The sequence below is a fragment of the Phreatobacter sp. genome, assembly GCF_027532945.1.
Lineage (GTDB): Bacteria > Pseudomonadota > Alphaproteobacteria > Rhizobiales > Phreatobacteraceae > Phreatobacter.
The window spans coordinates 1-56,539 of record NZ_JAPZTZ010000031.1 but is presented as its reverse complement, the minus strand read 5'-3'; the positions used below and the strand labels follow the sequence as shown (position 1 = coordinate 56,539).

The 56,539-nt window shown below is 68.5% G+C and carries 51 protein-coding genes, 1 tRNA gene and 1 pseudogene (1 of these 53 cut by a window edge); 21 read left to right on the top strand and 32 right to left on the bottom strand.

The window, feature by feature from the left end:
- A protein-coding gene (locus tag O9344_RS19460; protein WP_298481188.1) for a translocation/assembly module TamB domain-containing protein crosses the window boundary here: on the bottom strand, positions 1-1,833 show its 5' end (the start). Its footprint begins 2,466 nt before the window's first position; 1,833 of the gene's 4,299 nt are visible here — the first part of the coding sequence; its start codon is at positions 1,831-1,833; its stop codon lies off the left edge, out of view.
- Complete coding sequence (locus O9344_RS19455; RefSeq protein WP_298481186.1) at positions 1,833-3,800, bottom strand: BamA/TamA family outer membrane protein; 1,968 nt, start codon at positions 3,798-3,800, stop codon at positions 1,833-1,835. The genes O9344_RS19460 and O9344_RS19455 overlap by 1 nt, the downstream gene beginning before the upstream one ends.
- A 189-nt stretch (positions 3,801-3,989) precedes the next feature.
- Between O9344_RS19455 and O9344_RS19450 the strand changes: the two genes are divergently transcribed.
- Entirely contained in the window at positions 3,990-4,913 is a 924-nt protein-coding gene (locus O9344_RS19450) for an ABC transporter ATP-binding protein (protein WP_298481184.1), read from the top strand.
- Positions 4,910-5,671: an ABC transporter permease gene (locus O9344_RS19445; protein ID WP_298481182.1), complete on the top strand. Its 762-nt coding sequence runs from the start codon at positions 4,910-4,912 to the stop codon at positions 5,669-5,671. The genes O9344_RS19450 and O9344_RS19445 overlap by 4 nt, the downstream gene beginning before the upstream one ends.
- A 19-nt stretch (positions 5,672-5,690) precedes the next feature.
- Here O9344_RS19445 and O9344_RS19440 read toward each other — a convergent pair whose 3' ends face one another.
- Positions 5,691-6,434 carry a helix-turn-helix domain-containing protein gene (locus O9344_RS19440; protein ID WP_298481180.1) on the bottom strand — a complete coding sequence of 248 codons (744 nt, stop codon included), beginning with the start codon at positions 6,432-6,434 and terminating at the stop codon, positions 5,691-5,693.
- Positions 6,435-6,580: 146 nt separating this feature from the next.
- On the opposite strand from O9344_RS19440, the gene O9344_RS19435 reads away from it, so the two are divergent.
- Complete coding sequence (locus tag O9344_RS19435; RefSeq protein ID WP_298481178.1) at positions 6,581-7,048, top strand: hypothetical protein; 468 nt, start codon at positions 6,581-6,583, stop codon at positions 7,046-7,048.
- Between the two features lie 35 nt (positions 7,049-7,083).
- On the opposite strand, the pseudogene ccoS reads toward O9344_RS19435, so the two are convergent.
- The 8 genes and pseudogenes from ccoS to ccoN form a co-directional block, all read right to left on the bottom strand.
- Positions 7,084-7,221: pseudogene (gene ccoS / locus O9344_RS19430) on the bottom strand (cbb3-type cytochrome oxidase assembly protein CcoS); the annotation flags it as partial.
- 12 nt (positions 7,222-7,233) lie between these two features.
- Complete coding sequence (locus O9344_RS19425; RefSeq protein WP_298481208.1) at positions 7,234-9,357, bottom strand: heavy metal translocating P-type ATPase; 2,124 nt, start codon at positions 9,355-9,357, stop codon at positions 7,234-7,236.
- 142 nt (positions 9,358-9,499) lie between these two features.
- Positions 9,500-10,012 (bottom strand): FixH family protein, encoded by a 513-nt coding sequence (locus O9344_RS19420; protein WP_298481176.1) that lies wholly within the window; start codon positions 10,010-10,012, stop codon positions 9,500-9,502.
- A 17-nt stretch (positions 10,013-10,029) separates the two neighbouring features.
- A complete protein-coding gene (gene ccoG, locus O9344_RS19415) occupies positions 10,030-11,514 on the bottom strand; it encodes a cytochrome c oxidase accessory protein CcoG (RefSeq protein ID WP_298481173.1) in 1,485 nt (494 codons plus the stop codon).
- A 164-nt stretch (positions 11,515-11,678) separates the two neighbouring features.
- A complete protein-coding gene (gene ccoP, locus O9344_RS19410) occupies positions 11,679-12,554 on the bottom strand; it encodes a cytochrome-c oxidase, cbb3-type subunit III (RefSeq protein ID WP_298481171.1) in 876 nt (291 codons plus the stop codon).
- A gap of 3 nt (positions 12,555-12,557) precedes the next feature.
- Positions 12,558-12,710, bottom strand: coding sequence for a cbb3-type cytochrome c oxidase subunit 3 (locus O9344_RS19405; protein ID WP_298481169.1), 153 nt, complete (start codon positions 12,708-12,710; stop codon positions 12,558-12,560).
- A gap of 12 nt (positions 12,711-12,722) precedes the next feature.
- On the bottom strand, positions 12,723-13,472 hold the full coding sequence (gene ccoO, locus O9344_RS19400; RefSeq protein WP_298481167.1) for a cytochrome-c oxidase, cbb3-type subunit II: 750 nt from the start codon (positions 13,470-13,472) through the stop codon (positions 12,723-12,725).
- 11 nt (positions 13,473-13,483) lie between these two features.
- Positions 13,484-15,133, bottom strand: coding sequence for a cytochrome-c oxidase, cbb3-type subunit I (ccoN, locus tag O9344_RS19395; RefSeq protein WP_298481165.1), 1,650 nt, complete (start codon positions 15,131-15,133; stop codon positions 13,484-13,486).
- Positions 15,134-15,376: 243 nt separating this feature from the next.
- Here ccoN and hemN point away from each other — a divergent pair, with 243 nt between their 5' ends.
- The 4 genes from hemN to O9344_RS19375 all read left to right on the top strand — a co-directional run bounded on the left by hemN (position 15,377) and on the right by O9344_RS19375 (position 20,069).
- Positions 15,377-16,786, top strand: coding sequence for an oxygen-independent coproporphyrinogen III oxidase (hemN, locus tag O9344_RS19390; protein ID WP_298481163.1), 1,410 nt, complete (start codon positions 15,377-15,379; stop codon positions 16,784-16,786).
- Between the two features lie 3 nt (positions 16,787-16,789).
- Positions 16,790-17,494, top strand: a complete 705-nt coding sequence (locus tag O9344_RS19385; protein WP_298481161.1) for a sulfite exporter TauE/SafE family protein — start codon at positions 16,790-16,792, stop codon at positions 17,492-17,494.
- Positions 17,495-17,624: 130 nt separating this feature from the next.
- Positions 17,625-19,094, top strand: a complete 1,470-nt coding sequence (locus tag O9344_RS19380; RefSeq protein WP_298481159.1) for an efflux transporter outer membrane subunit — start codon at positions 17,625-17,627, stop codon at positions 19,092-19,094.
- A 528-nt stretch (positions 19,095-19,622) separates the two neighbouring features.
- Positions 19,623-20,069: a MerR family transcriptional regulator gene (locus O9344_RS19375; protein ID WP_298481157.1), complete on the top strand. Its 447-nt coding sequence runs from the start codon at positions 19,623-19,625 to the stop codon at positions 20,067-20,069.
- Between the two features lie 318 nt (positions 20,070-20,387).
- Here the strand turns inward: O9344_RS19375 and O9344_RS19370 are convergent, their stop codons facing one another.
- Positions 20,388-21,179, bottom strand: coding sequence for a cobalamin-binding protein (locus tag O9344_RS19370; protein WP_298481155.1), 792 nt, complete (start codon positions 21,177-21,179; stop codon positions 20,388-20,390).
- Positions 21,180-21,327: 148 nt separating this feature from the next.
- Between O9344_RS19370 and O9344_RS19365 the strand changes: the two genes are divergently transcribed.
- Complete coding sequence (locus tag O9344_RS19365; protein WP_298481153.1) at positions 21,328-21,798, top strand: hypothetical protein; 471 nt, start codon at positions 21,328-21,330, stop codon at positions 21,796-21,798.
- Positions 21,799-21,821: 23 nt separating this feature from the next.
- Here the strand turns inward: O9344_RS19365 and O9344_RS19360 are convergent, their stop codons facing one another.
- The 4 genes from O9344_RS19360 to O9344_RS19345 form a co-directional block, all read right to left on the bottom strand.
- On the bottom strand, positions 21,822-22,673 hold the full coding sequence (locus O9344_RS19360; protein ID WP_298481151.1) for a shikimate dehydrogenase: 852 nt from the start codon (positions 22,671-22,673) through the stop codon (positions 21,822-21,824).
- Between the two features lie 116 nt (positions 22,674-22,789).
- Positions 22,790-22,866, bottom strand: a tRNA-Arg gene (locus tag O9344_RS19355).
- A 144-nt stretch (positions 22,867-23,010) separates the two neighbouring features.
- A complete protein-coding gene (locus tag O9344_RS19350) occupies positions 23,011-24,468 on the bottom strand; it encodes a HAMP domain-containing sensor histidine kinase (RefSeq protein ID WP_298481206.1) in 1,458 nt (485 codons plus the stop codon).
- A gap of 98 nt (positions 24,469-24,566) precedes the next feature.
- Complete coding sequence (locus O9344_RS19345) at positions 24,567-25,955, bottom strand: FAD-dependent oxidoreductase (RefSeq protein ID WP_298481149.1); 1,389 nt, start codon at positions 25,953-25,955, stop codon at positions 24,567-24,569.
- A gap of 162 nt (positions 25,956-26,117) precedes the next feature.
- Here O9344_RS19345 and O9344_RS19340 point away from each other — a divergent pair, with 162 nt between their 5' ends.
- A complete protein-coding gene (locus O9344_RS19340; RefSeq protein WP_298481146.1) occupies positions 26,118-27,458 on the top strand; it encodes an esterase-like activity of phytase family protein in 1,341 nt (446 codons plus the stop codon).
- A gap of 61 nt (positions 27,459-27,519) precedes the next feature.
- On the opposite strand, the gene O9344_RS19335 is transcribed toward O9344_RS19340, so the two are convergent.
- The 9 genes from O9344_RS19335 to phnG all read right to left on the bottom strand — a co-directional run bounded on the left by O9344_RS19335 (position 27,520) and on the right by phnG (position 34,685).
- Positions 27,520-28,239: an FkbM family methyltransferase gene (locus O9344_RS19335; RefSeq protein WP_298481144.1), complete on the bottom strand. Its 720-nt coding sequence runs from the start codon at positions 28,237-28,239 to the stop codon at positions 27,520-27,522.
- 102 nt (positions 28,240-28,341) lie between these two features.
- Positions 28,342-28,923 carry a phosphonate metabolism protein/1,5-bisphosphokinase (PRPP-forming) PhnN gene (gene phnN / locus O9344_RS19330; protein WP_298481142.1) on the bottom strand — a complete coding sequence of 194 codons (582 nt, stop codon included), beginning with the start codon at positions 28,921-28,923 and terminating at the stop codon, positions 28,342-28,344.
- 1 nt (position 28,924) lies between these two features.
- Positions 28,925-30,097 carry an alpha-D-ribose 1-methylphosphonate 5-triphosphate diphosphatase gene (locus O9344_RS19325; protein WP_298481140.1) on the bottom strand — a complete coding sequence of 391 codons (1,173 nt, stop codon included), beginning with the start codon at positions 30,095-30,097 and terminating at the stop codon, positions 28,925-28,927.
- A gap of 8 nt (positions 30,098-30,105) precedes the next feature.
- A complete protein-coding gene (gene phnL, locus O9344_RS19320) occupies positions 30,106-30,813 on the bottom strand; it encodes a phosphonate C-P lyase system protein PhnL (protein WP_298481138.1) in 708 nt (235 codons plus the stop codon).
- A gap of 8 nt (positions 30,814-30,821) precedes the next feature.
- Positions 30,822-31,613 carry a phosphonate C-P lyase system protein PhnK gene (gene phnK, locus O9344_RS19315; protein WP_298481136.1) on the bottom strand — a complete coding sequence of 264 codons (792 nt, stop codon included), beginning with the start codon at positions 31,611-31,613 and terminating at the stop codon, positions 30,822-30,824.
- Positions 31,614-31,621: 8 nt separating this feature from the next.
- Complete coding sequence (locus tag O9344_RS19310) at positions 31,622-32,524, bottom strand: alpha-D-ribose 1-methylphosphonate 5-phosphate C-P-lyase PhnJ (protein ID WP_298481134.1); 903 nt, start codon at positions 32,522-32,524, stop codon at positions 31,622-31,624.
- Positions 32,521-33,630, bottom strand: coding sequence for a carbon-phosphorus lyase complex subunit PhnI (locus O9344_RS19305; RefSeq protein ID WP_298481132.1), 1,110 nt, complete (start codon positions 33,628-33,630; stop codon positions 32,521-32,523). Before O9344_RS19305 ends, O9344_RS19310 begins: the two co-directional genes overlap by 4 nt.
- A 3-nt stretch (positions 33,631-33,633) precedes the next feature.
- Entirely contained in the window at positions 33,634-34,227 is a 594-nt protein-coding gene (gene phnH / locus O9344_RS19300; protein ID WP_298481130.1) for a phosphonate C-P lyase system protein PhnH, read from the bottom strand.
- Positions 34,227-34,685 (bottom strand): phosphonate C-P lyase system protein PhnG, encoded by a 459-nt coding sequence (gene phnG / locus O9344_RS19295; RefSeq protein WP_298481128.1) that lies wholly within the window; start codon positions 34,683-34,685, stop codon positions 34,227-34,229. Before phnG ends, phnH begins: the two co-directional genes overlap by 1 nt.
- Positions 34,686-34,820: 135 nt before the next feature.
- On the opposite strand from phnG, the gene phnF reads away from it, so the two are divergent.
- Positions 34,821-35,540: a phosphonate metabolism transcriptional regulator PhnF gene (gene phnF / locus O9344_RS19290; protein ID WP_298481125.1), complete on the top strand. Its 720-nt coding sequence runs from the start codon at positions 34,821-34,823 to the stop codon at positions 35,538-35,540.
- Positions 35,541-35,543: 3 nt separating this feature from the next.
- Here the strand turns inward: phnF and phnE (O9344_RS19285) are convergent, their stop codons facing one another.
- The 5 genes from phnE (O9344_RS19285) to phnC form a co-directional block, all read right to left on the bottom strand.
- Positions 35,544-36,419, bottom strand: a complete 876-nt coding sequence (gene phnE, locus O9344_RS19285; RefSeq protein WP_298481123.1) for a phosphonate ABC transporter, permease protein PhnE — start codon at positions 36,417-36,419, stop codon at positions 35,544-35,546.
- Positions 36,416-37,312: a phosphonate ABC transporter, permease protein PhnE gene (gene phnE, locus O9344_RS19280; RefSeq protein ID WP_298481121.1), complete on the bottom strand. Its 897-nt coding sequence runs from the start codon at positions 37,310-37,312 to the stop codon at positions 36,416-36,418. The genes phnE (O9344_RS19285) and phnE (O9344_RS19280) overlap by 4 nt, the downstream gene beginning before the upstream one ends.
- Positions 37,313-37,323: 11 nt before the next feature.
- Positions 37,324-38,238: a phosphonate ABC transporter substrate-binding protein gene (gene phnD / locus O9344_RS19275; RefSeq protein WP_298481120.1), complete on the bottom strand. Its 915-nt coding sequence runs from the start codon at positions 38,236-38,238 to the stop codon at positions 37,324-37,326.
- Between the two features lie 67 nt (positions 38,239-38,305).
- Positions 38,306-39,223, bottom strand: coding sequence for a phosphonate ABC transporter substrate-binding protein (gene phnD, locus O9344_RS19270; RefSeq protein ID WP_298481119.1), 918 nt, complete (start codon positions 39,221-39,223; stop codon positions 38,306-38,308).
- Positions 39,224-39,248: 25 nt separating this feature from the next.
- Entirely contained in the window at positions 39,249-40,055 is an 807-nt protein-coding gene (phnC, locus tag O9344_RS19265; RefSeq protein WP_298481118.1) for a phosphonate ABC transporter ATP-binding protein, read from the bottom strand.
- 205 nt (positions 40,056-40,260) lie between these two features.
- Here phnC and O9344_RS19260 point away from each other — a divergent pair, with 205 nt between their 5' ends.
- Positions 40,261-40,875 (top strand): chloramphenicol acetyltransferase, encoded by a 615-nt coding sequence (locus tag O9344_RS19260; RefSeq protein ID WP_298481117.1) that lies wholly within the window; start codon positions 40,261-40,263, stop codon positions 40,873-40,875.
- Positions 40,876-41,056: 181 nt separating this feature from the next.
- Positions 41,057-43,753, top strand: a complete 2,697-nt coding sequence (locus O9344_RS19255) for a bifunctional acetate--CoA ligase family protein/GNAT family N-acetyltransferase (protein ID WP_298481116.1) — start codon at positions 41,057-41,059, stop codon at positions 43,751-43,753.
- Between the two features lie 137 nt (positions 43,754-43,890).
- Here O9344_RS19255 and O9344_RS19250 read toward each other — a convergent pair whose 3' ends face one another.
- Positions 43,891-46,119, bottom strand: coding sequence for an autotransporter domain-containing protein (locus O9344_RS19250; protein ID WP_298481115.1), 2,229 nt, complete (start codon positions 46,117-46,119; stop codon positions 43,891-43,893).
- A gap of 1 nt (position 46,120) precedes the next feature.
- On the opposite strand from O9344_RS19250, the gene O9344_RS19245 reads away from it, so the two are divergent.
- The gene (locus O9344_RS19245) at positions 46,121-46,339 is read left to right on the top strand and encodes a hypothetical protein (RefSeq protein ID WP_298481114.1); all 219 of its coding nucleotides are present in this window, start codon (positions 46,121-46,123) and stop codon (positions 46,337-46,339) included.
- Between the two features lie 27 nt (positions 46,340-46,366).
- Positions 46,367-46,603: a hypothetical protein gene (locus O9344_RS19240; RefSeq protein ID WP_298481113.1), complete on the top strand. Its 237-nt coding sequence runs from the start codon at positions 46,367-46,369 to the stop codon at positions 46,601-46,603.
- Between the two features lie 796 nt (positions 46,604-47,399).
- On the opposite strand, the gene O9344_RS19235 is transcribed toward O9344_RS19240, so the two are convergent.
- A complete protein-coding gene (locus O9344_RS19235) occupies positions 47,400-47,765 on the bottom strand; it encodes a hypothetical protein (protein ID WP_298481112.1) in 366 nt (121 codons plus the stop codon).
- Between the two features lie 186 nt (positions 47,766-47,951).
- On the opposite strand from O9344_RS19235, the gene O9344_RS19230 reads away from it, so the two are divergent.
- From O9344_RS19230 to O9344_RS19200, 7 genes are all read left to right on the top strand, one after another.
- Positions 47,952-48,266 (top strand): GNAT family N-acetyltransferase, encoded by a 315-nt coding sequence (locus O9344_RS19230; protein ID WP_298481111.1) that lies wholly within the window; start codon positions 47,952-47,954, stop codon positions 48,264-48,266.
- Between the two features lie 90 nt (positions 48,267-48,356).
- Positions 48,357-48,746: a hypothetical protein gene (locus O9344_RS19225; RefSeq protein ID WP_298481110.1), complete on the top strand. Its 390-nt coding sequence runs from the start codon at positions 48,357-48,359 to the stop codon at positions 48,744-48,746.
- 93 nt (positions 48,747-48,839) lie between these two features.
- The gene (locus O9344_RS19220) at positions 48,840-50,480 is read left to right on the top strand and encodes an acyl-CoA dehydrogenase family protein (protein ID WP_298481109.1); all 1,641 of its coding nucleotides are present in this window, start codon (positions 48,840-48,842) and stop codon (positions 50,478-50,480) included.
- A gap of 130 nt (positions 50,481-50,610) precedes the next feature.
- Positions 50,611-51,606 carry a fatty acid desaturase gene (locus O9344_RS19215; RefSeq protein WP_298481108.1) on the top strand — a complete coding sequence of 332 codons (996 nt, stop codon included), beginning with the start codon at positions 50,611-50,613 and terminating at the stop codon, positions 51,604-51,606.
- Between the two features lie 155 nt (positions 51,607-51,761).
- Positions 51,762-52,976 carry an efflux RND transporter periplasmic adaptor subunit gene (locus tag O9344_RS19210; RefSeq protein ID WP_298481107.1) on the top strand — a complete coding sequence of 405 codons (1,215 nt, stop codon included), beginning with the start codon at positions 51,762-51,764 and terminating at the stop codon, positions 52,974-52,976.
- Between the two features lie 12 nt (positions 52,977-52,988).
- On the top strand, positions 52,989-56,117 hold the full coding sequence (locus O9344_RS19205) for an efflux RND transporter permease subunit (RefSeq protein WP_298481106.1): 3,129 nt from the start codon (positions 52,989-52,991) through the stop codon (positions 56,115-56,117).
- 87 nt (positions 56,118-56,204) lie between these two features.
- A partial coding sequence (locus tag O9344_RS19200) for a response regulator (RefSeq protein ID WP_298481105.1) occupies positions 56,205-56,539 on the top strand: 335 nt, incomplete at its 3' end.

The window sequence follows — 56,539 nt, the reverse complement described above, 5'->3', positions numbered from 1 at the left end:
GGTGGCATCGGCGCGGGCGGCGCCGGCAAGCTGGCCGTCGACCTGCGACAGGTCGGGGAGGGCGAGGGCTGCGCGCATGGCGATGCGCCCGTCGCCCATCGTGCCGTCGAGGCCGGCGGTGACATGGCGTCCGCCCAGCGTCACGCCCTCGAGCGTCATGACGGCGTGGCGGCGGATGATGGTGCCGGCAAGGGTCGCCTGCCGGCCGATGACGCGATCGGCGACCGGGTGGCCGAGGGCGAGTTCGGTGGCACGTCCATTCAGCACGACGCGGGTGAGCCCCTGCGAGGGATCGCCGGAGAGCGTCGCCGCCACATAGCCCTGGCCGGAGAGCGGGCGGCCGGCGAGCCGCGACAGGGCCGAGAGGCGGAGGATATCGGCCTGTACCTGACCGTCCAGCAGCTTCGCGCCGCTGCGGCCGGTGAAGGCGAAGCGCAGGTTCGGCGAGGCGACGGACAGTTCGGACACCTCGGTGACCGCCTCCTCGTTCACCACCGCCCGCAGCTTCAGCGCGGCGCGCGGCCCGATGGCCTCGGCAATGCCGGCATCGGCGAGGACGAGGCCCTCGACGGTCCCGTCGGCAACGACGCGATAGCGCTTGGAGCCTGCCGCCTCGGGCTCGGCTGCGATGAGGGCGCTCATGCTGCCGATCTTCGCACCAGGCCCGTCGAGGCCGGCGAGATCGAGCTTGCCCTCGACCCGCGGGGCGTCGAGGGCGCCCATGGCGCTCATGTCGAAGATCAGGCGCTCGATGCGGGCGGAGCCGCGGGCCGTGGCGCCGCCGGCATTGGGCAGGGCGCGGCCGCGTGCGGTGACGTTCAGTTCGTTGCGGGCGGTGAGATAGCCCGCGGCGGTGAGTTCGGCGATGTCGGAGGCGAGGCGGAAGGCCTCGATGGCATAGCCGCCATCATCGCCGAAGACGATGCGGCCCTCGAGCCTGGTCGCCCCGGCGAAGACGGCCGAGACGCCGGGCGGCAACAGGTTCTCGATGCGGGCATCGAGCCTCAAGGCCAGCCGGCGGATCTGGGCATCGCGCGACAGGATGGCGTCGCCGCGGGCGTTGATGTCCGGACCGGCATCGAAGGCGATGCGCCCGCGCCAGTCGTCGAGGCGGCCGTTGCCGGCGAGGTCGAGCTTGACCGGCGGCAGTCCCGGCAGGTTGGCGAGGCGCGCGAGGATGCCGCCGGCCGGTTCGTCATGCTGGACCGAGAGGTCGAGCTGCTGGCTCGACGGCACGAAGCCGAGCTTGATGGTCGAGAGGCCGGGGGCATCGGTACGGCGCACCTGGACATCGGCATTGAGGCCTTCCGCCGCCCGGCCGATGGAAGCTGTGCCAGCCGCGGAGAAACGGGCGGCGACGCCGAGGACAGGCTCGCCCAGCACGAATTCCCCGATGGCGAACTTGCCGATCTCCACCTTCACCGGAAGCTCGGGCACCAGCGGTCCGTCGCTCGGCGGCGGGGCGGCTGAGGAATCGGCCACCGGCTTGCGGAGCAGTTCGACCCGGCCGATCTCGAGGTTCTGGATCTCGAGCCGGCGTGAGAGCAGCGCCACCCGCCGCCAGACGAGGCGGATCGTGTCGATGCGCAGATAGACGCCGTCGCGGTCGGCGATGGTGACATTGCGGATCATCGCATCGGAGGAGAGCGGGCCCTCCACCGCGCCGATGGACACGGTCGATCCCGGCGAGGACAGGGTGCGCGAAATGAAGCCGGCGAGGATGCCCTGGTCCTCCTGCGCCTGCGGGCGGGTCGGCGCGAGCAGCATGGCCGCGCCCGTCACCAGGATGGCGAGGACGAGGAGGGCGAAGAGGGTGCGGGTGCGCGTCATCATCAGAAGGCCTGTCCGATGCTGACGTAGAAGGCATAGGGCCGCTCGCCGGTGCGGCGCTGCAGCGGCACGGCGACGTCGAAGCGGATGGGGCCAACGGCGGTGTAGTAGCGAAGCCCGAGGCCAGCGGCGTAGCGCAGCGGCGCCGAGCCGTCGGGCAGCGAGCCCGAATAGGCCTGGCCCATGTCGAAGAAGGGCACGATGCCCAGCGTCTCGGTGATCCTGATCCGCGCCTCGAGCGAGGCCTCGAACAGGCTCTTGCCGCCGGTGACATTGCCGAAGGCGTCGCGAGGACCAAGGCTCTTGAACTCGTAGCCGCGCACCGAGCCACCGCCGCCCGCATAGAAGCGGCGGGAGGCCGGGATGTCGGCGAGCGTGCCGCCGAGGATCGAGCCGAAGGCGACGCGGCCGGCGAGGATGGTGCGGGCCTGCTCGTCGATGGCGTAATAGGCCGAGGCCTGGATGCGGCTGATGAGGAAGCTGTCCGGCGCGGCGCCGAAGCCGAGATAGGGCGTCACCGTGGCCGTCACGCGCACGCCGCGGGTCGGGTCGAGCGGCCGGTCGGTGGTGTCATAGGAGGCCGCGACCGGCAGGCCCACGAGGCCGTAATCGTAGCGGCCGAGCACGTCGACAGAGCGGCCGACCTCGCCCTCGACGCCGGCCCGGACGTTGAACGTGTCGGTGAAGCGGTGGCGGATGGCGACCGTCGCATTGGCGAGGTTGCTGGTATAGAGGTCGGTGATCTCGCGCTGCACGAAGGCATCGACCAGGAGGTCGTTGCGGGTGCCCCAGAGCGCCGGCTTGAGGAACGAGGCGGAGAGGCGGCCACCGATATCGTCGGTGTTGAAGCCGCGCCGCGTGGAGCCGCCCGGCCAGTTCTGGTTGCCGGTGAAATAGAAGAGGTCGGCATCGAGGCGCAGGCGCTCCGCCCCGCCGAAGAGATTGCGGTGGGCCCAGTAGGCCTTCAGCGACGGGCCGTCGATGGTCGAGTAGCGCAGCGAACCGCCGAGCACGCGCAAGGGCCGCTCGGTCACCTCGACATCGATGGGCAATTGGCCATTGGAATCGAGGGCGGTGCCCTCGCGCACGCGCACGCCCCCGATGGCCTCGATCCGCGCCACCGACCGGCGGATGTCGGCCATGGCCTTGCGCGAATAGGGATCGCCGCGCTCGGCATAGATGAAGGAGCGGACGACGGCGGGATCGACCTGCTGTGTGCCGGAGACGCCGATGCCGCCGATGCCGGCGCGCGCGCCCGGATCGACCATCAGCGTCAGGTCGACGGTGCGGGAGGGGTGGTCGATGACCGGCTGGCGTCGCCCGACCTTGACGAAGGGGTGGCTGCGGTCGCGGAAATGATCAGCGAGGGCTGCTGCGGCCTGAAGAACCTCCTCGGTGCGGGCGGCATCGCCGGGCTTGATGGTGACCAGCCGCGGCGGCAGCACGGCGGGATCGAAGGGCAGGTCGCTGCGCTGGTCGAGCACTTGGACCCGGCCGAAGCGGTAGAGCGGACCGGTCTCGACGACCACCGCAACGGGCACGAGGGCGCGGCCGCGGAAGCTGTCGATGGTGGCGCGGGCGCCGGCGCCGGCGGGACGGTCGAGGCTGATCGCCTGGCCACCGACGACGATGGAGACGCGGGCGGCGTAATAGCCGGAGCCCCAGAGCGCATCGACGATGCGCGGCAGGTCGGCCTCGGCGCGGCGAACGAGTTCGTCGCCGTTCTGCGGCGCCTCGGCCCGAAGACGATAGAGGATGGAGACGTCGCGGATGGCGGCGAGTGCGGGGGCGTCGGAGCCGAGGCCCTGGATGTCCAGCTGATAGGCGACGGCCTGGGCCGAGACGGCCGGCGGACGCTCGCCAAAGAGGCCAAAAAAATCGAAAGCATGGGAGGTCTGCGGCGTGCTGACGTGCAGCACACCGGCGAGAAGACAGGCGTATCGGCGGGATTTGACTGTCCCGTGAGCCACCATTCCAGACCTTTCGGACGCAATACGAAGACGAAATCCCGGATCTCGGGCCACTGAGGGCTTTCCCGGACGGCATCCGGGTAACCTTAACCGGCAGGACGGGACCGCGTCGACCGCACTCCCTTGCCGCCACGTCTGCTGCCAAACACCCCCTCCCGTGGGCGGCAGCCAGTGCCTATGTTCCGCGCCATGACTAGCATCATTAAGGTTGAGAAACTCTCAAAGCGCTACGCATCCGGGTTCCAGGCCCTGGACGGCGTGGAGCTTGCCATCGGCAAGGGAGAGATCTTCGCGCTGCTGGGGCCGAACGGCGCCGGCAAGACGACGCTGATCTCCACCATCTGCGGCATCGTGCGGCCATCCGGGGGCACGGTGAGCGTCGGCGGCCATGACATCATCCGCGACTACCGCGCGGCACGAGCGATGATCGGCCTCGTGCCGCAGGAACTGACCACGGATTCCTTCGAGTCGGTCTGGGCGACGGTGAGCTTCTCGCGCGGCCTGTTCGGAAAGGCGCCGAACCCCGCCCTGATCGAGCAGATCCTCAAGGACCTGTCGCTGTGGGACAAGAAGCACGCGAAGATCATGACGCTGTCGGGCGGCATGAAGCGGCGCGTCATGATCGCCAAGGCGCTCTCCCACGAGCCGGACATCCTCTTTCTCGACGAGCCGACGGCCGGCGTCGACGTCGAGCTCAGGCGCGACATGTGGGCTCTCGTCCGTCGCCTGCGCGACCAGGGCGCGACGATCATCCTGACGACGCATTACATCGAGGAGGCCGAGGAGATGGCCGACCGGGTCGGCGTCATCTCCAAGGGCCGCATCATCCTCGTCGAGGAGAAGGCGGAACTGATGCGCAAGCTCGGCCGCAAGCGCCTGACGGTGGAACTGCAGGCGCCTGTCGCGGCGGTGCCGCCTGCGCTGGCGCCGTTCGACCTCGCCCTCGCCGATGACGGCAATGCCCTCGTCTACAGCTACGACACCCAGGCCGAGCGCACCGGCATCACGGCGCTGCTCCAGGCGCTGTCGGATGCCGGTCTGAGGCTGAAGGACCTTCACACCGAGCAGAGCTCGCTCGAGGAGATCTTCGTGAATCTGGTGAGCACGCGATGAACGGTCAGGCGATCAAGGCCATCTACCTCTTCGAGATGGCGCGCACCTGGCGGACGCTGTGGCAGAGCATCGTCTCGCCGGTCATCTCGACCTCGCTCTATTTCGTCGTCTTCGGCGCGGCCATCGGTGCGCGGATGCAGGAGATCGACGGGGTCGCCTACGGCGCCTTCATCGTGCCGGGGCTGATCATGCTGTCGCTGCTCACCCAGAGCATCTCCAACGCCTCGTTCGGCATCTATTTCCCGCGCTTCACCGGCACGATCTACGAGGTGCTGTCGGCGCCCGTGTCGCCCTTCGAAATCGTCACCGCCTATGTCGGCGCGGCGGCGACCAAATCGGTGATCCTCGGAATCATCATTCTCGCGACAGCGGCGCTCTTCGTGCCGCTGAGGATCGAGCATCCTGTCTGGATGCTCGCCTTCCTCGTGCTCACCGCGGTCACCTTCAGCCTCTTCGGCTTCATCATCGGCATCTGGGCCGATGGCTTCGAGCAGTTGCAGTTCGTGCCCATGCTGGTGGTGACGCCGCTGACCTTCCTCGGAGGCAGCTTCTACACCATCGACATGCTGCCGCCCTTCTGGCGGACGGTCAGCCTGTTCAACCCGGTCGTCTATCTCGTCAGCGGCTTTCGCTGGAGCTTTTTCGGCACGGCCGATGTCGCCATCGGCGTGAGCCTGGCGATGACGCTGGTCTTCCTCGGCCTGTGCCTTGCGGCCATCGGCTGGATCTTCCGGACCGGTTACCGGCTCAAGGCGTGAGCCGGCGGCGCCCGCGCGATCAGGCGCGGGCGATGGAGAGGAGCTTCTTCTCGTCGAGAACGCGCACGGCCTCAGGGACGATGAGGATGACGCCGTCGCGGGCAAGCTTCGTCAGCGTCCGGCTGACCGTCTCGATGGTGAGGCCGAGATAATCGGCCATGTCGATGCGCTGCATCGGCAGCTGGATCGTCACCGAGGGACCCTTGATGCGGGCCCAGCGCTCGCGCATGGCGACGAGGAAGGCAGCGACGCGCTCTTCGGCCGAACGGCGGCCGATCAGCGTCATCTGCTCCTGGGCGATGACGAGTTCGTGGGTGGCGAATTCATGCAGGCGGCGGAGGAAGTGCGGCTTCGCCGTGACGAGGTTGTCGAAATCGCGCCGGTCGAAGCGGCAGAGCGCCACGTCGTCCACCGCATCGGCGGAGAAGCCATAGCGGTTGTGCAGGGCGAGGCCGAGGAAATCACCGGGCATGGCGAAGCCGATGATCTGGCGGCGGCCGTCGGAGAGCAGCTTGTAGAGGCGGACCACGCCTTCGGTGACCGAGAAGACCGACTCGGCCGTCTCGCCCTGGTGGATGAAGGTGGTCTTCCCGTCGGCGCGGGTGTGATGGACGATATCGTCCAATTCCGGGAGTTCGTCAGGTCCGAGCGCGGCGCAAACCGCGAGCGAACGCACCTTGCAGCTATCGCAGTAGTTCTCGCCAGGCTGGCGCCCGCAGGCATGGGCCGCCTTGGGGGACGTGAGTTCGATGGTCGCGGTCATGGCAGTGACCCTTGGTGGGGGAACAAGGCACTTATCGCCTTCAGCATATATGAGAGTCTCTACCAGCGTTTGATCCAAAACAAGGACGCCGTTCGGACGGCCCGCCACCCTGCCGGCTCTCAAGCATGCTGGGAGCCTGCGCTTCGATGTTCAAAGCCCGCATCATCGACGCGACCGAGGCGATGACGGTCTTTGGACTGGTCCGGCTGTGCTATCCCGACATCGAGGTCGACGCCTGGCGCCAGCATCTTCAAGGCCTCGGCGGCGGCAAGCGCCGCAAGGCGGGATGCGTGGTCGTCAGTGACCAGCGCGGCTATGTTCACGCGGCATGCCTGTTCCGCATCACGCCCGACCCCATGTCGGGCCGGCGGCTGGAACTCTCCTATCTGTCGAAGGCCGAACTCCCGGCCAGCACCGCCCCGGACACCCTGTTCGACTTCGTTGACGAACTGGGGCGGGAAGAACACTGCTCGACCATCGTGATCGAGGAGGCGGTGACGCGGCTGGCCGATGGACCGCTAACGCATTGGGGCGACCTCGATCAGGCCCTGGCGGCCCATCACTTCCGCCCGGGGAGCGTCGGCTTCGTCAAGGCGGTTCCTGCGGCCGCCTGAGCTGGCGCCGTTCCGGCGGCTTCCGGCAATCCCGCATCGTCATCCATGATCGCGCGCCACGCCGCGCCATCCATGTCGTCGTACTGGCCGGTCTTCAGCGACCACAGGAAGCCGGCAAGGCCGAGGAGGCCGAGACCGAGGGCGAGCGGTACGAGGAAGATCAGCACGTCCATGGAAGGCCTCCTTCAGAGACGGCCCTGCCGCGCCCGAAGCGCGTTGGCGGTGACGATGACCGATGAGCCGGACATGGCGAGGGCCGCGATGAGCGGCGTCACCCAGCCGGCGATGGCGATGGGCACGGCAATGGCGTTGTAGACCACCGCCAGCCAGAGATTCTGCTTCATGAGCACCAGCGCCGTCCGGGAGACGGCGACGGCGTGGGCGACGGGCGCGAGCCGGTCGCCGAGGAAGACCGCGTCGGCGGCCGCCTGTGTCAGATGCACGGCGGTGATCGGCGACATGGAGACATGGGCGCGGGCCAGCGCCGGCGCGTCGTTGAGTCCGTCGCCGACCATCAGCACCTTGCGGCCGGCGGCCTTCAGCGCGTCGAGCCGCTCGATCTTGTCGGCAGGCTTCAGCCCGCCGCGGGCGACGGGAATGCCGAGCGCCGCCGCCACGGGCGCCACCGCTTCGGGCCGGTCGCCGGAGAGAATCTCCAGTTGCAGGCCGGCACGGGACAGGGCGGCGACCACCGCCTCGGCATCCGGGCGGAGTTGCTGCCGGATGGCGAAGACGTGACAGGTCTCGCCATGGCGGAAGGCGATGAGCGAGGCGTCGGGATGGCGCGCGGCGACCGCTGCGCCCTCCGCCTCGGCATCGCAGAAGGCAAGGCTGCCAAGCCGTGCCTCGATGCCGTCCACCAGCGCAAGGACGCCGCGGCCGGCTTCCTCGCGCGCGTCCGTGACCGGCGGAGCGTCGGGAACCGCGGCGACCAGGGCTCGGGCGAGCGGATGATGCGAGGCGGCGGCAAGGCTCGCCGCGAGCGCGAGATCGCCGGCCGGCATGTCCTCCGCCACGTCGGCGGCAAGGTCGGGGAGGGTGAGCGTGCCGGTCTTGTCGAAAACGATCGTGTCGGCCTCGGCGAGGCGCTCCAGAGCATCACCGGACTGGAGCAGCACATTGGCCTTGAACAGCGCGCCGGAGGCGACGACCTGCACGGCGGGAATGGCGAGGCCGAGGGCGCAGGGGCAGGTGATGATGAGCACCGTGATGGCGATGATCAGCGCTGGCTGCCAGGCAAGACCGGCCAGGATCCATCCGGTGAGGGTGAGGATGGCGGTGAGGTGCACCACCGGCGAATAGAGCGCCGCGGCACGGTCGGCGAGGCGGCGGTAGTTGGAGCGCGCCTCGAGCGCGGTTTCGAGCAGGCGGGTGACCTCGTCGAGCAGTGTGCCCTTCGCCGCGGCGCGCACCTCAATGGTCAGCGGACCGACGAGGTTGAGCGTGCCGGCATAGACCGTATCGCCCGCCGCGACCTCCTGCGGCAGGGTCTCGCCGGTGACGAGGCTCTGGTCGAGGCTCGAGCGGCCATCAAGGACGAGGCCATCGACCGAGACCCGCTCGCCAGGGCGCACGAGAACCCGGTCGCCCGCCACCACCGCGGCAATGGGCACCTGGCGCAGCGCGCCATCCGGCAAGAGCTTCACGGCCGTCTCGGCCTTGAGGGCGGCGATGTTGCCGGCGACCGCGCGGGTCTTGCGGCGCATCAGCTGCTCGAAATAGCGGCCGGCTAGCAGGAAGAAGAGCAGCATGACGGCGCTGTCGAAATAGGCGTGGGTGCCGTGATGGGCCGTCTCCACCAGCGACATGCCGACGGCGAGCAGCACGCCCAGCGAGATCGGCACGTCCATGTTGAGCTGGCGGGCGGCGATGGCCATGCGCGCCGAGCGGAAGAAGGGCCGGCCGGCATAGGCAACCGCCGGTACGGCGATGAGCGCCGACACCCAGTGGAAGAAGTCGCGCTGCTCCTGGGTGATGTCGGAGATGTTGCCCGACCAGACCGAGACCGACAGCAGCATGATGTTCATCATGGCGAAGCCGGCGACGCCCAGGCACTGGAGCAGGAAGCGCGCCTCGCGCACCTCCTCGCCCTCCACGGCCTTGGGATCGAAGGGAAAGGCGCGGAAGCCGAGGGCCGAGAGGCGCTGGACGATGCGCTGCGGCGTCGTCTCGGCCTCGCGCCAGTGCACGGTGAGGCGGCGGTTGGTGAGGTTGACGCGCGCCTCGTCGATGCCGGGCTCGCGCTTCAGGCCCTGCTCGATGACCGGCATGCAGGCGGCGCAGGTGATGCCGTCCACGGCAAAGTCCATGCGCGCCCGGCCTTCGCCGAGCGGTTCGACGAAGAGCGAGAGATCGGTTGCCTCCGGTGTCGCAGGAGCCACTGACACAGCGGCCGGGGGATCGACAGCGCGGGGGAGGTCGGCAGTGAGCGTCGTCGTCATGGCCCGGCCCTCAGGGCAGCATGACGCGGTTGCGGGAGCGGTAGAGCGTCTCGCCGTCGCGCGCGACCTCGATGACGAGGTCGTGGGCTCCGGCGACAAGACCGTCCGCCGTGCCCGCATAGGCGCCCGGGCCGGTGCGAGACACGTCGAAGGTGCGGTCGTTGGCGCGACGCGCCAGATGCTGCACCGAGGCCTTCACGGTGATGCGCTCCACCGGCACGCCTTCGGGCTCGCGCACCGAAACGGTCACGGCGCCGATGCCGCCCGCGTCGCGATCGACGCGGGCCTCGACCTTCCAGGCGCGGGCGTCACGCTGGCGGGCGGCGGCCAGGTCGCGGTTGAAGCGCTGGCTGGCCTTGTAGGAGCTGTCCGTGGTCAGGCCCGGCATGGTGTCGAGGGCGAGCGACAGCATCACCGCATTGACGGTGACGACCACGCCGAAGAAGGCGACGAAGCCGAGGAAGACCATGCGGCCGGTGAGGCGGCGCTGGCGGGGCAGGGCGGCGTCGAGGGTCGAGGACATGGGGGGCATCCTTCGGTTCAGCGGCTGATGAAGTGGTCGGACATGCTCACCTTCTCGCCGGTGCCGAGCTCGGTGATGCGGAAGGTGACGCGCGAGGAGGGGGGCAGGTCGGCCGGCTTCTGCGCGGTGAGGTGGACGATCACCTCGCGGGTCGAGTCGGGGCCGACGTCGATCACCGGCCAGTCGCCGGCGGTCATGGAGATGCCAACGGCGGTGAGCCTGGCGAGCGGCAACTCGTCCACGGCGAGAACGAAGATGCGGTGCACCGGCCGTTTGTTGAGGATGCGCACGGTGTAGCTGTTGCGCACCGAGCCGTCGGAGAGCTGGACATAGAGCGGATTGCGGTCGTGCAGCACCGAGAGATCGGTGAAGCTGCGCGTCATCAGGCCGTAGATCATGACAAGGCCGACGGCGGCGATGAGCGCGGCATAGGCGAGGGTGCGCGGGCGGATGATCGGATAGACCTCGTCGAGGCCCTGGCGGCGGCGGTCGATGTTGACGTCGTTGTCATAGGCGATGAGGCCGAGCGGCCGGTTCACCTTGGTCATGACGGAATTGCAGGCGTCGATGCACAGGCCGCACTGGATGCAGCCGAGCTGCGCGCCGTCGCGGATGTCGACCCCGGTCGGGCAGACGACGACGCACTGGCGGCAGTCGATGCAGTCGCCGGCAGGCTCGCCGGCCTCGCGCGCCTTGGCGGCCGCCTTCATGGACAGCCGCGGCTCGCCGCGGTCGTAGCGATAGGTGACGTTGAGGGCGTATTGGTCGGTCAGCGCTGCCTGGATGCGCGGCCAGGGGCACATGTAGAGGCAGACCTGCTCCTTCATGAGGCCGGCGAGCGAATAGGTCGTGAAGGTGAGGATGCCGATCCAGACATAGGCGACCATCGGCGCCTGGAAGGTGGCGAGATCCTTCACGAGGGTCGGGGCATCGGCGAAGTAGAGGACCCAGGCGCCGCCGGTCCACCAGGCGATCATCAGCCAGAGAAAGTGCTTCAGCGTCTTGCGGCCGATCTTCGCCGCCGTCATCGGCTGGGCATCGGCCATCATGCGCTCGCGCCGGTCACCCTCGACCCAGCGCTCGACGGTGGTGAAGAGGTCGGTCCAGACCGTCTGCGGGCAGAGATAGCCGCACCAGACGCGCCCCGCCACGGCGTTCATCAGGAACAGGACGAGGGACGCCATCACCAGCAGGCCGGTGAAATAGTAGATTTCCTGCGGCCAGATCTCGATGAAGAAGAAGTAGAAGCGGTTGTTGGCAAGATCGACCAGCACCGCCTGGTCGGGCTGGTTGGGGCCGCGGTACCAGCGCAGGAAAGGCAGGAAGTAGTAGACGGCGAGGCAGCCGACGAGGACGGCCCACTTGATGGTCCTCAGGCGGCCCTTGACGCTCTGCTGGTAGATTTCGCGGCGGCTCTCGTAGAGCGGCTCGTCCTCCGGAAAGTCCGGGACGGGCGGCGGCGCGCCCTTCGAGGCAGTGGCAGAGGCGAGGATGTCCGACATGGCGGTGGACCGGGGGATACGAGCGCCGGATGCGGCGCGTTGATCGCACCATTCCCCAAAGCCTCGCTCCGGGCCTTGACCTGCCTCAACACGCTCATCCTGAAATGGATGAAGGCGCGCACCGCTGCCACGGTGCGCGCCCCCATTCCGCGTGGACGTTCGGGTTACTGCCCGCCGCCCAGCGCGTGGACATAGACGGCGAGGGACTTCACCGTCGTCTCGTCGAGGCGGCCGGCCCAGCCGGGCATGACGCCGCCGCGGCCGAGGTTGATCGTCTCGATGATGGTCTTCTCGTCTGAGCCGTAGAGGAAGTTGCGGCTCGTCAGGTTCGGCGCGCCCATTTCGCGATTTCCCCGGCCCTCGTCGCCATGGCAGGCGGCGCAGTTGTTGGCAAAAAGCTCTTTGCCCTTGGCGGGATCGTAGCCCTGGCGCGTCGGCAGGCCGGAGAGCGCGCGGACGAAGTTCGCGACTGTGATGACCTCGTCGGGCTTCAGCGCGCCGTTGGGGCCGCCGAGCCCGGGCATCGGGCCCTGGCGCGAGCGGTCATCGGCGTTGCGGATGCCAAAGGCGATGGTCTGGTGGATGTCGGCGATGCCGCCGCCCCAGAGCCAGGTGTCGTCGCGCAGGTTCGGGAAGCTCGGCGAGCCCGTGGCCGAGAGGCCGTGGCAGGGCGCGCAATTGTCACCGAAGGCGGCCTTGCCCTGGGCGAGGGCGAAGGTCAGCAGCGTCGGATCCTTGGCGATGTCCTCGAGCGGGGTGCGGGCGAGGGCGCCGGCGCGCTCGGCCCTCAGGGCCTTCAGCGCGTCGAGCTCACGCGTCACGTCCTGCCGCGAGGCATAGCCGAAGACGCCCTTGGTGTAGTTCGTCACCAGCGGCCAGGAGGGATAGACGATCCAGTAGCCCACCGACCAGACGATGGTGGCGTAGAAGATGTAGAGCCACCACTTCGGCAGCGGCGAGTTCAGCTCCTTGATGCCGTCCCATTCATGGCCGGTGGTGGTGCGACCCGTGGCGTGGTCGATTTCGGGTTGGACGGCCATGGTTCACTCCTCCCTCAGCGGGATCTGGGCGGCCTCGTCGAAGCGCGACTTGTTGCGGGGCCAGAAGGCGTAGACGGCGATCGCGAGGAACATGCCGACGAAGTAGAGAAGGCCGACCGTCTGCGCGAAGCTGGCCAGCGTCGTGTAGGTGCTCATCGTCTCCTCCGGTCAGCGGATGTTGGCGCGGGCGTCGTAGGTGCGGAAATCGACCATGGTGCCGAGCACCTGGAGATAGGCGACGAGCGCGTCCATCTCGGTGACCGTGCCGGTGGCCGCGGCCGTGGGGTTGCCGCCGAAGGCGCGGACGGTGGCCCCGGGATAGCGGGCCTGGAGGGCCTGGACGCCGGGGCTGTCAGGGTTCACCTGGGCCCTCAGGTCGACCAGCGCATTGCTGATCTGGTCGGTCGTGTAGGGTACGCCGCCGAGGCTGTTGGTGCGCAGGTGGCCTGCGACCTGCTCGGGCCGGATCTCGGCCTGGGCGAGGAAGGCGTAGCCCGGCATGATCGACTGCGGGACGATCGAGCGGGGATTGGCGAGGTGGGCGACGTGCCAGGCGTCGGAATACTTGCCGCCGACGCGGGCGAGGTCCGGGCCGGTGCGCTTGGAGCCCCACTGGAAGGGCTTGTCGTACATGCTCTCGGCTGCCAGCGAGTAGTGGCCGTAGCGCTCTACCTCGTCACGCAGCGGACGGATCATCTGGCTGTGGCAGTTGTAGCAGCCCTCGCGCACGTAGATGGCCCGGCCTGCAAGCTCGAGCGGGGTGTAGGGACGCACGCCCTCCACCTTCTCGATGGTGCTCCTCAGGTAGAAGAGCGGGGCGATCTCGACGAGGCCGCCGATGGCGACGACCACGAGGATGCCGATGGTGAGGATGATCGAGTTCTTCTCGAAGATCGCGTGCTTGTTCCAGAGGGACATGGTTCGGCTCCTCACTCGGCCGGCACGAGGGCAGGGGTGGCTTCAGGCTCTGCAGCCTCGCCAGTCCGCACCGTCATGATCAGGTTGTAGGCCATGATCAGCGAGCCGATGACGAACAGGGCGCCACCGAGAGCACGGATCACGTAGTAGGGGTGCATCGCGTCGACGGTCTCGATGAACGAGTATTCGAGGAAGCCGAGCGCGGTGTAGGCGCGCCACATCAGGCCCTGCATGATGCCGGCGACCCACATGGCCGAGATGTAGAAGACGATGCCGAGGGTCGAGACCCAGAAGTGCCATTCGACCAGACGGTTCGAATAGAGCTGCTTCTTGTTCCACAGCCAGGGGACGAGGCAGTAGATCGCGCCGAAGGAGATGTAGGCGACCCAGCCGAGCGCGCCGGAATGGACGTGGCCGATGGTCCAGTCGGTGTAGTGCGATAGCGAGTTCACAGCCTTGATCGACATGAGCGGACCCTCGAAGGTCGACATGCCGTAGAAGGCGAGCGAGACCACCATCATGCGCAGGACGGGGTCGGTGCGCAGCTTGTCCCAGGCGCCCGAGAGCGTCATCAGGCCGTTGATCATGCCGCCCCAGGAGGGCATCCACAGCATCACCGAGAAGGTCATGCCGAGGGTCTGCGCCCAGTCGGGCAGGGCGGTGTAGTGCAGGTGGTGCGGGCCGGCCCAGATGTAGAGGAAGATCAGCGCCCAGAAGTGCACGATCGACAGCCGGTAGGAGTAGATCGGCCGCTCCGCCCGCTTCGGCACGAAGTAATACATGATGGCGAGGAAGCCGGCGGTGAGGAAGAAGCCGACGGCGTTGTGGCCGTACCACCACTGGAACATGGCGTCCTGGACGCCCGACCAGACGATGTAGCTCTTCGGCGAGTAGATCGAGACCGGGATGGCGGCGTTGTTGCCGAGGTGCAGGACGGCGATGGTGACGATGAAGGCGAGGTAGAACCAGTTCGCCACGAAGATGTGGGGTTCCTTCCGCTTCCAGAGGGTCGCGAGGAAGACGAGGAGGTAGACGACCCAGACGACCGTCAGGAACAGGTCGGCGTACCACTCCGGCTCGGCGTATTCCTTGCCCTGGGTGATGCCGAGCAGGTAGCCGGTGCCGGCGATGACGATGAAGAGGTTGTAGCCGAGGATGACGAACCAGGGCGCGAGTTCACCGGCGAGGCGGGCGCGGCAGGTCTTCTGCACCACGTAGAACGAGGTCGCGAACAGCACGTTGCCGCCGAAGGCGAAGATCACAGCCGAGGTGTGCAGCGGGCGCAGCCGGCCGAAATTGATCCAGGGAAGGTCGAAGTTGAGCGCTGGCCAGGCCAGCTGGCAGGCGATGATGAGGCCCACCGTGAAACCGGCAATGCCCCAGAACACCGCCGCCGCCACCGCGAACTGGACGGGCGCCATGTTGTAGTTGGGCTTGCCGTCGATCTCCTGCGGGATCACCGCAGGCCTGGCGAAATAGCGGTTGCCGATGGCGAAGATCGCCGCCACCGAGGCCGCCGCGAAGATGTAGATGTGGAACGAATAGGCGGGGTCCACCGAGCCGGAGGCGATGAACAGGCACAGCAGCGCCGTTCCGACGAAGGCGAGGGATGCCCCGATCTCCGGTACCGATAGTGTCTTTTGAACTTGGCTTTGGGCCATAGGGGTCCCCCTCGTCCTGCATGGCGGCAGGCGGGACGCTCCACATGGCTATCCCGCATTGCACAGCACCAATGGCAGGACGGGCCATCGCCACATTGATGTGCATCAAGACGGCGCGAAGCCCGTGGACGGGCGCGCAGGGCGATTGATGTCGATCAACGCGGGCGGGGGCCGCACGGGTGGATGGTGCTCCATCGGCGGCATGGTGCCCGCCCCGTCGTCAGGTCCACCCCCATGACTTCCATGACGCAGACCCCGTCCATGACGCAGACCACCGCCGCGACAGCCGCTCCGGCCGATCCGATCCCGGCCTCGCTGGGCAATATCGCCCTCGCCGAGCGCACGGTCCCCCGTTACACGTCCTATCCCACGGCGCCGCATTTCACGCCGGCGGTGACGGCCGAGACCTATCGCGGCTGGCTCGGGACGCTGTCGCCCTGCACCAGCCTGTCGCTCTATCTCCACGTGCCGTTCTGCGCGGCCATGTGCGCCTATTGCGGCTGCCACACCAAGGTGACGCGCAAGGCCGAGCCGATTGCCGCCTATCGCGACCGGCTGCTGGCCGAGATCGACCTCATCGCCTCGCTCACCCCGGCGCGCCGGGTGAAGCACCTGCACTGGGGCGGTGGCACGCCGACCATGCTGGGAGAGGAGGGGCTGACGGCGGTGGCGTCCCGCATCGCCGCGCGCTTCCAGCTGACGCCCGATGTCGAGCATGCGATCGAGCTTGATCCCCGCCAGGTGACGCCGACGCTGGCGCAAGCCCTGTGCCGGGCCGGCGTGACGCGCGCCAGCCTCGGCGTGCAGGACCTCAACCCGCATGTCCAGGAGGCCATCGGCCGGGTGCAGCCCCACGCCGTCGTCGTCGCGGCGGTGACGGCGCTGAACGAGGCTGGCATTGACCGGATCAGCTTCGACCTGATGTACGGCCTGCCGCGGCAGAGCGCCGCCGATCTCCTCCATTCCATCACGCTTGCCGCCGAGATGGCGCCAAGCCGCATCTCGCTCTTCGGCTATGCCCATGTGCCGTGGTTCAAGAGCCACCAGAAGCTGATCGACGAGGCGGCCCTGCCGGATGCCGTCGCGCGCTTCCACCAGGCTGCGGCGGCGCGCGAGGCGCTGATCGGCCTCGGCTACGAGGCGGTGGGCCTCGACCATTTCGCCCGGCCCGACGATTCCATGGCGATCGCCGCCCGCGAGCAGACGCTGAAGCGGAACTTCCAGGGCTATACGACCGATGATGCCGAGGCGCTGATCGGCTTTGGCGCCTCGGCTATTGGCCGCCTGCCGCAGGGCTTCGTGCAGAACGCGCCGGACCTTGGCGGCTACCAGCGCGCCATCGATGCCGGGCGACCGGCGACGGTGCGCGGTCTGGCGCTCTCGGTCGAGGACCGGGTGCGGGGCGATGCCATCGAGCGGCTGATGTGCGACTTCGCCGCCGATCTCGAGGCGGTCGCCCGCCGCCACGGCGTCGCCAACGATTTCTTCGACGGTGACCTCGACCGGCTCGTGCCCCTGGAGCGGGAGGGGCTGGTGTCACGCGCCGACCGTCGCGTCGTCGTCAGCGAGGCCGGCAAGCCGCTGGTGCGCGTCGTCGCCTCGCTCTTCGACGCCCATCTCGCCAAGGCCGGCCGCCACTCCGCCGCGGTGTAGGACATGGCCGTCTCCGCCGTCACGCTTGCCGCCGGCATGCTCATGGGCCTTGCCTCGAGCCTGCATTGCGCCGGCATGTGCGGATCCATCGGCTCGGCGCTGATGATGACCACCCATCCCGCCGCCGACCAGGCGACGCGGGCGCGGATGCTGCTCCTCACCCAGCTCGGGCGGGTGCTCGCCTATGCCGTGGCCGGGGGCATTCTCGGCACTTTCGGCTCGGCGCTCGCCGGCGCTTTCGACCAGACCGCGGCCTACCGGATGCTGCAATGGGCGAGCGCCGTGACTCTCGCCTGGATCGGCCTGTCCACCGCCGGGCTCGTCCCGTCACTCGCTGCCTTCGACCGGCTCGCTGCCCCTGTTGGCAACGCCGTGATGACCATCACCGCCCGCCATCCCGGCCTCGGTGTCGGTGCGCCGCTGGCCGTCGGTATCGCCTGGGGCTTCATGCCCTGCGCCATGGTCTATGGCGCGCTGTTCGCCGCCATGCTGACCGGCACGGGGGCGGGCGGCGCCACCATGATGCTCGGCTTCGGCCTCGGCACGCTTCCCGCCGTCATGGCGGGGGCGATGGGCGTCGCCGCCTTGCGCGATCTTGCCCGCCGGCCGCAGCTTGGCCTTGCCATCGGGCTTGCCATCACCGCTTTTGCGATCCTGTCCGTGCTGATCGGGCCGGAGGGCGGCATCCTCTGCCTGCCGGGTCGCTGACGGCACGACACATCGCGAAACAGACGGGCTGTGGAGGAGGGCGCGCCCGGTGCGCCGGCCTCTTTCGCCGCGGCGCGGCAAAGCCTAGGGTCGCGGCGCCGTCCGTCGTCCTTCGCGCCCCCACGAGCCCATGACCGCCCGCGTTCCCGTTCGTTTCCGGCTGTCCGGCCTCGTGGCGCTGCTCGCCGGCGGCCTCGCGGGCTGCGTCGTCGGGCCGGACTACCAGCGGCCGAATCTTGCCCTGCCGGCGCATCATGCGCAGGCTCCCCATGCGCGCCCGGTCAGGCCCGGCGACCTCGCGGACTGGTGGAAGCGGTTCGGCGATCCGACCCTCGACAGCCTGATCGACCAGGCGATCGCCGCCAATCTCGACGTGGCGACGGCCAAGGCGCGCATTCGCGAGGCGCGCGCGACGCTGCGCCAGACGGCGGCGGGCCTCGCGCCCGACGTCAGTGGCACCGCCTCGTCCACCCACAGCCGCACCAGCGCCTCCGCGACCGGCTTCAACCTGTCCTCCAACAGCTACCAGTCGGGCTTTGCGGTGAGCTGGGAGATCGACCTGTTCGGCGAGACGCGCCGGGGGATCGAGGCGGCCGATCGCGGCGTCGAGGTGGCCGAGGAGGATCTTCGCACCACGCTTCTGCTGCTGGTCGGTGACGTGGCGCAGAATTACGCGGAAGCGCGGGGCTTTCTCGCCCGCGCCGATCTCGCGCGGCGCAGCGCAGAGCTGCAGCGGCAGACGGCGGCGCTCACGCGCGCGAAGTTCGATGCGGGCGCCGCCTCGGCCGTCGATGTCGCGCGCGCCACAGCGATCGCCAACAGCACCGCCGCCAATGTGCCGACGCTGGAAACCGCCTTCGCCGCCTCCGCCCATCGCATCGGCGTGCTGCTCGGACGTGAGCCGGCGGCGGTGGTCGGCACCCTCCGCCGGGGCGGCATTCCCTCGCCGCGCCGCAGCCTGCCGCCCGGCATTCCCGCCGACGTCCTCTTGAATCGTCCGGATGTGCGGGCGGCCGAACGGAGCCTCGCCCAGGCCACGGCGCGCATCGGCCGGGCCGAGGCGGCGCTCTATCCGAGCGTCAGCCTCACCGGCAATCTGCGCACCAGCGGCATCCGCATCGGCGATCTCGGCAACGGCTCCTCGCTGGCCTGGTCCTATGGACCATCCATCACCATCCCCGTCTTCAATGGCGGGCGGCTGCGGGCCGGCGTGGAGATCGCCGAGGCCCAGCGCGACCAGTCCTATGCCAGCTTCCACCAGGCCGTCCTGCGGGCGCTGGAAGATGTCGAGAACGCTCTGGTTGGGCTCGCCCAGCAGCGGCTACGCTACCAGCGGCTGGCGGTCGCGGCGCGCAGCAATCGCGAGGCAGGGCGTCTCGCCCGCGTGCTCTACCAGCAGGGCGCATCGAGCTTCCTCGAAGTGCTCGACACCGAGCGCTCGCTCTACGATTCCGAGGACTCGCTGCTGCAGAGCCAGGTTCTGATCGCCACCCGCTTCATCGCGCTCGGCAAGGCGCTCGGCGGCGGGCCGAGCCGGCCCATCGACACGGCAACGCCGCTGGTGGTCGATCGCGAGACCGGACCTCGCCTGCCCCGCTGAGCGTTCTTCCATCCTCGCGACGATTCTGGGGCGCGGGCCAATGTCCGCGCGGCGGGACAGTCGTTTCGCCCATCGTTGCGGCGGTCGGCCGTGGACAGCGAAACGATGATCAGGGCGTCTCGAATGTATTCTGGCCCTGTACCGAGCCATCCTGATCGATGGCCATTGTCATCGATCATATTAGTCTTTAGTATTGGATTGTTGTACGGCTTTAATATATCGCGCGGAAGTAAGTATATAACCACGCGTCAAACATGTTACGTCACGTCAACAGATTGTCGTTTTTTACATATTCGATGTTTTCTATTTTAAAAATAAACTATTTTGTATAGGTTGTGTCGGCCTTTTGACATTGGCCACCTACGGCGCTGGCTGCCTTCCATGCGGAGCCCTCTTTGACCAGCCATAGTCCCGAGCCTCCCGCATCCATCCTGAATCTCCGCAAGCCCCCCGGCGTGGCGGTTTGAAACCCGCCCAATCCCGCTGGCGTTGTCACCATGACGCTTCGCGGCCCTCCCCGGCTCCATGATGCCCCGATACAGACATCCTCCTCGCAAGGCCGCAGCTCCGGCTGCCTCTCCGCAGGTCGCTTCCCCCGAGGCCGCCAGCGATCCCATCCTTATTTCAGACCTGAGCAGCGAGTTCGGTGTCACCGCCCGCGCTCTGAGGTTCTATGAGGAGAACGGCCTGCTGCGGCCGCGCCGCAAGGGCAATATTCGCCTCTACTCGCCGCGAGACCGCGAGAAGGTGCGCCTGATCCTGCTGCTGCGCTCGGCGGGCTTCGGGGTCAATGAGATCGTCGCCCACATCGTCGAGGGTCCAGGCCGCGACGATCCGGTGCGCATCGCCCTCGGGGTGGCGCAGATCCAGGCGAAGCTTGAGGAGAACCGCGCCCTTCTCCAGACCACGCACGAGGCGGTGACCCTGCTCGAGACGTGGCTCGCGGCCCTGGAGCGCGGCGAGCACATCGTCTGACTGAAGGCGACCACGCCACCAGCTTGGCTTGAACAGCTGCAGGCCGAGGAAAAGGCCGCCGACACAACGCTGACAGGCAAGGCCGAAACGACAAAACCCGGGCCTGGCGCCCGGGTCTTTCATGAATCGGTCGGAGATATCGCGTCACCCCGCGGGTCAGGATGCAGGCGCGGATGATGATGATGGCGACGAGGTCGCCGTCGCTGAGGTGCTCCTCATCGTCGCGGCGGCAGCGCTGCCTTTCGCGCTCGGGGTGGCCGCGCGTTGCCCCGACGATCCGCCCCCGGAGCTCAGCGATAGCGAGTGCCCCACCGGCGGCTACGATGACGCCCGACTCGCCTCGACTGCGGCGATGATCGCATCGAGCCCCTCGGTGAGCGCGGCGGGGCCAGGCTGGAGGATCAGCGGCGACTTGACCTCAACGATGCGGCCTGCCCTGACGGCCGGGATCGCGTCCCAGCCCGGCCGGGAGGCGATGGCCTCAGGGCGGACCTTCTTGCCGCACCAGGAGGCGAGGATCAGGTCGGGGGCGGCCTCGACGACCTGGTCGGCCGTGATGATGCGGTCGCGGGCGGAGCCCTTCCGCGCCAGGTCCGGGAAGACATCCTCGCCGCCCGCGATGGCGACGAGTTCGGAGACCCAGCCGATGCCGCTGATCATCGGCTCGTCCCATTCCTCCACATAGACGCGCGGGCGCCTCAGGCCCTTCGCGGCGGCCGCGACGGCCGCAAGCCGTCCTTCCAGCGTCCTCGCCAGCCCATCGGCCTTGGCGGGATTACCGACGAGCGCACCGAGTGTGCGGATCATCGCGAGGATGCCGGCGATGTCGCGCTGGTTGAAGGCATGGACGGCGATGCCGGCGCGGATCAGACCGGCGGCGATATCCGCCTGCAGGTCGGAAAAGGTGAGGACGAGATCGGGCTCAAGGCCGATGATCTTCGGCAGGTCGGCGGAGGTGAAGGCGCCCACCCGCGGCTTCTCCCGCCTGACGCGGGGCGGGCGCACGGCATAGCCGGTGACGCCGACGATGCGGTCCTCCTCACCCAGAAGGTAGAGGGTCTCCACCGTCTCCTCGGTCAGGCAGACGATGCGGCGCGGCGGGAAGGGCATGCTGGTGCTCGTTGGGCGGCGGGCTTTGTCTTAAACCGCCATGCCGGGCATGGCCACGGATGTATCGGCGGTCGCTTGCACGCCTGCCTTGCGCCGCCTCACCCCGAGTGCAAGGCTTTCCTGATTGCCATAGGACGGGGTTTCATTCGTGCTGTCGTTGCTCAGCCAGTGCCTGCCTTTGCTCGCCGCGCTGTCCCTCGGCCTGCTGGCCGGCGCCCTGCTCGCCGAGGACCAGTTGCTCGTGCCCTACTGGCGGACATTGCCGGCCGACACCTTCTACGCGCTGCACCCGACCTTCGGGCCGATGCTCTACCGGTTTTACACACCGCTGACCGCCGCGGCACCGGCCGCCGCCGTTCTGGCCATGCTGCAGGCGCTGGTCTTCGGCGGACCATTCGGCCTCCGCGCGGCTCTGGCGGTGGCCGCCGCTGTCCTCGCCCTGAGCCTGCTCGTCATCTATGCGGTGTTCTTCCGCGCCGCCAATGACGCTTTCGCCCGGCATGCCGTTCCGGCCGCCGATCTGCCGGAGGCGGTGACCCGGTGGGCGACGTGGCATAGGGCCAGGGTCTATGTGGTCATCCTCGCCTTCGCGATGTCTCTCGGCGCGCTGGCCGCCTGACCCACCACCGCGCCAGACGCGACTTATCCTCCGGCCGCGGCGGGGTCTTCTCCGCTTCGCAACCGTCGCCGGAGTCCCTCGGCATCGACGTCCTCGCCGGTGAAGATGCGGAAGGCGTCGACGCCCTGGAAGAGGAAGAGCTCGAAGCCGCTGAGGATGGCGAGGCCGCGCGCGCGGGCGGCGATGACGAAGGGTGTGTCCTCCGGCGTATAGACGGCGTCGAAGGCCCAGCTGCGGCCTGCGAGCACGCCGTCCGGAATGGCATTGCCGATCCCGTCCATGCCAAGCGGCGTGGCGTTGATCATGCCGTCTGCGCCATCTGCGGCTGCCGGCATGTCAGGCGCGGTGACGATGGCCATGGGGCCGGCGACGGGTGCGAGCGCTGCAGCCAATGCCCGCGCCTTGGCCTGGTCGGTGTCGAAAATGCGCAGTTCGCGCGCGCCGAGGGCGGCGAGGGCGAAGGCGATGGCCTTGCCGACGCCGCCGGTGCCGGCCATGGCGACGATGCCCGGCGGCGTGCCGGGAAAGGCGTTGCGGAAGGCGCTGGCGAAGCCGGAACAGTCGGTGTTGGCGCCCTGCGGCGCGCCCTCGCCGAAGGTGACCGTGTTGCAGGCGCCGAGGGCGCTAAGATCAGGCCCCAGCGGCGCCAGCAGCGGCACCACCGCTTCCTTGTAGGGATAGGTGATGTTGAGCCCGCGATAGCCGGCGCTGCGGCAATGATCGAAGACCTCGCGGAAGCTATTCCCCCGCTCCGGCGGAATGAGGAGGTCATAGGTCACTTCGAGGCCGCACAGCGCACCGGCGAGCCGATGGAGTTCGGGTGAGCGGGAGCGGGCGATCTTGTCCCCGATGAGCCCGAGCCGAACCTGCCGCATGACGACGCTCCTGCGCTCCCCCGCGGGAGCCACCATGAGGGTGCGTCTTAAGCCTCGCGCAAACGGATGCAAGGCATCACGCGATGGCAGGAAGGTCGTGTGATGGTTGGGGAAAATGGCGCGCCCGAAAGGATTCGAACCTCTGACCCCCAGATTCGTAGTCTGGTGCTCTATCCAGCTGAGCTACGGGCGCGCGCCGCGTCGGAATGGCAGATGCCTCGCCGACGGAGGCGGTCGGATACGCTGTTTCTCCGGTGATTGCAAGAGGGGGTGACGAGGGCTCGCCGGCCTCTTGTGGATGGCTGCCCCGCGACGGATGCGGCCGGCCTGAAACCGTTCAGGCGCGCTTGCGCTGGCTGCGGCGGATGCTGGCGAGGTCGATCGGCCGGTCGGGAATGGTGATGCGGAAGGTCGCGCCCAGCGTGCCCTCCGCCAGCGTGATGGCGCCGCCATGGGCGCGCACCAGTTCCGCGGCAATGGCAAGGCCGAGGCCGGTGCCGCCCGGGCGGGTGGAGCCCTGGAAGGCCTCGAACAGGTGCTGGCGGGCGCGCTCCGGCACCCCCGGTCCGGTGTCGGAGATTTCGACGATGGTGACCGCCCCCTCGCGCCGGCCGGCAATCCGGATCTGGTCGCGCGCCGGGTCGTTCGGCGCACGGGCATCGAGCGCCTGGTGGGCGTTGCGGGCCAGGTTCAGCAGCACGCGGAAAAAATGGTCCGGATCGGCGTCGATGGTGATGCCGTCATCGACCGCGTTGACGAAGGCGATGCGCGCCTCCTCGCCGAGGCCCATCGTTTCTCGCACCTCCTCCACCAGCGGGGCGAGGTCGACGGACAGGCGCTGCGGCGGGGCCTCATGGGCGCGGCCATAGGACAATGTCGACTGGCAGAAGGCGATGGCGCGGTCGAGCGCCTGGATCATCTTCGGTGCAAAGCGCTGCACCGTCGGGTCTGGGACGTTGGCAAGGCGGTCGGAGAAGAGCTGGGCCGAGGCGAGCAGGTTGCGCAGGTCGTGGTTGATCTTCGAGACGGCGAGGCCGAGCGCGGCAAGGCGCGAGCGCTGCGCCAGCATGTCGTGCAGCGAATGCTGCATGGACTGGAGCTCGTATTCCGCGACGCCCACCTCGTCCTTGCGGCCGGTCGGAACGATGGAGCGGCTGATGTCCTCGGGGTTCTCGCGGAAGGCGACCATCGCATCGGTGAGGCGCCGCATCGGCCGCACGAACATCAGGTGCAGCGTCAGGTAGACGAGGGCGCCGGAGAGGATCGAGATGAACAGCGAATAGACGAGGAGTGTCTTGGAGAAGCGCAGCATCGCCTGGCGCAGCGGCGTCTCGTCCATCACGATCTCGACGAAGTCGCCGACACGGCGCGCATCGCCCATGACGCGGGCAGTGCGGCCGTCACGGGCGAAGAGCGTGGCGAAGGCTTCCGGGATCGAGCGGAAGATCGGCTGGTCGCGCATGTCGATGGTCACGTCGACGTCGGGCATCTCCTCGGAGGCGGCGAGCAGGCGGCGCGCCGGCCCGGTCTTCAGCGCCACCGCCTTGGCGCCGGCGCTGTCGAGGAGTTCGCGCACCAGCGCTTCCGGCACCATGCCGGAGGGCGCGGCCTCCAGCACGAGCGCTGCGGTGCGTCCGGAGGACAGCCGGTCTTCCAACCAGGCATTGCGGAAATTGGCGATGGCGGGGGCGTAGATCAGCACCTGCGCGCCCAGGATGAAGAGGATGGTGAGCAGCAGGAGCTTGCCGGACAGGCCGATGCCGCGGGACGGGGCGGGCACTGCGGCGTCGAGCATGGTCTGGTCGACCGCGGGCGTGGCCGGCATGCGGCCGGCCTCCCGTGCCTGTCGATCCTCGCCCGAACCCGTCATGACCTCCCCGCGCTTCCCGGCTCTCAGCCGACCATCCGCACCATCCGGATGATCCGCCTTGTCCAGTGATTTGACAATCGCGCTGCGATAATTGGCGCGACAGCCTTGCCGATGACGTCAGATACGGCCGGATATGGCAATTGGATGGCGGCGAGGTCCTGAACGGAGAGTTGCCGGCTGATCGCCAAGGCGAGCGGTCCGACCAGCGGTTCGGGATTGTCGGCGACGATGCCGGCACCCAGCACCTTGCCGGCACCGGACAGGACGAGAGCGATATGGCCTCGTCCAGCGCCGGGCGCCGCGCTCTCGGCCAGCGGCAGGCGCAGGAGGCGGGCGCTCCGGTCTTTCGCGCGCACCTGCGTTTCCGAAAGACCGATTTCAATGAGGGCGGGGCGCGTCGGCACTGCCATGACCGGCATCACGTCCGAGACGCCGACAGCCCGGTTGAAGAGGAGGGCAGCGGCGAGGGCCGGTGCCTGGCGCAGCGACAGACCGGGATCGGCTCCTCCTGAGACATCCCCCAGCGCGAGAACGCGGCGGTTGCTGGTGCGCAGGCCGCTATCGACGCGCAGGCCAGCGCCGTCGCGGGCGATGCCGGCCGCGTCGAGGTCGAGACCGTCCAAGACGGGCCGGCGGTCGCCGACATGGAGGACGTGGCTGACCCGCAGCCGGTCGCGGTCGCCGCCGCGGGTCGCGGTCACGGCAAGGCCCTCCCCATCGGGCTGGACGGCGCTCACCTCGGCGTCCTCGAAGACATCGATCCCCTCGGCCACCAGCCGGTCGCGCAGGGCATGGCTGCGGTCGGGGTGAAGGCCCGGCAGGAGGCCGCCGGTGGCGAAGAGGCTCACGGTCGCGCCGAAGCGGCGGAAGGCCTGGGCAAGGGCCGCTGCCGTCCCGTCGGACCCGATCACGGCGAGGCTGGTGGGAACGGCGGTCAGCTCCCAGATCGTCTCCGGTGTCAGCACCCGCCCGGCCGGCAGGTCCGGCCAGGGGGAGGGGGCTTCGGCCGAGCCGGTTGCCAGGACGAAGCGGCGGGCGGTGATGGCGAGGCCGCCGGCCGCAAGGCTGCGCGGGCCGATGAAGCGCGCCTCGCCCTCGACCACGCGGATGCCGGCAGCCGCCAGCCGGCGCGGGTGCTCACGCGTGGCGGTGTCGCGATTCGCCTCCGCGATGCGGCGCATTGCCGCGGCCCAGCCATGCGCCTGGTCGATGTCGCGCAGGGCCGCGAGCCTGCGGGCGAGTTCATGTCCGCCGAACTCTTGGCCACCGGGCCCGGGCCGCGGGACCCGCACCAGAGCAACCGAAAGGCCACCCGCGACCAGCGCGAGGGCGACGGCATGGCCCCCGGGATCGTCGCCGACGATGCAGGTGTCGACGGTGAGGGCTGCGAGACTGGTATCGGGCGCGGTCATGCCGCCATTCATCGGCCGCGGCTGCGGCGCTGTCGAGAGGGTATGGCGGCGGTCCGCAACCCGGCGACGCAACCGGCGTCACGCATCTGTCGCATGGGCGTTGCCGGGGCGTCATCAAGCCCCGTCAGAACGCACCGTCCTTCTCATCGACAGGAGCATGAAATGCGCGCGTCCCTGCTGCTCGTCGCCGGCCTTCTGGCCGCGACGCCGGCCTTCGCCGACGCCGAATTCCCCGCCACGCTGGCGGGTCACGCGATCCTGCCGGCCGACACGTTCATCGCCCCGCCGGCTGACGCCCCGGCCGACCTGCAGATCTCCGGCAAGTTCACCGGCGCTGCCCGCGTCGATGCCCTCGGCACGGTGATGGGCCTCTCCGCCGGCCGGCCGACCGGCCTGTCGGTGCCGTTCCGCGGCCAGCCGGTGCAGGGCCATTCGGGCATTCGCCGCATGGCGGATGGCACCTATTGGGTGCTCACCGACAACGGCTTCGGCAACAAGCGCAACTCGCCGGATGCGATGCTCTTCCTGAGCCATTACCGCTTCGACTTCGAGAAGGGCACGATCGAGCGCATCGCCACCGTGTTCCTGTCGGACCCCGACAAGAAGGTGCCGTTCCGCATCGCCAACGAGGGCACCGATCGCCGCTACCTGACCGGCGCGGATTTCGACCCCGAGAGCTTCCAGATCATCAACGGCAAGATCTGGATCGGCGAGGAGTTCGGCCCCTTCCTGATCCGCGCCGACATGACCGGCAAGATCGAGGCGATCTTCGAGACCCAGGTCGACGGCCAGGTTGCGCGCTCGCCCGACCATCCGGCGGTCACCACCCCGAACGTTCCCGGCGGCGCCGTCGACTTCCGCGTCCGTCGCTCCAAGGGCTTCGAGGGCATGGCCGCCTCGCCGGATGGCCGCTTCCTCTATCCGCTGCTGGAGGGTGCCCTGTGGGATCCCGCCACCCGCGCCCTCGAGCAGGTCAACGGCCGCGAATATCTGCGCATCCTCGAGTTCGACGTGCAGGCCGGCCGCTATACCGGCCGCCACTGGAAGTACGTCCTCGACGATAACGGCCTGTCGATCGGCGACTTCAACATGATCGACGCCACGACCGGCCTGATCATCGAGCGCGACGACAACGAGGGTGTCGCGGAGCGTGCCTGCCCGGCCGGCCAGCGCGCCGAGAACTGCTTCCATGCCCTGCCGCGCATCAAGCGCGTCTGGAAGATCGAGATGACGGAGGCCAATGTCGGCAATGCCGTGCGCAAGATCGGCTTCATCGACCTGCTGAAGATCCGTGACCCGAACAACCGCTCGCGCGTTCCGCTGGCGGGTGGCCATTTCCAGATGCCGTTCTTCACCATCGAGAACGTCGAGGTGGTGGATGCCGACCACATCGTGGTGGGCAACGACAACAACCTGCCCTTCTCGTCCAGCCGCGACCCGAACAAGGCCGACGGCAACGAGATGGTGCTGCTGCGCGTGCCGGAATTCCTGCGCGCCCGCTGAGCCAGAGGCTCCGATCGATCGGAAGGCCCGGCCCTGCGCCGGGCCTTCTGCGTTTCGGGTGTCAGGCGCTCGCGCGGCACATGCGCGTGAGATTGCGGCGCACGGCGAAGATGCGGCCCCACGCATCACCCTTCAGGTCGGGCCGATAACCCGCATAGCCGAGCAGGTCGTCCCAGGGGAATTCCTCGTCGTGGAGCAGGTCGAAATCGGCCGCGAGGGTTGCGTGGATCATCGCGCGGTTCTTGCGGTTCTGGAATTCGAGCAGCACGAGCGAGGTCTTCGACAGGTCGAGATGGGCCAGCACCTCGCCCTCGCCGCCCTCAATGTCGAGCTTCACCACATCGGCGGAGGGGAGCGAGGCGGGATCGACCACGTCGACCTCGTAGGTCTCGACCATGGTGCCCTCGACGAAAGTGTCGCCGGCATAGGCGGCAAGGCCCGATTCGCCGTCGCCCGCGAAGCGGGAGTGGAACGTCGCGCGCGTCTGCCCGCCCGGGAACAGCGCCGCATTGACGATGGTGATGTCGGCGCGGCCGGCCGTGTTGCGCTTCAGGAGCTCGAAGGTTCCGGGATGGGGCTCGTAGGAGCGAACGCGGCTGCCCGGCCAGCGCAGCGATGACCAGAGCGCGAAGGAGCCGACATTGGCGCCGATGTCGAGAATGCCGAGGCCAGTCCCATCATATCCGGTCTCGTACTCGCCTTCGAGCACGTGGCGGATCGCCGCCTCCATGGGTTCGGGGCAGACGAGGGACATGGGGATCTGGGCAGTGAAGCGATGCACGGTCGGGTCTCCTGACGCCAAACGATTCTGGCGCCAAGGATCCTGACGCCGGGGCATCCAAGCGCTGATCGGGCCGCGGCGCAATGGAGGTGGCGGGATACGTCAGAGCGCGGGCTCGCCGACCTCGCCCCGGATCGCGGTCCGCAGCCGTTCGGCGGCGTCCTCGACTGCCCCGTCATTGATGATGACGACATCAGCCATGACCGGTGCCGTGACCTTGCGCGCGGCGCGGGTCGCGGGATCGCCGTCGGTCGCACGGGATCGCGCGGCAATGCGGGCCGCCAGAACCTCGGGTGAGGCGGTTATCTCGACGACGGTCACACGGGCATAGCGGCGCCGGGCCGCGGCGATGATCTCGCGCGAGACGTTGCACACGACGGTGTGGCCGCCGGCGATGGCCGCGTCGATCGCGGCGGGGATGCCGTAGGAATGGCCGTGGGCCGACCAGGAGAGGGCGAAGGCGCCTGCCGCGGCGAGACGGGCGAAGCCGTCTGCATCCGCCTCGACATTGTCCTCCGCTGCGGAGGAGGGGCGGGTGACGACACGGCGCGGGAAAACCACCGTCGCATCGCTCGCCAGAGTGTCCCGTACCAGGCCGATCAGCGTGTCCTTGCCGGCGCCGCTCGGCCCCACGACGAGGACGAGCCGTCCCGGACCCAGCGGCGCCTCCACCGCGCCGTCCATGTCACGCCACCCGGCGGCCGAGGCGCCAGACCTCGCGCACCACCGGCTTCTGGCCAACGAGCGCGACGCGGACGAGATCGCCGCGCTTGCCCACCGCGATCTCGCCGCGATCGGTCATGCCGGTGGCGAGAGCGGGCTTGAGCGTCACCGTCTGGATGGCGCCGGGAAGGCCGCCCATGGCCGGCACGTCCTGGAGGCCGAAGGCGCCCTGGATGAGGCTGATCGGCACATAGTCGGAGGAGAGGATGTCGAGGACCCCGGCCTCGGCCAGTTCCACCGCCGAGACATTGCCGGAATGGGAGCCGCCGCGCACGACGTTCGGCGCGCCCATCAGCACGGCGATGCCTGCTGAGTGCGAGGCTCTGGCGGCCTCCACCGTCGTCGGGAACTCGGCGATGGAGACCCGGTCGGCCACCGATTCCGCCACATGGTCCTCGATCGTGTCGTCGTGGCTCGCCAGCGCGATGCCGCCCTTGTGAGCGAGTGCGACGAGGCCCCGCTTGTTCGGCTCCCCGATCTCGGCGGCGCGGGCTCGGCGGCTGTCGAAAAGCGCGTCGAGATCGGTCTCGGAGAGCCCGGTCTTGCCGCGATAGTAGGTGCGCAGCTTCTCCTCGTCGCGGAACTGTCGCTGGCCGGGCGTGTGGTCCATCAGCGACATCAGCCGCACGTCGAAACGGGCGAGATAGCTCTCGGCCTCCTCCACGACGCCGCGCGAGGGGATCTCGCAGCGCAGATGCGTGTGGTGGTCAGCGCGCAAGAGGCCGGTGCGCTTGGCCGCCTCGATGGCCTCGGAGAGATCGAGGAGGGCATTGGACACGGAGAAGCGGTCGTCGTCACGGCCGACGCGCAGGCTGTCGAAGACCGTGGTGATGCCGGAGGCGGCGATCTGCGCGTCATAGGCGAAGACCGCGGAAAGCGGGTCCCAGTAGACCTTGGGGCGCGGGGCGTAATGCGGCTCGAGGTGGTCGGTGTGGAGCTCGACCAGGCCGGGGATGAGAATGTCCTCGCCGAGGTCGAGGGCGCCGGGGCGCTGGCTCTCCGCCTCGATGGCCGTGATCAGGCCGTCCTCGACCACGACGGTGGCCGCCACCTCGCGGTCCGCCAGAACGACGCGGCGGGAGAAAAGGGCGAGGGATCCGGTCTCTTCGGGGTCGATCTGTCCGGTCTCGGGCATGGCTGTCCTCAGGCGGCGGCGGCCGCGAAACGAGTCACATCGACGATACGGCTTGCGACGCGCTCGCGCACGTCGTCGTCGTGGAAAATGCCGACGATGGCGGTGCCGGCGCGCTTCTTGGTCTCGATGAGCTCGACCACGGCGGCGCGGTTGCGGGCGTCGAGCGAGGCGGTCGGCTCGTCGAGCAGCAGGATCGGATGGTCGGCGATGAAGCCGCGGGCGATGTTGACGCGCTGCTGCTCGCCGCCTGAGAAGGTGGCGGGCGGCAGCGACCACAGACGCTCCGGCACATTGAGCAGGGTGAGCAGGTCGCGGGCGCGGCGCTCGGCGTCGTCCCGGTCGATGCCGAAGGCGGTCGCCGCCTCGGCGACCACGGCCAACGCCGGCACGCGCGGAATGACGCGCAGGAACTGCGAGACATAGCCGATGGTGGTGCGGCGCAGCGCCAGCACGCGGCGCGGCGCGGCGCTCGCGACGTCCACCGTCTCGCCATCCTCGGCGGCGACGCGGATGGCGCCGGAATCGGCGCGGTAATTGCCGTAGATCATCTTCAGGATCGACGACTTGCCGGCGCCCGAGGGGCCGCCAAGCACCACGCATTCGCCAGGCTGAACGGTCAGGCTCACGCCGGAGACGACGGGGATCACCAGCCCGTCCTGCAGGTGCATGGTGAAGGTCTTGGCGAGGTCGCGGATGTCGAGGAGGGGCGCGGTCATGTCCGTCCTCACGGCTGCAGGATCGAGGAGACGAGGAGCTGGGTATAGGGCTCGCGCGGATCGTCCAGAACCTGGTCGGTGAGGCCGGTCTCGATGGCGCGGCCGTCCTTCATCACCAGGATCCGGTGCGACAGGAGGCGAGCGACCGCGAGGTCATGGGTGACGACGATGGCGGCGAGGCCGAGATCGGCGACGAGGCCGCGCACGAGGTCGAGCAGGCGCGCCTGGACCGACACATCGAGGCCGCCGGTCGGCTCGTCCATGAAGACGAGGCGCGGAGCGGTGACGAGGTTGCGGGCGATCTGCAGGCGCTGGCGCATGCCCCCGGAATAGGCGGTGGGACGGTCGTCGATGCGGGAGGGGTCGATCTCGACGCGCTCGAGCCAGGACTCGGCCTCCTCGCGGATGCGGCCATAGTGCCGCCAGCCGACCGCCATGAGCCGCTCGCCGACATTGGCGCCGGCGGAGACGCCCATGCGCAGGCCGAGCTCGGCGTGCTGGTGGACGAAACCCCAGTCGGTGCGGAAGAGGAAGCGCCGCTCGGCCTCGGAGAGGGCGAGGATGTCGCGGGTGACGCCGTCGCGCATCCGGTAGAGGACGCGGCCGCCGGAGGGTTCGAGCTGGCCGGAGAGCAGCTTCAGCAGCGTCGACTTGCCCGAGCCAGATTCACCCACCACGGCGAGGACCTCGCCGGGGAAGAGCTCGAAGCCGATATCGCGGCAGCCGAGGCGGGCGCCGTAGAACTTGGTCAGGCTCTCGGCGGTGAGGAGCGGGGTGTCCATGTCCATCGGGGCGTGCATGTCCGTAGTCATTCCGCCGCTCCCGCGATCTCCGCCGGGGCCTCGCCGAGCAGGTCGCCGCGATGGCCCTCGGCGCGCCGCTCCTCGCAATGGTCGGTGTCGGAGCAGACGAACATGCGCCCGCCGGCATCGTCGGTGATGACCTCGTCGAGATAGGTGTGCGTCGCCCCGCAGAGGCCGCAGGCATGGTCGAACTTGGTCGGCTCGAAGGGATGGTCCTCGAAGTCGAGCGAGACCACCTTGGTATGCGGCGGCAGAGCGTAGATGCGCTTCTCGCGGCCGGCGCCGAAGAGCTGCAGGGCGGCACAGTCGTTCATCTTCGGATTGTCGAATTTCGGCGTCGGCGAAGGGTCCATCACGTAGCGGTCCTCGACCTTCACCGGATAGGCGTAGGTGGTGGCGATGTGGCCGTGGCGGGCAATGTCCTCGTAGAGCTTCACATGCATGAGGCCGTAATCCTCCAGCGCGTGCATGACGCGGGTCTCGGTCTCGCGCGGCTCGAGGAAGCGCAGCGGCTCGGGAATCGGCACCTGGTAGACCAGCACCTGATCGGGGCCGAGCGTCTTCTCGGGGATGCGGTGGCGGGTCTGGATGACCGTCGCCTCGGCCGTGTGGGTGGTGGTGGCGACGCCCGCCGTCTTCTCGAAGAACTTGCGGATGGAGACGGCGTTGGTCGTGTCGTCGGCGCCCTGGTCGATGACCTTCAGCCGGTCGTCGGGGCCGAGGATCGCCGCCGTCACCTGCACGCCGCCGGTGCCCCAGCCATAGGGCATCGGCATCTCGCGCGAGGCGAAGGGCACCTGGTAGCCGGGAATGGCGATGGCCTTGAGGATGGCCCGGCGGATCATCCGCTTCGTCTGCTCGTCGAGATAGGCGAAGTTGTAGCCGGAGGCGGTCGGGTGGCTGGTCATTCCGTGGCCTCCTTGAGCGCTGGCGTGCTCGCCGCCTGGCGCTCGGCGATCTCGCGCCGCATCTGCCGGATCAGGCCGAGCTCGGCCTGGAAGTCGACATAGTGCGGCAGCTTCAGGTGCTCGACGAAGCCGGTTGCCTGGACGTTGTCCGAATGCATCAGCACGAATTCCTCGTCCTGCGCCGGGGCGTTCACCTCCTCGCCGAGTTCCTCGGCGCGCAAGGCGCGATCGACGAGGGCCATGCCCATGGTCTTGCGCTCGCAATGGCCGAAGGCGAGGCCATAGCCGCGGGTGAAGCGCGGCGGCTCGGTCGACGAGCCCTTGAACTGGTTGACCATCTGGCACTCGGTAACGGTGATGTCGCCCAGCGGCACGGCGAAACCGAGATCCTCGGAGAACAGCTCCACCTCCACCTCGCCGAGGCGGATCTCGCCGGCGAAGGGATGGGAGCGGCCGAAGCCGCGCTGCGTCGAATAGCCGAGCGCCAGGAGGAAGCCCTCGTCGCCGCGGGCGAGATTCTGCAGGCGCAGGTCACGGCCCGCCGGAAGGTCGAGCGGCTCGCGGGTGAGGTCCGGCACGGGCGCGTCCGGATCGCCGGGCGGATTGCGCTCGATGAGGTCGTCGGCGCCGAGAAGATCCGTCACGCGCGGCATGGCGGTGTCGTCGGCGGCGGCGCGGGCCGGCTCAGGCGGCTCGCCGCCGGCCTCAAGCAGGAAGTCGATGAGGCGGTGGGTGTAGTCGAAGGTCGGGCCCAGGACCTGGCCGCCGGGAATGTCCTTGAAGGTGGCCGAGACGCGCCGCGCCACCTGCATGGCGCCGGTGTCGATCGCCTCGGTAGCACCGAAGCGCGGCAGGGTGGTGCGGAAGGCGCGGACGAGGAAGGCCGCCTCGACGAGGTCGCCACGCGCCTGCTTGATGGCCAGCGCCGCAAGGTCGCGGTCGTAGAGCGAGCCCTCGGTCATGACGCGGTCGACGGCAAGCGTCAGCTGCTCGCGGATCTGGGCGGAGGCAACCTCGGGGACGGCCGGATCGCCGCGACGATGGTGGGCGAGGAGCCGGTGGGCGTTGTCGATGGCGCGCTCGCCACCCTTGACGGCCACATACATGGGTCAGGCCTCCTCGGTGACGCGGGTGGTGCGCGGCAGGGCGGCGACGCCCTCGGGGCCGGCGAGGACGAGGTCGACGCCGCGCGGGAAGAGGGCGTGGTTGGCGGCAAGATGCGCGGTGATATCGGCCGGCAGGCTGGTGGCCGCGAGATGGGCGTGACCGGATATGCCGGGGCCGGAGAGGCGCAGAACGGGGCCGCCTGTCAGCGATGCCACTTGCAGGATGAGCGTCGTCGAGCGGTCGGGATAGACGTCGGTGCCCTGCGCGAAGGTGGCAAAGTCGGGCAGGGCTGCCGGCTCGGCGACGAGGGCGAAGGCCGCCCGCGCCGGCTCGGCGACGATGCGCGCGCCGGTGTGGAAGGTCAGCCAGGCACCGACATCGGGAGCGGCCGCGAGGGCCGGGTCGAGCCAGAGCGGCGTCTCGTAATCGGCGAGGGCGACGGCGATGGCCGCAGCCGTGGGGCTGAGCGGCGCAGGCGCACCGGTGAGGCCGGCAACCGGCTGCACAGAGCCCGGCCGCGCCATGGCGTTCATCACCGCGCGGAAGGCGGCCTGGGCGTCGCGGACGGGATCGGCGAAGGCGAGGGCGACGGCCATCAATTGTCTCCGCGGACCATGGTGAAAAAGTCGACGCGGGTGGCGGCGGCGCGTTCGCGCTTGAGGGCCGTCTCGGCGTCGAGCCTGTCGCGCACCGGTGCCAGCACCGCCTCCACCGCGTCGCGGCTGGCGGGGGCCTGCCAAAGCGCGTCGGCAAGGGCGGCGAGCCGCGCCTTGTCCTTGTCGCGGCCGAGGACGTGGCCGTAGCCGATCTCGCCGCCGGGAAGGGCGAGCGCGGCGCGCGTCACCGTCGCCTCGCCGAGATTGAAGGGTGCGCCGTCGCCGCCGATACGGCCACGCACCATGACGAGGCCGATTTCCGGGGCGCGAAGAATGGTCACACCCTCCGGAACGAGGTCATCGAGGCCGGAAAGCTCGGCGACGGTCGCCCGCGCGACCACGGCCATGATAGCTTTGCGGGCGTTCGGCGAATCGCGATGGGCGGGTTCGGTGTGCATGATTGGTGTATTCATCTAGACCAATTATGTCCTACAACGTCGAGCGCGTGGCGGGCAAGCGGAAATGCGGTTCCGGCGTGATCGGATCGCCCGTCCTATCGGCCCGGCCGATGACAGGAGCATGACGGAGGCAGGATGCTGGCGAGGGGCAGGGGCGTCACGGTCTGGCGGCAGATCGCCGAGACGATCGAGGCGGAGATCGCCGGCGGCGGGCTGACGCCCGGCACGCGGCTGCCGACCGAGGCGGCGCTGACGGAACGCTTCGGCGTCAACCGCCATACGGTGCGCCAGGCGATCAAGTCGCTGGTGGACAAGGGCCTGGTGCGGGTCACCCAGGGATCGGGAACCTATGTCGAGGCGAAGCCGCTCTCCTATCCGATCGGCCGGCGCACGCGCTTTTCCGAAATCGTCGTCGGCCAGGCGCGTGACCCCGCCGGCCGGTTGCTGGGGTTCCGCGAGATGGGAGCGAACGCCGAGATTGCCGAGGCGCTGGACCTGTCGCCGGAGGATCCGGTGGTGATGGTCGAGAGCGCCCATTTCGCCGATGGCGTGCCGATCTCCTGGGCGGTGACGGCCTTCCCGCTGCCGCGCTTTGCCGGGGTGCCGCAGGTCTATGGTGCCACCGGCTCCATCACCGCCGCGCTCGCCGCCTGCGGCGTGCCGGACTATCGCCGCGCCACGACGCGGATCGGTGCCTCCGTCGCCGACGCGGTGGATGCGAAGCGCCTGGAGATCGCCGAGGGCCGGCCGGTGCTTGTCATCGACAGCGTCAATGTCGATCCGGATGGCGTGCCCATCCAGTGGGCGCGCTCGCATTTCTGCGCCGACCGCGTCCGACTGACGGTCGGCGGCTGAGGCTCAGTCAGCCTTGCGCTCGCCGATGAGGGCGAATCGCAGCCGCGTCGAGACCTGGTCGATGATGGCGACCGTGACGAGGATCATCAGGATCAGCGCCGAGACATGCTGGTATTCCAGCACGCGGATCTGCTCGGCAAGGTGCAGGCCGATGCCGCCGGCGCCGACGATGCCGATGATGGTCGCCGAGCGGGTGTTGCTCTCGAAGAAATAGAGCACCTGGCTGCCGAAGATCGGCAGGACCTGCGGCAGGATGCCGAAGCGAATCGCGTGGATCTGGCTGCCGCCGGTGGAGGCAACGCCCTCGGAGGCCTTGCGGTCGGCGGCTTCGATCGCCTCGGAGAAGAGCTTGGCGAAGAGGCCGAAATTCGAGCAGATGAGGGCGAGCACGCCGGCGAAGGGGCCAAGGCCGACGACGCTCACCCAGATCAGCGCCCAGATCAGCTCGTCCACGCCGCGGATCGTGTCGAGGAAGCGGCGCGAGACGAAGTGGATGACGATGTTGGGGACGATGTTCTTGGCCGCCAGGAAGCCGATGGGCAGGGCGAGGATCGCTGCGGTGAAAGTGCCGAGGAAGGCGATGGCGACCGTCTCGCCGAGGGCATGCATGTAGATCCAGAACTTCGCCCAGGTGTCGGTCGAGGGCGGCAGCATGAACCAGATGAATTGGCCGAGTTTGCCGATGCCGGTGATGATGCGACCGGGCTGCACGTCGAGGGCGACGAGGCCATAGACGAAGAGCAGCACCAGCCCGCCAAGGATGAGCAGGGGCTGGAGCCGCGTCCACAGCGGGGGGGAGAAAACGTCGGGGTAACGGGCGATGAGGGCGCTGCGGTCGTCGAGCGCGGCCTTGCGGAGAGGATGGATGGCGTCGGTCACGAGCGGGACTCCATGCCGATGAAGTGGTGGCGCAGCCGCTCGGTGCCGAGGTCGATCAGCATGACGGTGAGGATGATCAGCACGAGGATCGCCGAGACGTCGGCGTAGTAGAACTTGCGGATCGCCTCGACGAGGTCCTGGCCGATGCCGCCGGCGCCGACAAAGCCCATGACCGCAGCGCCGCGGACATTCACCTCGAAGCGCAGCAGGGCGTAGCTCGCATAGTTGGAGATGACTTGCGGCATCACCGCGAAGCGCATGCGCTCGGTCCAGGTGGCCCCGGTGGCGGTGAGGCCGTCGACCGGCTTCATGTCGATGTTCTCGGCGACCTCGGCGAACTGCTTGCCCAGCGCCCCGAAGGTGTGGACGGCGATGGCAAGGAGCCCGGCCAGCGGGCCGAGGCCGAAGGCGACGACGAAGATCAGCGCGAAGACGATCTCGGGAACGGTGCGGCAGAACTCGAGCCAGCGCTTGGCGAGGAAGCAGATGGTGCTGTTCGGCGTGAGGTTGCGGGCCGAGAGGAAGGAGAAGACGAAGCCGCCTATGGCGCCCGACAGGGTGCCGACATAGGCGATGAGGATCGTCTCCCACAGGAGCTTCAGCCACTTGTCGAAGCCCCACATCCACTCGACCACGTCGAAGAGGACGAAGCGGCCGGCATAGGGCCCCTGTTCGAGCGTGAAGATGCGGCCGAGATAGTCGGTGAAGCGCCAGAGATTGGTGAAGAAGGTTGCCGGCTTCACGTCCGCGACAATGCCGGCGACGATGAAGGCGCCCACAAAGAGCATGAGGCCGATGATCACTTGCCGGCGCTTGGCAGCAACTGCCTCGGCATAGGCGCGGGCAAGGGGGCTGAGCTGGTGGTCAGGCAGGCTCTGGACGGTGTTGGACATCGTGTCTTTCTTCAGCTCCGTCGGCGCCGCATCTGGTCGATGTAGCGCGACAGGTCGATCATCACGCGGTAGTCCTCGGCCTTCACCGGCACATAGCCCGTTGCATTGCCGTCGCTGATGCGCAGGAAAGCCTCCCGGCCCTTCTCCGAGGCCTCCATGAAGGCCTGCTGCACCGCGCGCCGCAGCGGTTCGGGCGTTGCCCGCATCATCGCCACCGGCGAGCCGGGGATGAGTTCGGACCTGAAGACAATGCGGAAATCATCGGCCTTCACCATGCCCTTGGTGGCCATGCGCTGGAGGTTCGACTCGCGCTCGGTGTTCCACCAGTTGAAGGCGGCGTCGCAGGTGCCCTGGGAAAGGGCGATCACGGCGTTCTCGTGGCTGCCGGAATAGACGACCCGGTCGAAGTGGCTCTCGGGCTCAAGACCAAGCTTCGACATCGCATAGCGCGGCACGTTGTTGCCGGAGGCCGAATTCGGATCGACGAGGCAGAGGTTGCGGCCGCGCAGGTCCTGCAGCGAGCGTGCGGCATCGTTCGCCCGCACGTAGAGCACCGAATAGTAGCCGATGGCGCCTTCCGAATTGGCCATGGTGACGAGGGGCTCGATGCCGTCCTGCGTCACGATGGAGGCGCGGGCATAGGCCGCCGGGCCCATATGGGCGATGTGCACCTGGCCGGAGCGCAGGCCTTCGATCACCGCGGCATAGTCGTTGGCGATGCGGATCGTGACCTTCACGCCGAGAGCCCGCGACAGGTAATCGGCGAAGGGGGCAAAACGGTCGATGACGCCGCCGGAATTCTCCGCAGGCGTCACCGAGAGGACGAGTTCCGGATAGGCGCGCCGCCAATCCTCGCCCTGGGCCAATGCAGTGCCGGCCCCGGGGAGCGCGGCAAGGAGCGCGAGAACGTCGCGGCGGGACTGCATGGCTCGTATCCGGGTTCGGCGAGGAAGCGGCCGGGCCCCCGCAACATTGCGGGAGACCGGCTTCGCATCAGCTGCGGTTGCGGCGCATCTGGTCGACGAAGCGCTGCAGGTCGACGATGGACTGGTAGTCGGCGTGGGTCGTGGGGCGGAAGCCCTGGTTCTTGCCATCCGACCAGCGGTCGAAGGCGGCCTTGGCCTTCACCGGGGCCTCGACGAAGGCCTTGGTGAGGGCGGCCTTGGCCTCCTCGGGCAGCGAGGTCAGGTAGGCGACCGGCGAGCCGGCGATCAGGTCGGACTTGAAGATCATCTTGAAGTCGTCGGCCTTCACCATGCCCTTGGTGACCATGCGGCTGAGGTTGGAGTCGGTCTCCGAGTTCCACCAGTTGAAGGCGGCGTCGCAGGTGCCCTGCATGACGGCGGTCACGGCGTTCTCGTGGCTGCCGGCATAGACGACGCGGGAGAAGAACTGGTCGGGCGAGTTGATGCCCAGCTTCGACATGGCGAAGCGCGGCACGTTGTTGCCCGAGGTCGAGTTGGGATCGACGAGGCAGAGGTTCTTGCCGCGCAGGTCCTCGATGCGGGTCGCCGGGTTGTTGGCGCGCACATAGAGCACCGAATAGTAGCCGACCGAACCGTCCTGCAGGACCTCGACGACGAAGGGCACGACGCCGCCATTGGTGACGGTGTGGGCGCGGACATAGGACGACGGGCCGTAATAGGCGAAGTGGATGTTGCCGGCGCGCTGGCCCTCGATGACCGCGGCATAGTCATTGGCGACGCGCAGCGTCACCTTGGTGCCGAGCTCACGGGTCAGATACTCGGTGAAGGGGGTGTAGCGCTCGACGGTGCCGGAGGCGTTCTCGGCCGGGATGACGGCGAAGACGAGTTCCGGCAAGCGGCTCTGCCAGGTGCCCTGGGCGGCAGCGGCGGCAGGCAGGAGCGGCAGGCCGGCAAGGCCGGCAACGAGCTGGCGGCGGTCGAACATGGATGATCTCCGAACGGTGTGGGGTTCAGGCGGGAACCGCGGCCGGCAGGGCCGACGCGGGCATGGGAACGGGGGTATGGCCGTCGAGGACCTCGCCGGACTCGATGCCGTAGAGCTGGCGGGCGACGTCATCGGTGAGCGCGTCGGGCGCGCCGTCGAAGACGACGCGGCCCTGGGCCATGCCGACCAGCCGGCCGCAATAGGAGCGAGCGAGGTCGAGCGAGTGAAGATTGCAGACCACCGTGATGCCGTAGTGACGGTTGATGCGCTGCAGCGCGTCCATGACGATGCGGGTGTTGCGCGGGTCGAGCGAGGCGATGGGCTCGTCGGCGAGGATGATGCGCGGCTCCTGGACCAGGGCGCGGGCGATGGCGACGCGCTGCTGCTGGCCGCCGGAGAGGCTCTCGGCGCGCTGGGCGGCAAGGCCGGCAATGTCGAACTGCTCGAGGGCGGAGAGGGCGATGGCCTTGTCCTCGGCGCTCCAGAGCTTGAGCAGCGAGCGGGCCTGGCCGACATGGTTCAGCCGGCCCATCAGCACGTTGGTCAGAACGTCGAGACGGCCGACCAGGTTGAACTGCTGGAAGATCATGGCGCAGGACTGGCGCCAGTCACGCAGCGCCGCACCCTTCAGCGTGGTGACATCCTGGCCCTCGCAGACGATGCGGCCGGAGGAGGGATCCTGCAGGCGATTGATCATGCGCAGCAGCGTCGACTTGCCGGCGCCCGATCGGCCGATCACGCCGATGAAGGCGCCACGGTCGATCTGGAGGGACACATTGTCCACCGCCGTCATCGTGCCGAAGCGCCGTGTCAGCCCCTCGATCGTCAGCATGGCACTCTCCCAAGACGGGCGGACGCCGCCAGGACGCCCACACTCTCAGGTCGGCTCTAGGAGGGCTGCATTACAGTCGTGTGACAGTGACGAGTGGCGATTTGCCCGCGCTGTCCCTTGGGAATACTGGGGATGCTGTCATCACATCGTCATGTTGGCGTCATCCAAGGCAGCCTGCTGAAGCATTCACCACGGACGCCTGACCATGAGCCGCCTCGGCCTCGAGCCTTCCATCCACCCGACCGCCATCGTGCGCGACAGCCGCTTCGGCGCCTATACGGAGGTCGGGGCGCGCACCGTCATCTCCGAGACGGTGATGGGCGACTACTCCTACATCGTCCAGGACGGCCAGATCGACATGTCGACCATCGGCAAGTTCTGCTCGATTGCCTCCCATGTGCGCATCAATCCCGGCAACCACCCGATGGAGCGGGCGAGCCAGAGCCACTTCCTCTACCGCGCCTCGCGCTATTTCGACGGCGAGCCCGACGAGGCCGGCTTCTTCGACTGGCGGCGCTCCCATGCGGTGACCATCGGCCATGACGTCTGGATCGGTCATGGCGGCGTGGTGCTGGCCGGCAAGTCGGTCGGCACCGGGGCCGTGGTGGCGGCGGGTGCCATCGTCACCAAGGACGTGGCGCCCTACACGGTGGTCGGCGGCAACCCGGCGCGGGTCATCAAGCGGCGCTTCAGCGAGGCTGTGGCCGAGCGGCTCATGGCGCTGGCCTGGTGGGACTGGGACCACGAGCGGCTGCGCGTGGCCCTGCCGGATTTCCGCAAGCTCGCCGTCGAGGCATTCCTCGAGAAACACGGCGGCTGAGTGTCGCGACGGCGTAGCCTGCCGTCGTTAAGCCTTGTTGTGCGATGCAGCATTGATCCATGTCGTCGCCCCGCGACGCCGTGAACGGAAGAGTGCGGCGGTTCTCGGGTTCCGATGGTGCGGCGCCCATCCTAGAGTGGCGCAAGGCCTCTGCCCTGTCCCCCGACGGAGACCACGTTCCATGTCGCTCTACCGCCTCGACCGGTTCTTCGCCCCGCGCTCGGTCGCCATTGTCGGGGCCACGGACCGGCCGCATTCCATGGGCCAGGCGCTGATGGCCAATATGGCGCGGGCTGGCTTCTCCGGAACGCTCCACCCGATCAATCCCAAGCATGGCACCGTCGGCGGGCTGAAGGCCTTTGCCCGCCTCGCCGACCTTCCCGTCCCGCCCGATCTCGCGGTCATCGCGACGCCGGGCGCAACCGTTCCCGCGCTCGTCGAGGAGGCGGCCCGTCTCGGCATTCCCGCCGCCGTCGTCATCTCGGCGCTGGAGCGCGACCGCTATGACGCGGCGAGCGGCCGTATCGCCGCCGCGGTGAAGGATCGCGGCATCCGCGTCGTCGGGCCGAACTGCTTCGGCGTCATCGCCCCCCATGGCGGGGTCGATGCGAGCTTTTCCTCGCGCAAGACGCGGCCCGGTTCGCTCGCCCTCATCTCGCAGTCCGGCGCCATCGCGGCGGCGCTGCTCGAATGGGCCGAGGTGCGGCACATCGGCTTCTCCGGCGTCGTCACGCTCGGCGACCAGCTGGACGTCGATACCGGCGACTGCCTCGACTATTTCGCCGCCGACTACCGGACCCGCGCCATCCTCGTCTACATTGAGGCCATCAAGGACGTGCGCAAGTTCATGGCCTCGGCCCGCGCCGCGGCGCGTTCGAAGCCGGTGATCGTCCTGAAGTCCGGGCGCAGCTCGGCCGCCGCCAGCGCGGCGAAGTCGCATACCGGAGCGCTGGCCGGCGCCGACGATGTCTATGCCGCCGCTTTCGCCCGTGCCGGCCTGGTGCGCGTCACCGACCTCGACGAGCTGATCGCCGCGGCCGAGACGCTGTCGCGCTACCCGTCCTTCGCCGGCGACCGCCTCGGCATCGTCACCAATGGCGGCGGGCTCGGGGTGCTCGCCGTCGATGCGCTGATGGACCATGGCGGCCGCCTCGCCCGCATCGGCGAGGAGACCAAGACCCGGCTCGACGCAGTCCTGCCGGCGACCTGGTCCGGCGGCAATCCCATCGACATCATCGGCGATGCCGATGCCGCCCGCTATGCGGCGGCCATGGAGGCGGCGCTCGATGACCGCGAGGTCGACGCCGTCCTCGTGATGAACTGTCCGACGGCGCTGCTGCCGAGCCTCGATGCGGCGAAGGCCGTGGCATCGGTCGTCGCCGACCGCAAGAGCCAGGGCGGGCGACTGAAGCCGGTCTTCACGGTCTGGCTCGGTGACCAGGAGGCCGCCACCGACATCTTCGCCAAGGCCGGCCTGCCGAGCTACCCGACCGAATCCGAGGCGGTGCGCGGCTTCATGCATATGGTGCGCTACCGGCGCGGCCAGGACGCACTGATGGAGACCCCGGAAAACACCGCCATCGTGTCGCCCGACGATCTCGCGGCGCTCAGGGCCGAGCTCGGCGCCGCGGTGAAGGCGAGGAAGCGCTGGCTCGATCCGCTGCTGGTCGATCGCATCCTCACCGCCTATGGCATCCCGACGGTGCCGATCGCCGCCGCGCGGACGGCGGAGGAGGCTGTCACCTTCGCCGCACCCTTCCTCGACCAGGGCCAGGCCATCGCGGTGAAGATCCTGTCGCCCGACATCACCCACAAATCCGATATCGGCGGCGTCCGCCTCGGCCTTGCCACCCGCGAGGCGGTGGGTGCGGCGGTGACCGAGATGCTGGCGCGGGTGCGCCGCGACATGCCCGATGCGCGCATCGACGGCGTCATGGTCCAGCCGATGGTCCACCGGCCCGGCGCCATCGAGCTCATCGTCGGCCTCGCCGATGATCCGACCTTCGGTTCGGTCATGCTGTTCGGCCGTGGCGGCAAGGCGGTGGAGCTGATCAAGGATCGCGCCCTGGCACTGCCGCCGCTCGACATGCGCATTGCCCGCGACATGATTGCCCGCACCCGCATATCCCGGCAAATGGCCGGCTATCGCGACGTGCCGCCGGTGGACACGGCCAAGGTGGCGGAGATCCTCGTCAGGCTGTCGCAGCTCGCCGCCGACCTGCCGGAGGTCGCGGAGATTGATATCAACCCCTTGCTGGCGGATGCCGGCTGCATCGTCGCGCTGGATGCGCGCATCGCCGTCGGCGCGCCGCGCGCCAAGGGCCTGGTGCGCGGCGGCCATCCGCGCTTCGCCATCCGCCCCTATCCGACGGAGTGGGAGCGCGACCTCGTCACCGAGAGCGGCTTTGCCTGCCGCATCCGCCCGGTGCGGCCGGAGGACGAGCAGCTCTTCCTCGATTTCTTCAAGCGGGTGAACCCGGACGACGTGCGCCAGCGCTTCTTCGCCCCGGTGAAGGAGTTCACGCACGCCTTCATCGCCCGCCTGACCCAGATCGACTATGCGCGCTCCATGGTGCTGGTGGCGCTCGATCCCGAGAGCGGCGAAATGCTCGGCGCGGTCCGCCTCCATGCCGATCCCGACAACGACAATGCCGAATATGCGATCTCGGTGCGCTCCGACCAGCAGGGCCGCGGCCTTGGCCTGGCGCTGATGAAGCTCATCATCGATTACGGACGGCTGCAGGGCACGCGGTGCATCTATGGCCAGGTGCTGGCAGAGAACGTCAGGATGCTGGCGCTGGCCCGCGACCTCGGCTTCGCCATCGGCGTCGATCCCGACGATTCCGCGCTGAAGAAGGTGGTGCTGGAGCTGGGGTGAGGGGATAGATTCAGGGCCCGATCCAGGCGCTGCCTGGATTTCATAGGAAAGTTGTCCCCATTCTGACGATGGGCGGTATTCTTCCCGGCATGGTCCTGATCTCCGCCCTCCTTCTGCTTGTCGCCCTCGCCCTCGCCTCACCAGCTGTGGCTGATGCCGGCATTGGCGCGGAGCGACCGGTGGCGGTCGCCGAGCTCGCCGTCGAGGGAGGCGGTGACGCGCGTGCCGGTGGCAAGGCGCAGTTCGAGGCCGAGCGAGCCGAGCGCCGTATGGGTGGAGGCCCGCGCGCCGAACACCGTGAACCCGGAATTGGCGAGCTGCTGGAACGAGGCCTCGGCACTGCGCTGCGTGCCGGCCTGGAAGCCATAGGCGAGGCGGGCGAAGGTGAGGAGATCGGCTGTCGGCGCAACAGCCCGAAGGGAATCCAGCCTCATGCCAGCCTCGGCGCGGGCGTTCGCATAGGTGCGGGCGCCATAGGCGAGGGCGAAGGCGCCGGTATTGCCGGGGCCCCAGCTCTCGCGATAGCCGGCGGTGGAGGCGCCGATGACCTCCAGCGCCGCATAGGGCGTCGCGGCGAAGGCCCTGTCGCCGAAGCGGCGTCCGGCCTCGATGCGGCCGCCGAAGGTGTGGACGGTGGGCGCGGAGCGATAGGTCTCGGTCGGGCCGAGGCCGGCGGTGCGGGAGACGTCGAAGCGGTTCCAGCCATAGGCGAGCGCCGCCGAGACATAGCCGGGTCCGAGGCGGGTCGAGCCGTAGAGGCCGAGCTGCGCGAAATCGCCCGAACCGGTGCCGCGGGTGCCGAGGCCATAGGCGGTGCCGCCGCCGGCCAGCGCGAAGCCGATGAGCGTGTCGGGGGAAATGAGGCGGTCGGCGCCTGCCGCCACGCCGTAGAGCGAGGAGGCGGTGCCGGCGGCCCCCGTCGCGGCATCGGAGGCGGTGCGGCCAGCCTGGCCGAAGGACTTGGTCCAGACGCTCCAGCCGGCGGTGACGCGGGCGGCCGGCGTGCGGCCGGTATCGGCCATCTGGATCAGCGACGAGCCGGGGGCAGCGGCAGTGGCGCCGCGGGCGCCGGCCATCGGGTCGAGCATGATCCCGAGGAAGGTCGAGGCGGAGGTGAAGGCGGAGGCCTGCGCGCCGGTGGCGGCTTCGCCGGAGAGGCCGTTCATGGCATTGGCAAGGGGGGCGCCGAAGAGCCCGAGCAAGGGATTGAGGCTGGTCGGCGGGGCGCCCGCGGAGGCGACGATGACCCGGTCAAGCGCCCCGCCGACATTGCGCGCATTGGTGCCTCCGGTGCCGCCGAGAGCGGCGCCGGTCGTGTAGGCGGCGATGGTGATGGAAACGTCGTTCGTGCCGTAGAGGACACTGACCAGCGGCGAGTTGACGGTGCCGAACGTGCCGTTGACGCCGCCCGTGGCGGTGAGCACCGTGTAGCTCTGGCCACCCTGGAACGAGGGCTGCGCCAGGGAGGGCGGCAACACCAGCGCCGCGCCGCCGAGGGTCGCCGTGCCGGTGACAGCCGTCATCGCACAGGTGCAGACGCCGTAGAGGCTGCCGGGTCCGAGGGTGAGATTGCCGTTGATCTGGAGCGTGCCGCCGGACGCGGCGATGGTGCCGCCGGACTGGATCGTCGTGTTGCCGACGCTGCCGAAGCCGGAGAGTATCCCACCAGACTGGATGGTCACGGTCGCCGCGCCGGTCGTGTCGTTCGTCGCCAGTTGAACCATTCCGCCTGTGGTGATGCTGGCATTGCCGGTCGTGCTGTCCTGGATGAATCGCAGGGTTCCATTGCCGGTGATCGTCGCCGACCCGGCGGTGCTGATCCCAGAGAACTCCAGGAAATCGTTGTTGGTGATCGTTGCGTGGTCCGCGGTGCTCCCTTCTCCGAACGCCATACCCCCATTGTTGGTGATCGTCGCCGAGGCGGCCGAAGCGAAGTTCAAAAACAGGAACGCGCCATTGTTGACGATCGTCGCCGATCCGGCGGTGCTGTAGCCAGCGAAGCCCGCATAACCACCGGTCTGGTTGGTGATCGTCGCGGTTCCGGCTGTGCTCGTGTTGTAGAAGGCGAGGGTGCCTCCTGACTGGTTGGTGATGTTTGACGCAGCGGCGCTGCTGCCACCCTCGAAGCTGGTCCGGCCGGCGTTGGTGATGGTGGACGCGTCGGCCGTGGCGCTGTCGATGAAGATGAGGTCGCCCGTGTTGGTGATGGCGGCGGAGCCGGCCTTACTCGTTCCTGAGAACGTCGTCGCGCCGCCCTGGCGGTTGGTGATCGTTGCGCTCCCGGCCGTGCTCGAGTCAACGAAGTTGAGGGTACCGGAATTGTCCAGGTTGGCCGAGCCGGCCGTGCTCTGGTCATAGAAAACCACGGTGCCGGTCGAGGCATTGCCGATCACGGCACTGCCGGCGGTGCTGCTGTATGCGAAAAGCAGGTTACCGTTGTTGGTGATCGTCGCGCTGCCGGCGGTGCTGCTGAAAAGGAATCCCATCTCCCCGGTATTGGTGATCGTCGCCGTGCCAGCGCTGCTGCTGCCCCGGAACGTCAGACGTCTCGTGTTGCCAATGGTGGCCGTCGCGGCCGAAGACTGACCATCGAACTCGAGCTGGCCACCGTTGGTGATGGTGGCAGAGCCGGCGGTACTGGCGTTGTTGAACGTCACCGATGCGTCGTTCATCGCCGAGGTTGCGGTCGTGATGGTCGCCGAGCCGGCCGTGCTGGTGTCCCAGAAATGCAGTGAGCTTGTTGCACTCACGTTGATTGTCGCCGAGCCGGCGGTGCTGGTGTCCCGGAAAGTCAGGACGCCCGGTCCAGTCAGGCCAATCGTCGCCGAACCGGCGGTGCTGCTGTCGTAAAATGTGGCGCTTCCGGCGTGCGTGATCGTGGCAGAGCCGGCGCTGCTGCTGTTTTGGAAGAACAGGCTTCCGTTGTTGACGATGGTGGCGTTACCGGCGCTGCTGGCGTTGGAAAAGACCAGAGTGCCGTTGTTCGTCACGACCGGGGCCGTGTCCACGTTGGTGATCCCGCTGCCCGTGAACGACAGGCCCCCGCCGATCAGAAATTCATAGGAAAGATAGGTCGTGAAATTCCAGCCGCCGAAACTTCCGTAGGCCATATAGCGAAGCACTGACGTCGTATCGCTCATGCCGAATGTGGCGGTGCCGGTCGGTACCGATCCGCCAAGCCAGTTGGTGCCGTCGGTCAGGTTGTCCGAGGAAGGCATCAGTTGCCAGAAGGCGTCGAGGGCTTGCGCCGGAGCGACAGGGGTGCTGACGAGAGCGGTTGAGGCGAGGAATGCGGCGACAAGCTGTCGGGTGCGGCGCGACCGACGAAAAACCGCGCCAAATGCAATGTTCGTCTTCATTATTCACCGGACATGCGTGTAAAAAATTCAATACAGAAATATATCCATACAATGTCGAATCAGCAAATCGTATAAAATTCCGCATACTACTGATGTTAATAGGCGTTCAGCGGGAATTTTCATGAAAGATAAGGGTCGTATTTGTTACGGTCCACGTAATAACAGATCTTCACCGGCATTCGGCGGTCGGATGCACAGAACGGGATGGTCCCGCCGACGCATCGCAGACGCCCCCGCCTGGCCGCGGGCGCCCTTTGATCCAGGGAGGCCGCCAGACGTCCCCCGCCTCACCAGCTGTGGCTGATGCCGGCATTGGCGCGGAGCGAGCGGTGGCGGTCACCGAGTTCGCCGTCGAGGGAGGCGGTGAGGCGGGTGCCGGTCGCGAGGCGCAGTTCGATGCCGAACGAGCCGAGGGCCGTGTGGGTGGTGGCCCGCGCGCCGAACACTGTGAACCCGGTATTGGCGAGCTGCTGGAACGAGGCCTCGGTGCTGCGCTGTGTGCCGGCCTGCCGGGCCGAGAAATGGCCGCGGAAATCCGCGCGCCTGTCGGGCGCCATCTCGATGGTGACACCGATGAGCTGACGGTCGCGTTCCTCGCGCCATTGATCGAAGCGCTGATGGGGCGGCAGGCCATTGGTCGAAAAGGTCAGCATCGGGAAAAATCACTGAGGGAATGAGCCAGACACACACGGGTTGTGACGCAGTTCAACCGAGGTTCGAGGTGCCCGCGATTGCCCTTGCGTCCCTGCACACCCGGTTTGGGCTCCCGCCGCTTGCCCCGCGGCTGCTCCGGAACGAGGCTGTGCCCCACGCCGTTTCACCCCCCGAGGAGCCCCGCCATGAAAGAAGCCGCTGCCGTTGCCGTCATCGACAATCCAGCCGCGCAGCGTTTTGAAGCGAGCGTCGAGGGCCATCTCGCCTTCGCGGACTATCGCATCGCCGGGGGCTCGATCTTTTTCACCCATACCGAGGTGCCGGAGGCGCTCGGCGGTCGCGGCATCGGCTCGGCCCTGATCAAGGCGGGGCTTGCCGCCGCCCGCGAGCGCGGTCTGTCGGTCGTGCCGCTCTGCCCGTTCTTCGCCGCCTGGTTCGGCAAGCATCCGGAGGCTCGCGACCTGCTGCATCCGTCCTACAAGGCGGCGATGGGCGCGTGACCGCCCTCCGGCACAGACGGCTCTGCACCTGCTTTGCCAATGAACGTTCGGCGCTCTAGGCTCGCGCTGTGACCTCAGTGGGGGCTAACCATGATCTACATCGCAGCCATCGGTGTCGCCGCCATCCTGCTCTTGCAGGCGACCGGCATGATCCCTCTGTCCAGCGTCGGCGGACCGCTGACGATCGGCGCGGTCATCATCGGCATCATCCTGGCCGTCGCGATCCACGAAGCCTGGAGCCAGCGGCGCGGCCCGGTCGGCTGGATCGTCAATCTCGTCGTCGCGTTCGTTGGCGGGATGCTCGGCGCGCAGCTCGGCGGCTTCGTCGCATCCATGATCCTTCCCTCCTCGGGTTCGCTGGCGGCGGCCGGTGGCGTGGTCTTTTCCATTGCGCTGGTGGTCAGCGTCCTCAGCGCCGTTGCCGGGGCCTGGGCCGCCATCCAACTGGTCAATCGCTGGCGGCCGGCGCTGGCCCGCTGACGGCCGGCCCGTCGCACCATCCCCTTCGGCCGATTGCCGGTCCTTGGCCAGCCTGCGACTGTGCGGTCTCAACGCCATCGCCCGCGGAGAGACATGATGCCCCGCCACGCGCCCTCGACCCGCCTCATCACCCACGAGGTCTTCAACCAGCCGCCGGACTTTGCGGGGCGGAACCTCTTCACCTCCGATCCGATCCTGTCGCACTGGGCGCTGCGGGAGGGCGGCGACTGGGTCGGCGCGCCGCTCACGGCGCTCGGCGCAGAGCTCGGCCGCGAGGAGGTGCTGGCGGCCGGCGAGGAGGCGAACCGCTATCCGCCGGAGCTCACCGTCTTCGACCGCTATGGCCGGCGCATCGACGAGGTGCGGTTCCATCCGAGCTATCACCGGCTGATGGATCTCGCGATGGAGCATCGCATCCACGCCATCGCCTGGGCCGAGGAGAGGCCGGGCGCCCATGTCGCCCATGCAGCGCTGCTGGCGCTGTTCTCCGAGGTCGAGCAGGGCACGATGTGCCCGATCTCCATGACCTATGCGAGCGTGCCGGCGCTACGCCACCAGAGCGAGGTCGCGGCGCAATGGGTGCCGAAGATCGTCGGCGGCCGCTATGACGCGCCGCTGAGGCCTATCGCCCAGAAGCGCGGCGTCACCATTGGCATGGCGATGACGGAAAAGCAGGGCGGCAGCGACGTGCGCGCCAATACGACGCGCGCCTTCCGGGATGGCGGGGCCTGGCGCCTCGTCGGCCACAAGTGGTTCTGCTCGGCGCCGATGTGCGACGCGTTCCTCACGCTGGCCCAGACCGAGGCGGGGCTGTCGTGCTTCCTCGTGCCGCGCATCAGGCCTGACGGCGAGCGCAACAGCCTCCATGTCATGCGGCTCAAGGACAAGCTTGGGAACAAGTCCAACGCCTCCTCCGAGATCGAGTATCACGACACCCATGCCGTGCTGCTCGGCGAGGAGGGCAGGGGTGTCGCCACCATCATCGAGATGGTCCACCACACCCGCCTCGACACGATCGCCGGAACCATCGGCATCATGCGCATGGCGCTGGCCCAGGCGCACCATCACGTCGCCAACCGCCGCGCCTTCCAGAAGACGCTGATCGACCAGCCGGCCATGCGGGCTGTCGTGGCGGATCTCGCGCTCGAATATGAGGCGGCCGTGGCGCTGACCATGCGGGTCGCCCGGGCCTTCTCCGGAACCTCCGAGCACGAGCGCGCCTTCGCGCGGCTTGCGGTGGCCGTCTCGAAATACTGGCTCACCAAGCGCAACCCGAACTTCGTCTATGAATGCATGGAGTGCCATGGCGGCGCCGGCTATGTGGAGGAAAGCCCCTTGCCGCGGCTGTTCCGCGAGAGCCCGCTCAACGCCATCTGGGAGGGCTCGGGCAATGTCATCGCCCTCGACATCCTGCGCACGCTTCAGCGCGAGCCGGCGGCGCGCGAGGCCTTCGCGGCGGAGGTGATGGCGGCGCGGGGGCAGAGCCCGATCCTCGACACGGCCATCGATGATCTCTTCGGGCTCTTGAAGCGCGTCCCGGCGGAGGCCGATGCCCGGCGGATCGCCGAGCGCATGGCGCTGGTGCTGCAGGCCGTGCTTCTGGTGCAGGGCGCGCCGGCGGCGGTGGCCGATGCCTTCATCGCCACCCGGCTCGGAGCGGAGGGCGGCCGCAGCTTCGGCGTCCTGCCGGCGGCGGCCGATGTGACGGCGATCCTTGCGCGTGTCGCCGCCTGATCCAAGGGCTGGCGCGATCGTGACATGGGCCGGATGGAGCAGCGCTTGACCGCCCCTGCCGCTTCGGGCATCGCTCATGCCCCGTGGTGCGGTGCGGCAGGCGGAGCCCATCGGCCCCCAGGAGAGTGGCATGAACAGCCTTCCGCAGACCGTCGTGTTCGACGCCGATGACGAGGAGACCTTCGTCCCCGCTCTCGGCGAGACTCATGCCTCCCGTGTCAAGGCGATCCTCAAGGCGCATCCGGAGATCCGCGGTCTCATCGGCCGCAATCCCTGGACCGCGGCGATCATGGCGCTGTATGTCTCGACCCAGCTCGGCCTCGCCGCCGTGTTCGGCTGGGCGGGCCTGTCCTGGTGGTGGCTGGCGCTCATCGTCGCCTATGGCTTCGGCGCCTTCCTCAACCACGCGCTCTACGTCGTCATGCACGACGCCACCCACAATCTCATCTTCCGCAGCCGCTTCGCCAACCGCCTCGTGCTGCTGGCGGCCGACTTTCCCTCGGTCCTTCCCGGCGCCATGGGCTTCCGCTCCTGCCACCTCGCCCATCACTCCTATCTCGGCGAGATGGAGCGGGACACCGACGTCCCCTCGGCATGGGAGGCCCGGCTCGTCGGCCATTCCGCCTGGCGCAAGGCGATGTGGTTCCTGTTTTTCCCCGTCTTCCAGCTGCTGCGGGTGACGCGGGTGCGCGGTGTGGTGCCGATGGACGGCTGGGCCATCGCCAACTATGCCGCCAATGCGGCGGTCGCCCTCGGCCTCGCCTATGCCTTCGGCTGGAATGCCGTGGTCTATCTCCTCGCCTCGTTCTGGTTCGCCCTCAGCCTCCATCCGCTCGGGGCGCGCTGGGTGCAGGAGCATTTCACCGGTGACGAGCAGCACGACACGGCCAATTATTACGGCCCGCTCAACGGCATCGCGCTGAACATCGGCTATCACAACGAACACCACGATTTTCCGTCGATTCCGTGGAACCGGCTGCCCGAAGTGACGCGGATCGCGCCGGAATTCTACCTGACGCTGCCCTCGCACCGATCCTGGACGAAGCTGCTCATCACCTTCATCCTCGATCCGAAGCACTCGCTCTGGACCCGCACGGTGCGCCCGGACCCGGCTTCCGCCGCCTGACGTCTGTCCGCGGCAGCCGCCTTCCTGCGCAGACATGGCCTAGACCATCGGGACGAATGGTCGTCGCCGGCAAATGTTCTATGTTGTCCTAAGGGAAATTCCGGCTGGCTGTGGATCCCGTCCGCGGCCTTGCCCAGTCAGGGACAGGCGGGTCCATGCTGCGGGTCATCATCGTTTTCGGTTTGCTGGCGGTCATCGGAGGGGTCGCGACCTGGCGCCCTGATCTCGCCGAGAAGGCCTATCACCAGGCGCAGGCCCTGATTGGCCAGGGCGGCGGCCAGCAGGCCGCTGCGCCCCAAGGGCAGCAGGCCCGGCGCCCCGCGGGACCGCCGCCCGTCTCCGTCACGCTCGGCCGCGTCGAGCGCCGCACCATGCCGATCGAGGTCGAGGCGGTGGGCACCGTCCAGCCCATCGCCGCGCTGCAGATCAAGTCGCGCCTCGACACGCAGGTCGCGCAGGTCCATGTCGCCGAGGGCGCCTCGGTGAAGGAGGGCGACCTGCTCTTCACCCTCGACGACCGGGTGCTGAAGGCCCAGCTCGCCCAGATCGAGGCGCAGATCCTGCGCACCAAGGCGCAGCTCGAACAGGCCGTGCGCGACCGGGAACGCGCCATCGACCTCTCCCGCCGCAATGTCGGCACCGATGTCGCCCGCGACAACGCCATCACCAACGTCAAGGCCGTCGAGGCGCAGCTCGCCTCCGACGAGGCGAACCGCAACTCCATCGCCACGCAGCTGAGCTACACCCAGATCCGCGCGCCCATCTCCGGCCGCATCGGCTCCATCCCCGCCAAGCCCGGCGCCTTCGTGCGCTCGGCCGATGTGGCGGCGATGACCACGATCAACCAGATCGACCCGATCTACATCGCCTTCGCCGTGCCGCAGACGACCTTCTTCGAAATGCGCGCGATGGTGCAGGACGACCCGACCCGCATCCGGGTCGAGGCCCGCGCCGGCAACCGCACGGCGAGCGGGTCCATCGCCTTCGTCGAGAACCAGGTCGACCTCACCACCGGCACGGTGACCGCCAAGGCGCTGATGCAGAACGGCGCCGAGCAGCTCTGGCCCGGCGCCTTCGTGCCGGTGAGGGTCACTCTCGGCACCCAGACTGACGCGGTCGTCGTGCCGGTCATGGCCCTGCAGGTCGGCCAGCGCGGCTCCTATGTCTTCACGGTGAAGGATGGCCGCGCCGCGGTCGCCCACGTCAAGGTCGCTCGCACCATGGGTGACGTCGCCGTCATCAGCGAGGGCCTTTCCGGTGGCGAGCAGGTGATCACCTCCGGTCAGCTGCGCATCGCCAATGGTGTCGCGGTGACCGAGCGAGCAGCCGGCACGGCCGAGGCGCCCGCCGCCCGCGATCCGCAGAGCTGAGGGGAGCACGCCATGATCTCGGAGCTCTGCATCCGCCGTCCCGTCATGACCATCCTGCTGATGGTCTCCTTCCTCGCCGCCGGCATGTTCGGCTACCGGCAGCTGCCGGTGGCGGCCATTCCGCGCGTCGACTTCCCCACGATCCAGGTCACGGCGCAGCTGCCGGGCGCCAGCCCGGAGACCATGGCCTCGTCGGTGGCCCTGGTCCTCGAGAAGCAGTTCTCGACCATTGCCGGCGTCACCTCGATGACCTCGACCTCGTCGCTCGGCAACACCTCCATCGTGCTGCAGTTCGACCTCAACCGCTCCATCGACGGCGCCGCCCTCGACGTGCAGTCGCAGATCTCGACCGCCATGCGCCGCCTGCCGGCCGAGCTGACGACGCCGCCGAGCTTCAGGAAAGTGAACCCGGCCGACCAGCCGGTGATCTTCCTCGCCATTTCGTCGGATCTCGCGCGCCTGTCGGATGTCGACCGCTTCGCCAACTCCACCATCCTGCCGCGCATCGCCTCGCTGCCCGGTGTCGCCCAGGTGCAGATTTTTGGTACGCAGAAATATGCGGTGCGCGTGCGGGCAGACCTCGACCAGCTCGCCGCCCGCGGCCTGACGCTCGCCGACCTGCAGACCGCGCTCACCAACGCCAATTCGAACCGTCCGCTCGGCTCGGTCAACGAGGGCGGTCGTGCCGCGATCCTCGACGCCACCGGCCCGCTGATGCGCGCTGCTGAATATGGCCCGGTGATCGTTGCCTGGCAGAACGGCGCGCCGGTGCGCGTCTCCGACGTCGCGTCACCCATCGACGGCGTCGAGAATGACCGCATCGCTGCCTGGCTCAACGGCAAGCGCGGCATCGTCCTCGCCGTGCAGCGCCAGCCCGACGCCAACACTGTCGAGGTGGTGGATCGGGTGCGCGCGATGCTGCCGCAGATCCGCCAGGAGGCTCCGGCCTCCTACGAGGTCAGCGTGCTGAACGACCGCTCCATCTCCATCCGCGAGTCCGTCGCCGACGTGCAGTTCACGCTGGCGCTGGCGGCGCTGCTCGTCATCATCGTTATCTGGTTCTTCCTGAAGAGCTGGCGTGCGACGCTGATCCCCGCCGCGGCGCTGCCGATCTCCATCGTCGGCACCTTCGCGGTGATGCATGTGCTCGGCTATTCGATCGACAACATCTCGCTGCTCGCCCTGACCCTGGCGGTGGGCTTCGTCGTCGACGACGCCATCGTTATGCTCGAGAACATCATGCGCCATATCGAGGAGGGCATGGACCCCTTCCAGGCGGCGCTGGTCGGCTCGCGCGAGGTGGGCTTCACCATCATCTCCATGACCATCTCGCTGGTCGCGGTGTTCATCCCCGTCCTGTTCATGGGCGGCGTGGTCGGCCGTATGTTCGCGCAGTTCGGCGTGGTCATCTCGGTGGCCATCCTGATCTCCGGCGTCGTGTCGCTGACGCTGACGCCGATGCTGTGCTCGCGCGTCCTCAAGCCGATCGATCACAATCATCGGCCGATATTCCTGCTGCGCTGGTTCGAGGCCTTCTTCACCGCGGTCACCCGCGGCTACGGCTGGTCGGTGCGCAAGGTCGTGGGCGTCCCGGTCATCATGCTCTGCGTGACGCTCGGCACGTTCGGCCTGACCTACGTCCTGTTCCGCGATATCCCCAAGGGCTTCTTCCCGATCGAGGATAACGGCCTCATCACCGCCGCCACGATCGCCCCGGATGACGCCTCCTTCGCCACCATGGTGGAGCGCACGCAGGCACTCGCCGCGGCGATCCGCAAGGATCCCGATGTCGCCCTGGTCATGGCCAATGCCGGCGGCGGCAATGCCGCCAACACGCAGAATGCCGGCCGCCTGTTCATCACCCTGCGCGACAAGCCCGAGCGCAAGGACTCGATCCAGGTGGTCATCAGTCGCCTGCGTCGGCTGGCTGGCGAGGTTCCGGGCATCCAGATCTTCTTCGTACCGGTCCAGTCGATCAATGTCGGCGCGGTGCAGAGCCGGTCGCAGTACCAGTACACGCTGACCAGCCCCGACCTTGAGCAGCTGCGCCATTACGCCCAGCTGGTCGAGGCGAAGATGCGCACGCTGCCGGGCATCCTCGACGTCAATTCGGACCTGCAGATGCGGGCCCGTTCGACCGTCGTCGACGTCAACCGTGACGCTGCCTCGCGGCTCGGCGTCAATGCCGACCAGGTGCGCTCGACGCTCTACTCGGCCTTCGGTGCGCGGCAGGTCTCGACCATCTATGCCTCGGAGGACACCTACCAGGTCATCCTGGAGGCCGATCCGAAGTTCAATGACACGACCACCATGCTCCGCCGCCTGACGGTGCGATCCTCGACGGGCGCCATCGTCCCGCTCGACGCAGTTGCGACGCTGCGCGAACAGCCGACGGCGCTGACCGTCGGCCACCTCGCACAGTTGCCGTCGGTGACCGTGTCGTTCAACCTGCCGCCGGGCATCGCGCTCTCTGAGGCGGTGACGCGGATCGAGGCGGCGGCCCGCGAGGTCGGCCTGCCGGCAACCGTCGCCACGAGCTTCCAGGGCACCGCCCAGTTGTTCCAGCAGGCGGTGGCCAACCAGGGCCTGCTGCTCTTCGCGGCGGTGCTGGTGATCTACATCATCCTCGGCATCCTCTACGAGAGCTTCATCCACCCGCTGACCATCCTGTCGGGCCTGCCGTCCGCCGGTATCGGCGCGCTGCTGACGCTGCAGCTCACCGGCTTCGACCTCTCGGTCATCGCCATGATCGGCCTCGTCATGCTCATCGGCATCGTCAAGAAGAACGCCATCATGATGGTCGACTTCGCCATCGAACGGCGACAGCAAGGCGTGTCGGCGAAGGAGGCGATCATCGAGGCCGCGGTGCTGCGCTTCCGCCCGATCATGATGACGACGCTTTGCGCCATCCTCGGCGCCGTGCCGATCGCCATCGGCCACGGCGCGGGCGCCGAACTGCGCATGCCGCTGGGTGTGGCGGTGGTCGGCGGCCTCGCGGTATCGCAGCTCCTGACCCTCTACATCACGCCGGTCGTCTACCTGATGTTCGACGGTCTCGCGACCTGGCTGTCGCGTCGCGGTAACGCGCCGGAGACGGCCACCGCCGAGGCCGGTGCCGGTGTGCGCCAGCCGGCGGAGTGACGCAACGAGGTGGTCGCGGGGCTGTGACCGGCCCCGCGGCTTGTGCCAATTGACAGACAAGGCGCCGGGGCCCTACGCCTGTCGTCCATGTCGCGTATAGCCGTCATCGCCGACGACCACGGAATGTATCGCATGGGCCTCGCCTTCACGCTGAAGGACAGGCTCGGCTTTGACGACGTCGAGGAGGCCGCCTCGCTGGACGAGGCCCTGTCGCGCCTCGGCGAGACCGACGACATCGCCCTCGCCATTTTCGACCTGTCCATGCCGGGGATGCAGAGCGCCGCCTCGCTGGCCGCGGTGCGCGAATGCTATCCGGACCTGCCCATCGCTGTCGTCAGGGGGGCGGGCCGCCCCCCCCCCCGGCGGGCCGCCCCCCCCCCCGGGGGGGAAGGCGTTTTGCCCCAGGGCCCCCGGGGACACCC

Coding starts and splice junctions, on each gene's coding strand:
- O9344_RS19450 (WP_298481184.1), top strand. CDS start 3,990: ATGACTAGCATCATTAAGGTTGAGAAACTCTCAAAGCGCTACGCATCC.
- O9344_RS19205 (WP_298481106.1), top strand. CDS start 52,989: ATGATCTCGGAGCTCTGCATCCGCCGTCCCGTCATGACCATCCTGCTG.
- O9344_RS19425 (WP_298481208.1), bottom strand. CDS start 9,357: ATGGACTTTGCCGTGGACGGCATCACCTGCGCCGCCTGCATGCCGGTC.
- hemN (WP_298481163.1), top strand. CDS start 15,377: ATGACGCAGACCCCGTCCATGACGCAGACCACCGCCGCGACAGCCGCT.
- O9344_RS19345 (WP_298481149.1), bottom strand. CDS start 25,955: ATGACCGCGCCCGATACCAGTCTCGCAGCCCTCACCGTCGACACCTGC.
- O9344_RS19350 (WP_298481206.1), bottom strand. CDS start 24,468: ATGCTCGACGCCGCAGTGCCCGCCCCGTCCCGCGGCATCGGCCTGTCC.
- O9344_RS19215 (WP_298481108.1), top strand. CDS start 50,611: ATGAACAGCCTTCCGCAGACCGTCGTGTTCGACGCCGATGACGAGGAG.
- phnF (WP_298481125.1), top strand. CDS start 34,821: ATGCTGGCGAGGGGCAGGGGCGTCACGGTCTGGCGGCAGATCGCCGAG.
- phnE (WP_298481121.1), bottom strand. CDS start 37,312: ATGTCCAACACCGTCCAGAGCCTGCCTGACCACCAGCTCAGCCCCCTT.
- phnD (WP_298481119.1), bottom strand. CDS start 39,223: ATGTTCGACCGCCGCCAGCTCGTTGCCGGCCTTGCCGGCCTGCCGCTC.
- O9344_RS19385 (WP_298481161.1), top strand. CDS start 16,790: ATGGCCGTCTCCGCCGTCACGCTTGCCGCCGGCATGCTCATGGGCCTT.
- O9344_RS19325 (WP_298481140.1), bottom strand. CDS start 30,097: ATGCCCGAGACCGGACAGATCGACCCCGAAGAGACCGGATCCCTCGCC.
- O9344_RS19210 (WP_298481107.1), top strand. CDS start 51,762: ATGCTGCGGGTCATCATCGTTTTCGGTTTGCTGGCGGTCATCGGAGGG.
- O9344_RS19360 (WP_298481151.1), bottom strand. CDS start 22,673: ATGCGGCAGGTTCGGCTCGGGCTCATCGGGGACAAGATCGCCCGCTCC.
- O9344_RS19375 (WP_298481157.1), top strand. CDS start 19,623: ATGCCCCGATACAGACATCCTCCTCGCAAGGCCGCAGCTCCGGCTGCC.
- O9344_RS19225 (WP_298481110.1), top strand. CDS start 48,357: ATGATCTACATCGCAGCCATCGGTGTCGCCGCCATCCTGCTCTTGCAG.
- phnL (WP_298481138.1), bottom strand. CDS start 30,813: ATGACCGCGCCCCTCCTCGACATCCGCGACCTCGCCAAGACCTTCACC.
- O9344_RS19305 (WP_298481132.1), bottom strand. CDS start 33,630: ATGTATGTGGCCGTCAAGGGTGGCGAGCGCGCCATCGACAACGCCCAC.
- O9344_RS19255 (WP_298481116.1), top strand. CDS start 41,057: ATGTCGCTCTACCGCCTCGACCGGTTCTTCGCCCCGCGCTCGGTCGCC.
- O9344_RS19420 (WP_298481176.1), bottom strand. CDS start 10,012: ATGTCCTCGACCCTCGACGCCGCCCTGCCCCGCCAGCGCCGCCTCACC.
- phnC (WP_298481118.1), bottom strand. CDS start 40,055: ATGCTGACGATCGAGGGGCTGACACGGCGCTTCGGCACGATGACGGCG.
- ccoN (WP_298481165.1), bottom strand. CDS start 15,133: ATGGCCCAAAGCCAAGTTCAAAAGACACTATCGGTACCGGAGATCGGG.
- phnK (WP_298481136.1), bottom strand. CDS start 31,613: ATGCACGCCCCGATGGACATGGACACCCCGCTCCTCACCGCCGAGAGC.
- O9344_RS19235 (WP_298481112.1), bottom strand. CDS start 47,765: ATGCTGACCTTTTCGACCAATGGCCTGCCGCCCCATCAGCGCTTCGAT.
- O9344_RS19445 (WP_298481182.1), top strand. CDS start 4,910: ATGAACGGTCAGGCGATCAAGGCCATCTACCTCTTCGAGATGGCGCGC.
- phnH (WP_298481130.1), bottom strand. CDS start 34,227: ATGGCCGTCGCCCTCGCCTTCGCCGATCCCGTCCGCGACGCCCAGGCC.
- O9344_RS19310 (WP_298481134.1), bottom strand. CDS start 32,524: ATGACCAGCCACCCGACCGCCTCCGGCTACAACTTCGCCTATCTCGAC.
- ccoO (WP_298481167.1), bottom strand. CDS start 13,472: ATGTCCCTCTGGAACAAGCACGCGATCTTCGAGAAGAACTCGATCATC.
- O9344_RS19260 (WP_298481117.1), top strand. CDS start 40,261: ATGAGCCGCCTCGGCCTCGAGCCTTCCATCCACCCGACCGCCATCGTG.
- O9344_RS19340 (WP_298481146.1), top strand. CDS start 26,118: ATGCGCGCGTCCCTGCTGCTCGTCGCCGGCCTTCTGGCCGCGACGCCG.
- O9344_RS19405 (WP_298481169.1), bottom strand. CDS start 12,710: ATGAGCACCTACACGACGCTGGCCAGCTTCGCGCAGACGGTCGGCCTT.
- O9344_RS19435 (WP_298481178.1), top strand. CDS start 6,581: ATGTTCAAAGCCCGCATCATCGACGCGACCGAGGCGATGACGGTCTTT.
- O9344_RS19440 (WP_298481180.1), bottom strand. CDS start 6,434: ATGACCGCGACCATCGAACTCACGTCCCCCAAGGCGGCCCATGCCTGC.
- O9344_RS19370 (WP_298481155.1), bottom strand. CDS start 21,179: ATGCCCTTCCCGCCGCGCCGCATCGTCTGCCTGACCGAGGAGACGGTG.
- phnD (WP_298481120.1), bottom strand. CDS start 38,238: ATGCAGTCCCGCCGCGACGTTCTCGCGCTCCTTGCCGCGCTCCCCGGG.
- O9344_RS19380 (WP_298481159.1), top strand. CDS start 17,625: ATGACCGCCCGCGTTCCCGTTCGTTTCCGGCTGTCCGGCCTCGTGGCG.
- ccoG (WP_298481173.1), bottom strand. CDS start 11,514: ATGTCGGACATCCTCGCCTCTGCCACTGCCTCGAAGGGCGCGCCGCCG.
- phnN (WP_298481142.1), bottom strand. CDS start 28,923: ATGGACGGCGCGGTGGAGGCGCCGCTGGGTCCGGGACGGCTCGTCCTC.
- ccoP (WP_298481171.1), bottom strand. CDS start 12,554: ATGGCCGTCCAACCCGAAATCGACCACGCCACGGGTCGCACCACCACC.
- O9344_RS19230 (WP_298481111.1), top strand. CDS start 47,952: ATGAAAGAAGCCGCTGCCGTTGCCGTCATCGACAATCCAGCCGCGCAG.
- phnG (WP_298481128.1), bottom strand. CDS start 34,685: ATGCACACCGAACCCGCCCATCGCGATTCGCCGAACGCCCGCAAAGCT.
- O9344_RS19220 (WP_298481109.1), top strand. CDS start 48,840: ATGATGCCCCGCCACGCGCCCTCGACCCGCCTCATCACCCACGAGGTC.